Annotated in this window: 55 protein-coding genes (2 of these 55 only partly in view); 13 read left to right on the forward strand and 42 right to left on the reverse strand. The window is 54.6% G+C overall.

From position 1 onward, the window contains the following. The 5 genes from GXP52_01260 to GXP52_01280 all read left to right on the forward strand — a co-directional run. A protein-coding gene (locus GXP52_01260) for a dihydroorotate dehydrogenase electron transfer subunit (protein ID NOY85913.1) crosses the window boundary here: on the forward strand, positions 1-13 show its final stretch. The gene continues 836 nt to the left of window position 1, outside the view; the window shows 13 of its 849 coding nt (coding positions 837-849); its start codon lies off the left edge, out of view; the stop codon is at positions 11-13. An 80-nt stretch (positions 14-93) separates the two neighbouring features. Beyond that, on the forward strand, positions 94-1,020 hold the full coding sequence (locus tag GXP52_01265; GenBank protein ID NOY85914.1) for a dihydroorotate dehydrogenase: 927 nt from the start codon (positions 94-96) through the stop codon (positions 1,018-1,020). Positions 1,021-1,113: 93 nt separating this feature from the next. Next, positions 1,114-1,803, forward strand: a complete 690-nt coding sequence (gene pyrF / locus GXP52_01270) for an orotidine-5'-phosphate decarboxylase (protein NOY85915.1) — start codon at positions 1,114-1,116, stop codon at positions 1,801-1,803. Positions 1,804-1,947: 144 nt separating this feature from the next. Continuing rightward, positions 1,948-2,334, forward strand: coding sequence for a response regulator (locus GXP52_01275; GenBank protein ID NOY85916.1), 387 nt, complete (start codon positions 1,948-1,950; stop codon positions 2,332-2,334). Further along, positions 2,324-2,902, forward strand: a complete 579-nt coding sequence (locus GXP52_01280) for an orotate phosphoribosyltransferase (protein NOY85917.1) — start codon at positions 2,324-2,326, stop codon at positions 2,900-2,902. The genes GXP52_01275 and GXP52_01280 overlap by 11 nt, the downstream gene beginning before the upstream one ends. Positions 2,903-3,049: 147 nt before the next feature. Here GXP52_01280 and GXP52_01285 read toward each other — a convergent pair whose 3' ends face one another. Beyond that, the gene (locus tag GXP52_01285; protein ID NOY85918.1) at positions 3,050-3,703 is read right to left on the reverse strand and encodes an HD domain-containing protein; all 654 of its coding nucleotides are present in this window, start codon (positions 3,701-3,703) and stop codon (positions 3,050-3,052) included. Positions 3,704-4,060: 357 nt separating this feature from the next. Here GXP52_01285 and GXP52_01290 point away from each other — a divergent pair, with 357 nt between their 5' ends. Beyond that, the gene (locus GXP52_01290) at positions 4,061-4,309 is read left to right on the forward strand and encodes a hypothetical protein (GenBank protein NOY85919.1); all 249 of its coding nucleotides are present in this window, start codon (positions 4,061-4,063) and stop codon (positions 4,307-4,309) included. Positions 4,310-4,540: 231 nt separating this feature from the next. Here the strand turns inward: GXP52_01290 and GXP52_01295 are convergent, their stop codons facing one another. From GXP52_01295 to GXP52_01310, 4 genes are all read right to left on the reverse strand, one after another. Further along, positions 4,541-5,587, reverse strand: coding sequence for an N-acetyl-gamma-glutamyl-phosphate reductase (locus GXP52_01295; protein NOY85920.1), 1,047 nt, complete (start codon positions 5,585-5,587; stop codon positions 4,541-4,543). Between the two features lie 316 nt (positions 5,588-5,903). Continuing rightward, positions 5,904-6,296, reverse strand: a complete 393-nt coding sequence (rpsI, locus tag GXP52_01300; GenBank protein NOY85921.1) for a 30S ribosomal protein S9 — start codon at positions 6,294-6,296, stop codon at positions 5,904-5,906. A gap of 22 nt (positions 6,297-6,318) precedes the next feature. Continuing rightward, positions 6,319-6,747, reverse strand: coding sequence for a 50S ribosomal protein L13 (gene rplM, locus GXP52_01305; protein NOY85922.1), 429 nt, complete (start codon positions 6,745-6,747; stop codon positions 6,319-6,321). A 126-nt stretch (positions 6,748-6,873) separates the two neighbouring features. Beyond that, positions 6,874-7,266 carry a hypothetical protein gene (locus GXP52_01310; GenBank protein NOY85923.1) on the reverse strand — a complete coding sequence of 131 codons (393 nt, stop codon included), beginning with the start codon at positions 7,264-7,266 and terminating at the stop codon, positions 6,874-6,876. Positions 7,267-7,688: 422 nt separating this feature from the next. Between GXP52_01310 and GXP52_01315 the strand changes: the two genes are divergently transcribed. The 4 genes from GXP52_01315 to GXP52_01330 all read left to right on the forward strand — a co-directional run bounded on the left by GXP52_01315 (position 7,689) and on the right by GXP52_01330 (position 11,236). After that, a complete protein-coding gene (locus GXP52_01315) occupies positions 7,689-8,510 on the forward strand; it encodes a transporter substrate-binding domain-containing protein (protein ID NOY85924.1) in 822 nt (273 codons plus the stop codon). Positions 8,511-8,712: 202 nt separating this feature from the next. Further along, positions 8,713-9,666 (forward strand): amino acid ABC transporter permease, encoded by a 954-nt coding sequence (locus tag GXP52_01320; protein ID NOY85925.1) that lies wholly within the window; start codon positions 8,713-8,715, stop codon positions 9,664-9,666. Further along, a complete protein-coding gene (locus GXP52_01325) occupies positions 9,659-10,390 on the forward strand; it encodes an amino acid ABC transporter ATP-binding protein (protein ID NOY85926.1) in 732 nt (243 codons plus the stop codon). The genes GXP52_01320 and GXP52_01325 overlap by 8 nt, the downstream gene beginning before the upstream one ends. Positions 10,391-10,669: 279 nt before the next feature. Further along, a complete protein-coding gene (locus tag GXP52_01330; protein NOY85927.1) occupies positions 10,670-11,236 on the forward strand; it encodes a flavin reductase family protein in 567 nt (188 codons plus the stop codon). 124 nt (positions 11,237-11,360) lie between these two features. On the opposite strand, the gene GXP52_01335 is transcribed toward GXP52_01330, so the two are convergent. Together GXP52_01335 and otsB are read right to left on the reverse strand one after the other, a co-directional pair. Continuing rightward, positions 11,361-12,422: a mechanosensitive ion channel family protein gene (locus tag GXP52_01335; GenBank protein ID NOY85928.1), complete on the reverse strand. Its 1,062-nt coding sequence runs from the start codon at positions 12,420-12,422 to the stop codon at positions 11,361-11,363. Positions 12,423-12,427: 5 nt separating this feature from the next. Continuing rightward, positions 12,428-13,219 (reverse strand): trehalose-phosphatase, encoded by a 792-nt coding sequence (otsB, locus tag GXP52_01340; protein NOY85929.1) that lies wholly within the window; start codon positions 13,217-13,219, stop codon positions 12,428-12,430. A 676-nt stretch (positions 13,220-13,895) separates the two neighbouring features. Between otsB and GXP52_01345 the strand changes: the two genes are divergently transcribed. Then, on the forward strand, positions 13,896-15,914 hold the full coding sequence (locus GXP52_01345; protein NOY85930.1) for a GAF domain-containing protein: 2,019 nt from the start codon (positions 13,896-13,898) through the stop codon (positions 15,912-15,914). Between the two features lie 2 nt (positions 15,915-15,916). On the opposite strand, the gene GXP52_01350 is transcribed toward GXP52_01345, so the two are convergent. From GXP52_01350 to GXP52_01360, 3 genes are read right to left on the reverse strand one after another with little or no spacing between them, the layout of a single operon-like run. After that, positions 15,917-17,242: a ribosome biogenesis GTPase Der gene (locus GXP52_01350; GenBank protein ID NOY85931.1), complete on the reverse strand. Its 1,326-nt coding sequence runs from the start codon at positions 17,240-17,242 to the stop codon at positions 15,917-15,919. 4 nt (positions 17,243-17,246) lie between these two features. After that, positions 17,247-18,443, reverse strand: a complete 1,197-nt coding sequence (locus GXP52_01355; protein ID NOY85932.1) for a hypothetical protein — start codon at positions 18,441-18,443, stop codon at positions 17,247-17,249. Further along, positions 18,436-19,260, reverse strand: coding sequence for a hypothetical protein (locus GXP52_01360; GenBank protein ID NOY85933.1), 825 nt, complete (start codon positions 19,258-19,260; stop codon positions 18,436-18,438). Before GXP52_01360 ends, GXP52_01355 begins: the two co-directional genes overlap by 8 nt. Positions 19,261-19,322: 62 nt before the next feature. On the opposite strand from GXP52_01360, the gene GXP52_01365 reads away from it, so the two are divergent. Beyond that, positions 19,323-20,618 (forward strand): TlpA family protein disulfide reductase, encoded by a 1,296-nt coding sequence (locus GXP52_01365; protein NOY85934.1) that lies wholly within the window; start codon positions 19,323-19,325, stop codon positions 20,616-20,618. Between the two features lie 20 nt (positions 20,619-20,638). Here GXP52_01365 and ruvB read toward each other — a convergent pair whose 3' ends face one another. From ruvB to GXP52_01505, 28 genes are all read right to left on the reverse strand, one after another. Further along, complete coding sequence (ruvB, locus tag GXP52_01370; protein ID NOY85935.1) at positions 20,639-21,706, reverse strand: Holliday junction branch migration DNA helicase RuvB; 1,068 nt, start codon at positions 21,704-21,706, stop codon at positions 20,639-20,641. Positions 21,707-21,838: 132 nt separating this feature from the next. Further along, complete coding sequence (gene ruvA, locus GXP52_01375; GenBank protein NOY85936.1) at positions 21,839-22,453, reverse strand: Holliday junction branch migration protein RuvA; 615 nt, start codon at positions 22,451-22,453, stop codon at positions 21,839-21,841. After that, positions 22,453-22,935, reverse strand: coding sequence for a crossover junction endodeoxyribonuclease RuvC (ruvC, locus tag GXP52_01380; GenBank protein NOY85937.1), 483 nt, complete (start codon positions 22,933-22,935; stop codon positions 22,453-22,455). The genes ruvA and ruvC overlap by 1 nt, the downstream gene beginning before the upstream one ends. 7 nt (positions 22,936-22,942) lie before the next feature. Then, the gene (locus GXP52_01385) at positions 22,943-23,686 is read right to left on the reverse strand and encodes a YebC/PmpR family DNA-binding transcriptional regulator (GenBank protein NOY85938.1); all 744 of its coding nucleotides are present in this window, start codon (positions 23,684-23,686) and stop codon (positions 22,943-22,945) included. A 225-nt stretch (positions 23,687-23,911) separates the two neighbouring features. Then, positions 23,912-24,190 (reverse strand): integration host factor subunit beta, encoded by a 279-nt coding sequence (locus tag GXP52_01390; protein ID NOY85939.1) that lies wholly within the window; start codon positions 24,188-24,190, stop codon positions 23,912-23,914. A gap of 138 nt (positions 24,191-24,328) precedes the next feature. Next, complete coding sequence (sppA, locus tag GXP52_01395) at positions 24,329-25,231, reverse strand: signal peptide peptidase SppA (protein NOY85940.1); 903 nt, start codon at positions 25,229-25,231, stop codon at positions 24,329-24,331. Between the two features lie 134 nt (positions 25,232-25,365). Then, positions 25,366-27,276, reverse strand: coding sequence for a 30S ribosomal protein S1 (locus tag GXP52_01400; GenBank protein NOY85941.1), 1,911 nt, complete (start codon positions 27,274-27,276; stop codon positions 25,366-25,368). 159 nt (positions 27,277-27,435) lie between these two features. After that, a complete protein-coding gene (ispH, locus tag GXP52_01405; GenBank protein ID NOY85942.1) occupies positions 27,436-28,326 on the reverse strand; it encodes a 4-hydroxy-3-methylbut-2-enyl diphosphate reductase in 891 nt (296 codons plus the stop codon). 144 nt (positions 28,327-28,470) lie between these two features. Continuing rightward, positions 28,471-29,142, reverse strand: coding sequence for a (d)CMP kinase (locus GXP52_01410; protein NOY85943.1), 672 nt, complete (start codon positions 29,140-29,142; stop codon positions 28,471-28,473). Between the two features lie 3 nt (positions 29,143-29,145). Beyond that, positions 29,146-30,492 (reverse strand): 3-phosphoshikimate 1-carboxyvinyltransferase, encoded by a 1,347-nt coding sequence (gene aroA, locus GXP52_01415; GenBank protein NOY85944.1) that lies wholly within the window; start codon positions 30,490-30,492, stop codon positions 29,146-29,148. Next, positions 30,489-31,349: a prephenate dehydrogenase/arogenate dehydrogenase family protein gene (locus GXP52_01420; GenBank protein ID NOY85945.1), complete on the reverse strand. Its 861-nt coding sequence runs from the start codon at positions 31,347-31,349 to the stop codon at positions 30,489-30,491. Before GXP52_01420 ends, aroA begins: the two co-directional genes overlap by 4 nt. Further along, positions 31,349-32,362 carry a 3-deoxy-7-phosphoheptulonate synthase gene (gene aroF / locus GXP52_01425; GenBank protein NOY85946.1) on the reverse strand — a complete coding sequence of 338 codons (1,014 nt, stop codon included), beginning with the start codon at positions 32,360-32,362 and terminating at the stop codon, positions 31,349-31,351. Before aroF ends, GXP52_01420 begins: the two co-directional genes overlap by 1 nt. A gap of 3 nt (positions 32,363-32,365) precedes the next feature. Beyond that, positions 32,366-33,487, reverse strand: coding sequence for a histidinol-phosphate transaminase (locus GXP52_01430; GenBank protein ID NOY85947.1), 1,122 nt, complete (start codon positions 33,485-33,487; stop codon positions 32,366-32,368). Between the two features lie 88 nt (positions 33,488-33,575). Continuing rightward, entirely contained in the window at positions 33,576-34,409 is an 834-nt protein-coding gene (pheA, locus tag GXP52_01435; GenBank protein ID NOY85948.1) for a prephenate dehydratase, read from the reverse strand. 3 nt (positions 34,410-34,412) lie between these two features. Next, positions 34,413-35,375 carry an acetyl-CoA carboxylase carboxyltransferase subunit alpha gene (locus GXP52_01440; protein NOY85949.1) on the reverse strand — a complete coding sequence of 321 codons (963 nt, stop codon included), beginning with the start codon at positions 35,373-35,375 and terminating at the stop codon, positions 34,413-34,415. Between the two features lie 22 nt (positions 35,376-35,397). After that, positions 35,398-38,868 carry a DNA polymerase III subunit alpha gene (dnaE, locus tag GXP52_01445; protein NOY85950.1) on the reverse strand — a complete coding sequence of 1,157 codons (3,471 nt, stop codon included), beginning with the start codon at positions 38,866-38,868 and terminating at the stop codon, positions 35,398-35,400. 13 nt (positions 38,869-38,881) lie between these two features. After that, entirely contained in the window at positions 38,882-40,441 is a 1,560-nt protein-coding gene (gene guaA, locus GXP52_01450) for a glutamine-hydrolyzing GMP synthase (protein NOY85951.1), read from the reverse strand. A gap of 158 nt (positions 40,442-40,599) precedes the next feature. Beyond that, positions 40,600-42,075 carry an IMP dehydrogenase gene (guaB, locus tag GXP52_01455; protein NOY85952.1) on the reverse strand — a complete coding sequence of 492 codons (1,476 nt, stop codon included), beginning with the start codon at positions 42,073-42,075 and terminating at the stop codon, positions 40,600-40,602. A 323-nt stretch (positions 42,076-42,398) separates the two neighbouring features. Further along, the gene (locus GXP52_01460; GenBank protein ID NOY85953.1) at positions 42,399-43,106 is read right to left on the reverse strand and encodes an ABC transporter ATP-binding protein; all 708 of its coding nucleotides are present in this window, start codon (positions 43,104-43,106) and stop codon (positions 42,399-42,401) included. Further along, a complete protein-coding gene (locus GXP52_01465; GenBank protein NOY85954.1) occupies positions 43,099-43,848 on the reverse strand; it encodes an ABC transporter ATP-binding protein in 750 nt (249 codons plus the stop codon). Before GXP52_01465 ends, GXP52_01460 begins: the two co-directional genes overlap by 8 nt. Positions 43,849-43,856: 8 nt before the next feature. After that, positions 43,857-44,852, reverse strand: a complete 996-nt coding sequence (locus GXP52_01470; protein NOY85955.1) for a branched-chain amino acid ABC transporter permease — start codon at positions 44,850-44,852, stop codon at positions 43,857-43,859. Beyond that, entirely contained in the window at positions 44,845-45,666 is an 822-nt protein-coding gene (locus GXP52_01475; GenBank protein NOY85956.1) for a branched-chain amino acid ABC transporter permease, read from the reverse strand. The genes GXP52_01470 and GXP52_01475 overlap by 8 nt, the downstream gene beginning before the upstream one ends. Before the next feature lie 257 nt (positions 45,667-45,923). Further along, a complete protein-coding gene (locus GXP52_01480; GenBank protein NOY85957.1) occupies positions 45,924-47,174 on the reverse strand; it encodes an amino acid ABC transporter substrate-binding protein in 1,251 nt (416 codons plus the stop codon). Positions 47,175-47,484: 310 nt separating this feature from the next. Then, positions 47,485-48,597 (reverse strand): cyclopropane fatty acyl phospholipid synthase, encoded by a 1,113-nt coding sequence (gene cfa / locus GXP52_01485; protein ID NOY85958.1) that lies wholly within the window; start codon positions 48,595-48,597, stop codon positions 47,485-47,487. A 294-nt stretch (positions 48,598-48,891) separates the two neighbouring features. Next, a complete protein-coding gene (locus GXP52_01490) occupies positions 48,892-49,644 on the reverse strand; it encodes a 3-hydroxyacyl-ACP dehydratase (protein NOY85959.1) in 753 nt (250 codons plus the stop codon). Between the two features lie 22 nt (positions 49,645-49,666). After that, positions 49,667-50,944 (reverse strand): 2-hydroxyacyl-CoA dehydratase, encoded by a 1,278-nt coding sequence (locus GXP52_01495; GenBank protein ID NOY85960.1) that lies wholly within the window; start codon positions 50,942-50,944, stop codon positions 49,667-49,669. A gap of 365 nt (positions 50,945-51,309) precedes the next feature. Next, positions 51,310-52,455: an SO_0444 family Cu/Zn efflux transporter gene (locus tag GXP52_01500; GenBank protein NOY85961.1), complete on the reverse strand. Its 1,146-nt coding sequence runs from the start codon at positions 52,453-52,455 to the stop codon at positions 51,310-51,312. A 39-nt stretch (positions 52,456-52,494) separates the two neighbouring features. Then, on the reverse strand, positions 52,495-52,854 hold the full coding sequence (locus GXP52_01505) for a winged helix-turn-helix transcriptional regulator (protein ID NOY85962.1): 360 nt from the start codon (positions 52,852-52,854) through the stop codon (positions 52,495-52,497). Between the two features lie 201 nt (positions 52,855-53,055). Here GXP52_01505 and GXP52_01510 point away from each other — a divergent pair, with 201 nt between their 5' ends. Then, the gene (locus GXP52_01510) at positions 53,056-54,069 is read left to right on the forward strand and encodes a transglutaminase domain-containing protein (GenBank protein NOY85963.1); all 1,014 of its coding nucleotides are present in this window, start codon (positions 53,056-53,058) and stop codon (positions 54,067-54,069) included. 30 nt (positions 54,070-54,099) lie between these two features. Here the strand turns inward: GXP52_01510 and GXP52_01515 are convergent, their stop codons facing one another. From GXP52_01515 to GXP52_01530, 4 genes are all read right to left on the reverse strand, one after another. Further along, positions 54,100-54,633, reverse strand: a complete 534-nt coding sequence (locus GXP52_01515) for a cytochrome c (GenBank protein ID NOY85964.1) — start codon at positions 54,631-54,633, stop codon at positions 54,100-54,102. Beyond that, positions 54,630-54,902: an SHOCT domain-containing protein gene (locus tag GXP52_01520; GenBank protein NOY85965.1), complete on the reverse strand. Its 273-nt coding sequence runs from the start codon at positions 54,900-54,902 to the stop codon at positions 54,630-54,632. The genes GXP52_01515 and GXP52_01520 overlap by 4 nt, the downstream gene beginning before the upstream one ends. A gap of 199 nt (positions 54,903-55,101) precedes the next feature. Further along, positions 55,102-57,039, reverse strand: coding sequence for a copper-translocating P-type ATPase (locus tag GXP52_01525; GenBank protein ID NOY85966.1), 1,938 nt, complete (start codon positions 57,037-57,039; stop codon positions 55,102-55,104). Between the two features lie 87 nt (positions 57,040-57,126). Then, positions 57,127-57,671 carry the 3' portion of an FAD-dependent oxidoreductase gene (locus GXP52_01530; GenBank protein NOY85967.1) on the reverse strand. It continues 523 nt past the right edge of the window, so only the last 545 of its 1,068 coding nucleotides appear in the window; its start codon lies beyond the right edge, outside the window — the gene reads right to left on this strand; it ends in the stop codon at positions 57,127-57,129.

Here is a 57,671-nt window from a genome sequence, read left to right on the forward strand (position 1 = left end):
GGAGAGGATATAGAGGTATCGAAGTATGGGTAAACGCAGTCCAGACTCTGGACACTGGACTCCGCGACTCTGGACTTTATTAAAGGGGTTACGATGATTGACACTACTGTAGACCTGGGGCGGGGGCTGGTCATAAAGAACCCCGTGATGACCGCGTCAGGAACATTCGGCTACGGGGAGGAGGCCTCGGCCTACTTTGACCTTTCAGAGCTGGGGGCTGTAGTGGCCAAGGGGATCTCCCTGCTGTCCATGGAGGGAAACCCGCCTCCCAGGGTTGTTGAGACCCCCGCGGGCATGTTGAACTCCATTGGGCTTCAGAATGTGGGTGTGGAACGGTTCGTGGCCGACAAGTTGCCCTTTCTTGTGGAATCGGGGGCTGTGATTATCGCCAACATCCTCGGCGGTTCCATCGGTGAATACGTCAAGGTGGCCGAAAGGCTTACCGGGGCCGATGGGATTTCCGCGCTGGAGGTCAATATTTCCTGTCCCAATGTCAAGGAGGGTGGAGTGCAGTTCGGGATGCGGCCCGAGCTTGCCGCAGAACTGGTCGCCGCCCTCCGGAGCGCAACCGGCCTCCATCTCATGGTGAAACTCTCTCCCAATTCCGGAGATATTCCGGAAATGGCCGGGGCGGTCCGTGATGCGGGGGCGGATTCCATTTCCCTGATCAACACGGTCACCGGGATGGAGATCGACATCCGCACCCGCAGCCCCGTTCTTGGGAGGGTGATAGGCGGGTTGTCCGGTCCGGCCATCCGTCCCATCGCCCTGAGAATGGTCTACGAGGCGGCCCTTGCGGTGGACATCCCCGTTGTGGGGATCGGCGGGATCGGCGACCCGGAGAATGCCATAAAGTTTCTCATCGCCGGGGCCAGCGCTGTCCAGGTCGGTACCGCGACCTTCACCGATCCCTCGGCGCCCATGAGGATTGTCAGGGGGGTCCGTTCGTTCATGGAGGGGCAGGGGATGCATTCCCTCGGCCAGGTGGTGGGAAGCCTGGTTGTTGATGATCCATTGTGATTTGCCAAACGTGTTGATTTTCACACTCTTTATTGTTACTCAGATAGGCGATGTACGCAGTGAGGCGCGGTTTTACATGAACGAGGAATCATTATGGCCGGTGGTCTGATAGTAGCGCTGGATATGGATGATCAGGACGAGGCCTGTGTCCTGGCAGAGGAAGTTGGTGAGAAGGTAGCCGCGCTCAAGGTGGGGGCACAGCTGTTTTCCGTGGCCGGTCCGGATATAGTCCGCCGAATTCAGGGAGCAGGGGCAAGGGTTTTCCTGGATCTGAAGTTCCACGATATTCCCAATACGGTGAGGAAGGCGGTGGAAGCGGTGGTCCCTTTAGGTATCTCTTTCTTTACCGTCCACGCCTCGGGGGGAAGGGATATGATATCGGCTGCCAAGGATGCCGCCGGGGACTCGAAGGTCCTGGCCGTCACAATCCTGACGAGCCTTGGGAAAGGGGATATGTCCGAGATAGGGTTCGGGGGGGATATTGAGGAGCAGGTTGTCAGGTTGGCAAAATTGGCCAGGGCCGCCGGCGCCGACGGCATTGTCTGTTCCCCCCTTGAGGTCTCACGATTAAGGGACGAACTTGACGGCGGGTGTATCCTGGTGACTCCGGGCGTCAGGCCGGCCGGATCAGCAGGAGACGACCAGACCAGAATCGCCACACCCGCGCGGGCGGTTAGGGCGGGGGCCGATTACCTTGTGGTGGGGCGGCCCGTGGTCAAGGCTTTTGACAGGGTTCAGGCGGTTGAAATGATCCTTGATGAAATGGGGGCAAATAGGGCATAATCAATAGACTCGCAAAAAGTCCGTCAAGCGGGATGTGCGCGGGGGGGAGCCATGCCCCGCCTCGTAAAATGCCTGGAAGAGACTTTTTACGAGGTTAGCATAGTGGGAGCGATTATTTTGGAGGGGTAGTTTCAGAGGGAGGCTATGATGGTGCAGAAAATTCTCATCGTTGAAGACAACATCGTGATTTTAACCATGCAAAAACAGATCTTCGAGATGGAAGGCTATGAGATAATCACCGCGCAGGAGGGAATGGATGCCCTCAAGAAGGTTCATGAGGCGCATCCGGATATCGTCCTCCTCGACGTGAATATCCCGGGTATGAACGGTTTTGAGCTTTGTAGGCAGATCAAGGAGGATCCTTCCCTTTCGGATATCATCGTTGTCATGATCTCGGCGGTTTACTACTCCGATGAGGATGCCAAAAAGGGGATGGCCATGGGCGCCGACGCCTATTTCACAAAGCCCTATGAAAACGAGGTCCTCCAGAACAAGATCAAGGAGCTTCTCGAATCCCGTAATGTCGGATAAAATTCTTCTTTCCATCTTCCGGGAGAAGGGGGCCCTTCTGGAAGGCCACTTCGGCCTGACTTCCGGCAAGCACAGCCCGGTTTATCTTCAATGTGCCCTGGTCCTGCAATATCCTGATGTTGGAAGGGATCTCGGTAGCAGGCTGGCCGAGAGGGTGGGAGAGGGGATCGACCTCGTAGTGTCACCAGCGGTTGGAGGCATTGTTATCGGGCAGGAGGTAGCTTGGGCCCTCGGTGCGAGGGCAGTGTTCACCGAGAGAGTTGATGGAAAAATGGCCCTGCGCCGCGGATTCACGGTTAATCCCGGTGAGAGAATTCTGGCTGTGGAGGACGTGGTTACCACCGGGGGATCCATCAGGGAGGCCGCAGACCTTGCTGTCGAACTGGGTGGCAACCTGGTTGCCACCGCTTCACTGGTGCATCGCTACATTGATAAACCTGTCGATCCCACCCCATATCCGCACTTTTCGCTTCTGCCGATTCATGCCCCCGCCTTCGAACCCGGCCAATGTCCCCTGTGCCGTGAAGAGATCCCCATGGAAAAACCCGGGAGCAGAGCGCTTAAGTAAAAATAAAGTCAGGGTCGCTGTTTTATCCCGTTTGAGGTTCGACGTTGAACTTTGATAGGGTCGTAAAAAGTCCATTCGTGGCTTTTTACTTAACGGAAAGCGAAAAGTGTCATTTTCACTTTCCTCACAAATCTTCGATAATAGTGGTCAGGTGCAGAACCTTGTTAGCCATTGCTTATTGTTTATAAAAACCTTGAAGACATCCGGATCAAAACAATGCATATTTTTTCTCATAATATTTATTGCATCATCAACCTGCAACGTAGACCTGTAAGGACGGCTTGATGTTAATGCATCAAAATAATCAGCCACTCGTATAATTCTTGCAATCAGGGGGATCTCATCTCCCTTTAGACCGTTTGGATACCCAGTGCCATCATAGTTTTCATGGTGGCTGAGAATGGCATCGTTCAACATCGGATTATAGTCAAAATCGGCAATAAGTTTTCTGCCTAGAAATGTATGAAATTTGATCATCTCAAATTCTGCCTCAGTTAATAATGTCGGCTTATTCAAAATAAACTCGTCCACTGCGATTTTCCCGACATCATGAATGATTGCTGCCATTCTCACAGTATCCAAATTAACAAATTGGTCGGAAAACCCTGACTCTGCAATGTTGAGCGTTATTTCTGCCACATGATCAGAATGGTTTTTTGTATAAGGGTTTCTTAATCCAATTGCAGCACTCATTAGGTTGGTTGCACACTTGATATCGATGATATTTTCTTCTCCCTCAGCTATAGCAGCTCTATGGCCGGCGATAGTCTGCATGTGATTGGAGATAGAAGAATCTTTCATGATGTGTGTGCCCTCAGTTTGCGAAGTCATAACTGTTGATAGTGTCGTAAAAAGCCCATGAATGGTTTTTTACTTAACGGAAAGCGAAAAGTGTCATTTTCACTTTCCTCACAAATCTTCGATTTGAGCGCCCTGATGGGCGCGTTGATGACTTTTTGCGAAGTCATCAATATTGTACGCACAACCACGCAGCAAAAGACAGTTACGGCACTCAAATGTGGGGAATCGTATCCGATTATTAAATTAATTTGCAAGTCATTTTTGACATTTAATGGTGTTAAAATCTCGATGGGCGCGTAAAGGCCTAGGATCCATCCACCTCCGCTGAAGCTATGGTGAAACAATGGAGTTTGAAGTTTGAGCTTTGAAGTTTTGGTTCATCCGGTTAATGCGTACCTTTATTATCTTGCTGTCATTGCGAGGAGCATCGAGGGAGACGAGAGTGACGCGGCAATCCCGGGCGAAGCTGAAAAGGTCGTTGCGGCGCCCTCCGGTCGCCCACGGGATCGCTTCACTCGGATACGGTTCGCGATGACCAGTGAAGTCATTGCGAGGAGCATCGAGGGAAACGAGAGTGACGCGGCAATCCCAAAGGTCAAAAGCTAATTTATCACAGTCACGCCGATGGCGTGACTTGGAGGTCACTTCACAGGGTTTAAAAAAAGGGTTGCACAGGTTTTAAACTTCGCGAAACCTCGTTAACTTGTTTTGAATAAACCCTGTGCCACCCTGCCTGCCAGCCATAGCTTCAGCGACGGCTGGTGAAACTCTGTGCACCCTGTGTTAAATTAGCTTTTCACAAAATCTGGTCATCCTTCAGGTACTCATTTCCAGGATTCAGGGAACAATGGGCAGATCCAGAAGCCCGAGAGTCTCCGGAAGCCCCAGCATGATATTCATGTTCTGTACCGCCTGTCCGGAGGCGCCTTTCACGAGATTGTCCAGGCAGGAAATCACGATGATCCTTCCGTTTCCCCGGTCAATCCTTGGAGCGATGACGCACATGTTGGTTCCGCGAACCTCCTTCAAGGTCGGAAGCGGTTCCTGGTTTCCCCGGACCTGCACGAACGGCTCATCCCTATACCGTTCTTTGTACAGATCACAAACGGCCTCGGCCTCAAGGGAACCAGCCGGATCGGCATAGATCGTCGAAAGTATCCCTCTACTGACCGGGAGCAAATGAGGGGTAAAGGTCACCCGGATTTCCTTTCCCCCGATCCTGGTCAGCTCCTGGTCAATCTCAGGGGTGTGCCGGTGCACACCCGCAATTCCATAGGCCGAGAAGTTGCCCTCCACCTCGGGGAAATGGAGATGCTCCTTCGGTTCCCTTCCGGCCCCGCTTACACCGGATTTGCTGTCGGCGATAACGGAAGACGTCTTTAGGAGACCCTTTTCCACAAGAGGGACGAGACCCAGGATGATGCTGGTCGGATAACACCCCGCGTTGGCCACCAGGAAAGCGTCACGTATTCCATCCCGGTAAAGCTCGGGAAAACCGTTTACAGCGGTCCGCAGCAGATGGACCTGGCTGTGGGGGCCATACCACTCCTCGTAGACCTTCCGTTCCCGCAATCTGAAGTCAGCGCTCAGGTCAACGGTTCGCACGCCTGTTTCAATCAAGGCGGCGGACGCATCCATGGCACCCCCATGGGGAAGGCATACGAAAACCAGGTCCGACTCCATCCGGGCCTCGGAAGCGTCAAACGCCCTGAACCTCAGACCCGTCCGGCCGGACAAGGCCGGAGAGACCTCGGAAAGATGCTTTCCGGCCCACTTCCTCGATGTGACGTATGTCAGGTCAACCTCGGGATGGCGCAACAGAATTCGGATGAGCTCCATCCCGGTATAGCCCGTTGCCCCGATTATTCCCACTCTGGCAGTCATCATCCCTCCGATCTACAAATGCCCCAGGGTAGCCAAGACATTGAATCATATCACAAATCAGGTTCATCGTAAAAATGAGTACCCGGATGTGAAATCATGTTGAAATAACAAACACTTCCAGACCTGATTTACCACAGCCTGCCCTGAGCTTGACCTTTTCAGCTCCGCCCGGGATTGCCGCGTCACTCTCGTCTCCCTCGATGTTCCTCGCAATGACAGCAAAATCATAAAGGTATGCGTTACCCCGAATGAACCAAAAGAAAAAAGGGGAAGAGCCGCAAGGGCCCTTCCCCTGAAAATTCCCATCGAGGGAAGATCAACGTTTGGAGAACTGGAACCTTGCGCGGGCACCCCTCTGGCCATACTTCTTACGCTCAACCTCGCGAGCGTCTCTGGTCAGATACCCGGCTTTCTTAAGCGGCTTCCTGTATTCGCCGGAAACGTTAAGGAGGGCTCTGCTGATGCCGTGCTTGATGGCTCCCGCCTGTCCGCTGACGCCGCCGCCCTTGACAGTGACCCTGACATCGAACTGTCCAACGGTCCCCGTCACCTCGAAGGGCTGCATAATTATCATTTTCAGGGTTTCCCTGCCCAGATATCCGTCAGCTTCTTTCCGGTTGATATGGATCTTTCCATCTCCATCCTTCAGCCATACGCGCGCAATGGAGGTCTTTCTCTTTCCTGTCCCATAATATGTCGTCTGTTCCATTTTTAATATTTACCCTCTGGAATCAAATGGAGATCTTCTCGGGCTGCTGTGCCTCATGGGGATGCTCCGCTCCGGCGTATATCTTCAGCTTGCCGATCATCTGCCTGCCAAGCCTGTTTTTGGGAAGCATCCCCCGGACGGCATTTTTGACCAACATTTCCGGCCTTTTTTCAAGCAGATCCCGGGCGGAAATACCCTTGATGCCGCCGGGATAGCCCGAATGACGATAGTAGAACTTCTGGTCAAGTTTATTGCCGGTTAACCGGATCTTTTCGGCATTCACAACAATTACAAAATCGCCCGTGTCCACGTGGGGAGTAAAAATCGGTTTGTTCTTTCCCCTGATGATACCGGCAACCTGGGAGGCGAGTCTTCCGAGGACGACGTCCTCAGCATCCACAACGACCCACCGCCTTTGTACATCTTCCTTCTTTGCACTGAACGTTTTCATCGCTGCTTGATTCCTCGCTGAATAGACGGAACAACCCAAAACGAAAGGGAACCATTAGTACAAATTGCGAATCATGTCAATAGCCATTGATGGGTTTCTGTTCGGGGGTTCGAAAAGCCCATGACCCTATTTCGTCAGCTCTCCACCTATCGTCTCAAGGAGATATAGAAGAACAAAAAGGACCACGATTACCATGAGAACAAGCGGAGACCATTTTCCTTCCATGATCCAGAGCGGCTCCAGGGCGGGATGAGCGTCCCAGAATGCGTCGGGCAGCCGGGGAGCAATAAAGTTAAGCAGGCCAAAGAGAAAAACGGGGACGGCAAACAGAAGCCCCACACAGATCTTGATAACCCTGTTTCTCACAGGCACCCGGATCACGTCATATTCGATGAGCAGACCCAGGACAATAAAAGGGACACAGAAAAGAAAAACCTTCAGCGAAAAGATGAGAATAACCTTCCACTGGGCCATTTTTACGCCTGTTGCGGAACCTAAAGCCGGGATCAGATAATCCAACTATTCCTCCTTGGCGACGCTATTTTATGGCAGCCTTCGGCCACTGTCAACAAGCCTTTCCCACACTGTAAGTAACACGTAAACTGTCCGGGTTTGCAGCACAAGGGTTGTCCGGTTCATACTGGCCACCGGGGAGATGGCACATGAGGCGGACAAACACGCTCGTTGACCCGATTAAACAGCGATGATATATTTTCCCCGAGAGAAAGGGGTGTGTTGCATTGCGTGAAAAAGCCGAGGCCGTTCAGGTTAAATGTCCCAGGTGCGGCCAGACCGGGATCATCTATCTACCGAAAGAGGAAATATCCAAGTGCCCGGAGTGCGGTACTCAGATGCTCATTTACGAACTTCTCGATGAGGGAAAGTCATACTGAGGCCATAGGCTACTTAACCGGTTCCATCTTTTCATTTAGGAGGGAGCAATGAAACGTTTTGCCGCTTTACTGACGCTTGCCGCGGTTCTTGTTCTGCCGTCGCTGCCTGTGCATGCCGCAAACATCGACCTGGCCAAGAGTTCCACCCTGGAATCAATAATACAATCCGGTACTCTGCGCGTCGGGCTGGAGACGGGATATCTTCCCTTCGAAATGAGGGACAAGAGAGGGGATATCGTCGGTTTCGACGTAAGCATGGCGAAGGAGATGGCCAAGTCCATGGGAGTAAAACTGAAACTCGTCAACACCGCCTGGGACGGCATCATTCCAGCCCTTTTAACGAACAAATTCGACATCATCATGAGCGGCATGACCATAACCCAACAGAGAAACCTGAAGATCAACTTTGTCGATCCCTATATCATAGTCGGGCAGACTATCCTCATTTCCAAAAAACTGGAGGGCAAGGTCAAGAGCTACAAGGATCTGAACAGTCCCAAGTACACGGTAGTCTCCAAGCTGGGAACCACTGGAGAGCAGGCAACCAAGAGGCTCATTCCGAAAGCCAACTATAAGAGTTTCGAAACGGAACCGGAGGCTGCCATGGAGGTCATCAACGGCCGCGCGGACGCCTTCGTGTATGATCTGCCATACTGCGCGGTGTTCTTCGCCCAGAAGGGCCAGGGAAAGCTGGTATTCCTTGACAAACCTTTCACCTTCGAACCCCTTGGATGGGCGGTCAAGAAGGGCGATCCGGATTTTCTCAACTGGCTGAACAATTTCCTGCGCCAGGTCAAGGGAGACGGCCGCTACGACAAGATCTACAAGAAGTGGATCACCGGCACGACCTGGTTGAAGACCGTTCAATAGGACAGTGCGCGCGAAAACGCGGGTTATATCATTATTCAGGCTTCACCTGCCGTTTTCGCTTTTTCCATGCATATGGATATATTTGCTGATTGATGATTTTCCGGTTTTCGGGGGGGCAATGCCCCCCTGAAACCATTTTCAACCTTAATATAGCCAGAGAGGAAAGCCCCTGTTGAACACCCTTAAGCGCCTGTCCCGTGATATAAGGGTTCGCCATAGCCTCTCCTGGAGTCTTCTCGTCCTCATCCTCCTCGGTATTATCCTCGTAATCGGAAGAGCCACAAAGAAGATCGATTACATCTGGCAATGGCAGCGAATGCCACGATACATCCTTTTCAAGGAACAGATAGATATTACGGCGGAGGATCCGGGCACGATTTCCTCCATCAGGAATGATGGAAAGGACAAAGTGGTCATCCTGCGCACTTTCGACGGAAAGGACGAAACATACCGAATCCCCGCCGGGATAGTACAGGTTTACGAGGGCGATGATCTGGATTCAGGGGATATCATCGGGTCATACAAAAAATGGGCGGTCGGGATTCTTCTCATCGGCCTATGGCTCACCCTTAAGATGTCCTTCATTTCGGTTATTCTGGCGGTGTTCATCGGGCTCATCACAGGTCTTGCACGGATATCCTCCAGCCCCGCGCCCAAGTGGCTGGCCATAGGATACATCGAGTTGATCCGTGGAACCCCTCTTCTGGTCCAGCTTTACATCTTTTACTTCTTTATCGGGCAGCTATTCTCACTGTCCAACGAGGTCGCCGGGATCCTGGCCCTCTCCTTCTTCGCCGGTGCATATGTGGCGGAAATCGTGCGTGCCGGGATCCAGTCGATTCACAGGGGACAGATGGAGGCCGCCCGATCCCTCGGTATGACCTACCCACAGGCCATGCAGTTTATAATTCTTCCCCAGGCTTTCAAGCGCATAATGCCGCCCCTCGCCGGCCAGTTCATATCGCTTATCAAGGACTCGTCCCTGGTATCAATCATCGCCATTACGGATCTCACCAAGGCGGGCCGCGAGATCGCAACCTCAACGTTCAGCCCCTTCGAGGCATTCTTTACCGTCGCGGCCCTTTATCTTGTCCTTACCTTCTCCCTTTCCATGTTCGTCCAGTACCTCGAGAGGAGGTATGCAACTCATGATTGAAGTACGAAACGTCTCCAAGACCTTCTACACCACACACCAGGTCAACGCCCTTACCGATGTCTCCATGCAGGTCGACAGAGGCGAGGTAGTGGTCATCATGGGTCCCTCCGGCTCGGGAAAGAGTACGCTCCTGCGCTGCCTTAACCATCTGGAGACCATTGACGAAGGGGAGATTATAATCGACGGAATCACCCTCACCGATTTCATGACCGACATAAACAAGGTCCGTGCGGAAGTGGGCATGGTTTTCCAGAGCTTCAACCTTTTTCCCCACATGACGGTAATGAACAACATAACCATCGCCCAGGTAAAGGTCCGGGGCCGATCAACCAGGGAGGCTGAGGAGACCGCCATGAAGCTGCTGGACAAAGTGGGGATCCCCGAGAAAGCCCCTGTTTACCCCGGCCAACTTTCGGGCGGACAGCAGCAGCGGGTGGCCATCGCGCGGGCGCTTGCCATGCAGCCGAAGATCATGCTCTTCGATGAGCCCACCTCGGCCCTGGATCCTGAGATGATAGGTGAGGTTCTGGACGTCATGAAAACTCTGGCACGCGAGGGGAGGACCATGATTTGCGTTACCCACGAAATGGGTTTCGCGAAGGAGGTGGCCGACAGGACCATCTTCATGGACGAGGGAAAAATCGTGGAGGTGGGAACTCCTCAGGACATATTCAACAATCCGCAGAACGAACGTACGAAGCTGTTCCTTTCCCAGATACTGTAAGGAAACCAGTCCAGAGTCCAGTGTCCAGAGTCCAGAGGGGAAAGATAGACACGGGGACATAAACGCTATGATTTCACGCTCCTCAACGCTAATATAACCGTGTGACATTGGGTGGTCTCCTTAGTTTGGTTTCCGCTAAAACTCAAACTATCAAGACTTAACCCAATGTCACCTCTTTTTATGCGTTTCGCTTGAATCCGCGACTCTGGACTCCAGCACTCTGGACTCTGCACTCTGGACTATTTTGAAGACTCTGGACTATTTTGAAATGAGGCAAAGATGAAAAAACGAACCGTCAAACCTTCAACATTCCTGTGTCCCGTACCCGTTGTCCTGGTGACCTGTCAGGACAAAGGGGGACGACCGAACATCATCACCATCGCCTGGACGGGCATCATCTGTTCCGACCCGCCCATGGTCAGCATCAGCATCAGGCCAAGCCGGTACTCCCACGGTATCATCAAGGAGACGGGCCAATTTGTGGTCAATATCCCCCCTGTGGACATTATCAGGAAAGTCGACCTTTGCGGCATCATCTCCGGAAAGGACGCGGACAAATTTAAAGAAGCCGGCCTGACCGCGGTCCCGGCCGACAAAGTGTCCCCTCCCCTCATCGAGGAGTGTTCCATCTCCCTGGAGTGCAGCCTCACCGAAATAGTCCCACTGGGAATTCACGACATGTTTCTGGGCGAGATCATGGCCACCCACGTAGCCGAGGATGCTTTCGATGACGGTGGAAATATCCGTATGGGAAGAATCAATCCCCTGGCCTTTTCACCGCTGGACCATTCCTACAGGGCGCTGGGCGACGCGTTGGGGAGCTACGGGTACAGCCGGAAGGATTGATGACTTCGCGTACCTTATTGTGTTAGCATCAATTCGTCTCACGCCCGTTCGTCACGCCGCCGGCGTGACGAGCGGGCGTGAGAAAACAGGTTTCAACGCCAGGTACTCGTTTTTACGATGATCCTCATGACTTTTCTACGAAGAGCGTCTGCGTCGGGTAGGCGAAATCCACACCCTCTTCCTTGAACTTCCGGAAGATAGCCAGATTGATGGCCTGCTGGATCTCCATATAAATAGTGTAGTCCCTGTCAAGGACGTAGTAAACTATTTCATAGTTCAGGGAAAAATCTCCGTAATTCTTGAAGTGCGTCCTGTCAAAACGTACATTCTCCTGTGATTGGATGATATCCCTGATCCAGCCGGGGATAGCCTCGAGCTTCCCGGCGGTGGTCTGATAGGTCACCCCCAGGGAAAAGACCACCCGTCTTTCGTTCATCCGGCGATAGTTCTGTATCCTGCTGCTCAGAAGATCATTATTGGAAAAGATGAGCTGCTCTCCGGATAGGCTCCTGAGCCTGGTGGTCTTGAGACCCACGTGTTCAACCGTCCCCCGCAGCTCACCCACCACAATGAAATCACCGATAACGAAAGGCCTGTCGAAGACTATTGAAAGGGAGGCGAAAAGGTCGCTCAGGATGCTCTGGACCGCGAGGGCTACCGCGATGCCGCTAACCCCCAGGCCGGCCACAAGGGCTGTAACCTTCACCCCGAGATGCTGGAGGGCAAGAAGAAGGATAGCCGCCCACAGGACGGTCCTGACGATGATGGTAATGACCGAGTAGGCTTCCAGGTTCAGCTGTTCATCCGCATCGCGCGAAGCGCGACGGGAGATGAAGTAGGAGATGACCCCGTTGCCCCACAGGCCCACCTGAAACGCAAGGGAGACAATTGCCGCGTTGGTGATTATCAGTGCCAGCCGACCCGGAAGGATGAGGAAGAGGGATCCGGCGTACAGGGCAAAGACAAAGAAAAAAAGGCGCTTCGTCCTCACCTTCAGGAGGTCAACGAAAAAATCGTCCAACGTCGTCTCGGTCTTTTCCGCAAGTTTTCCGAGGTACCGGACGACCGCCTTAATGCAAATTCCCAAACCGGCGTAGGCAATCAGCAGGACAAAAGCGGCGGTTATCCATCTCCAGACGCTGTTTCCAAGGACGATGGTTTCTAAAAAACTCAGGTAATTCGGCATATTAGTTATCGACCTCCACAGATTTGAGACCATTTTTTGAGGAATTCAAGGAGCTGGACCGGGGGTCTGACCCAAGCCTGCGCGTCAGTGGGCCTCCACTCTGCCCTGGCCAGCACGCCCAACCCCCGGCCTTTAATCGCCTGAAATGCGTCCTCGTCGGAGAGACCATCCCCAAGGTAGGCCGATACGGCGTCAGCCCCGGCCTCGTCAAGCACCGTTCTGACGGCATTTCCCTTGTCGTGGCCCGGGGGCCTCAGTTCGATCCCACCGTAGAAATCGTTAAGGACCAGGCCCCTTCGCCGGGCAATACGAAACCACGCCTTTCTGGCATTTGCACTCATTTCATCGGATATGCCGACGGCCCCGGCAAAGTGGAGGGCCACACAGCCGGGTTTCCGTTCGCTTATCTCCCCTATCCCGGCATCTCTGGCCCACTCATCGGCCTCGATGAACCCCCTCATTTCCTCCTCCAGGATATCGCCGGTGGTCAGGTGCCCATTCGAAAGAAGCCGTTCCATACCATGACAGCCCCATATTTCAGGGAAGGGGTCAAGACCCAGAAGCCGGACCAGATCCATAATCCCGCGCCCGCTTATAATAACAAGGCGACAACGCCCACTGTCAATGATGGCGCCCAATTCCTCTCTGACGCCTTCATAGGGAAATGCCTTTCTTCTGTCGACGTCCAGGGGTGCCAGGGTCCCGTCATAATCCAGCATCAGGACCCGCTTGTCATGCTCTGCCGCCTCCAGGGCCTCCCATAGACTGTCTATTTGCTCGTGCCCCTCCCTGTTCAAACGGCTTCCTCCGGAAAATTACCACCCACCTCATTTTTTGGTTCATCCTGGAAATGAGTACCTGAAGGATGACCAGATTTTGTGAAAAGCTAACTTAACACAGGGTGCACAGAGTTTCACAGGGTAACACAGGGTTTATTCAAAACAAGTTAACGAGGTTTCGCGAAGTTTAAAACCAGGACCTTGTGGTTTTCAGACCTCCTCTGCCTGCCAAGCCGACTTGTCAGCCATAGCTTTAGCGACGGCTGAAGCTTTACGCAAAGGCTGGTTAAACCCTCCTTTAAAACCCTGCCTGTCCTGAGCTTGCCGAAGGGCGGTACAGCCTGCAAATCACGCCATCGGCGTGACCGTGGTAAATCAGCTCTTGACCTTTTCAGCTCCGCCCGGGATTGCCGCGCCTACGGTTTCACTCGGGCTCGCAATGACAGCAAAATAATAATAAAGGTACGCATTAACCGGATGAACCCATGTTTTAAACATACCATCCAATTTACTTTTGGGTGATTCTGGAAGTATTGGTCATTATTCAATAGCCGTCAAGATGTACCTGTGTACCTTTTTCGGCCCTTGCCCAAAAAAGGATGATTATGTATCTTTTCTCCGTACCATCACGATAACGCATATCAGCGATCAGCATTACTCATGGCGCTGTTTGCGAAAGGACAAATTGGAGGAAATGATGGCTAAGATAAAAACCAGGCAAGGTTTCGAAGATGAAATGCGGCACCGGATGGGAAACCAGATCATCACCAACGCCCTTAAGGGGGGCCTTATCGGCATCTGTGCTCCTGTAGGATGGCTGGCCATTGACATCCTCTTTTTCAGACCCCACGGATCCCCCCTGTCGGTGTATCTGGCGGATCAGATCGTGGGAGACATTCGCACCCTTTCCACCCTCCTTTACATGCTCCTCGGCACATCCCTGGCAATGGGGATATTCGGCGCCCTCATCGGGAAGAAAAATATGAAGCTGCTGAATGAAGAGAGAAAAATGTCCGACACCAACAAACTTTTCATCCAGAAGGAGGAACAGTTCGAGCAGCGGCTTTTCAACCTCCAGAACAGAATGCGGGGCATTACCAAGGTCAGCGCCTCTATCCAGCGCTCTGCGGATCTCAAAGCGGTTTTCCGCCTGTGTGCCGATGGAATTCACGATGTGCTGAACTTTGACAGGGTTAACATCTTCCTTGTGAACAAGAAGACCGGCATGCTCGAATGTCAGGAGACAAGGGGCAACCTGAACGAAGCTATCGCGGACATTCAGGTCCCCTTGAACGAGGCGGGTGGTATCCTTAATCTCACAATCAAGAATGACCGTCCATATGTCGTGAGGGGGTCGGAGGAGATGAAGCCCGAGTACATCCTTCAACACCCCTACGACCTCATAAAGGCGATCAGATCCGTATCTTTCATGCTCATTCCTTTTCACGACGGCGACGAACCGGTAGGTCTGTTCGCCGTTGACAACAAGTTCAAAAAAACGGCCATCCACGACGAGGAGGTTGACATCATCAGGGTTCTGGCGGATCAGACCTCGGTAGCCATCTCCAACATCAGGCTTATTCAGGGGATCAGACGTATGGATTACCTTATGAGCCAAGCGTTTAAAACCATAAAGGACAGGAGGGAGCGATACGCGCAGGAGACCCAGAAATTAGCCCTCGCCACCACCAGTTTCAGGAAATCCGCCGACACCATGACCATGGATGCGGAGGAGATGCTGACGGCCTCGGACCAGGAGATGAAAGTGGCCGAGGATTTCGACCGGGCTGGAGTTGAAGTGGCCGACCAGATGGATGACCTGACATCCTCCATGGAGGAAATAACGCAGGTGGTCCGGAACATGGGGGAAACCCTGCAGGACATCCGGACGAGGGCCGAAGAATCGGCCCTTGCGGACGAACGGGTAAAAGAAGAGGTGTCGTCCGGAGAGAAGGTCTTCAAGGAAGCCAGTAAGGAGATCGAGAACCTTGACCGATCGACGGACGTTTTCTTCAAGACCATGGAGGATTTGGCGGCCGGATCAGTGGACGTCAGGGATATGGTCAAGGTCATAGACGACGTGATGGATCAGACCAAGCTCCTGGCCCTGAATGCCTCCATTATCGCAGCCCAGGCGGGAACCCATGGAAGAAGCTTCGCCGTCGTAGCCGAGGAGATCGGGAAACTTTCCAGGGATGTCGAGGGCTTCACCGGAAAAATCAAAACCGCCATGGACGGATTTGAAAATGACCTTCAGGAGCTCATCAGGGGTACGGGAAAGATAAAGACTGAGGTAGGTACCGCCGTTGATAATTCCAGAAAGATGGAGGGCATTTTTAACAGGATAAGCCAGAGCTTCGAAAAATCCCACGATATCAGTCTTTCCATAAGAGACGAGACCCAGCGTCAGGCGGAATTCACGGTGAGTGTGGTCGAGACCTCAGGACAGGTCCAGGCCCTGGCTGCAAACCTCAGGGAAGGGGCCGATCAGTACAGGGCCAAAGCGGATATCATTACCAGGTCGGCCAATAGTATGCGGGAGATATCAAACAGATTGACCCGCACGGCCAAAAGCAACCAGTCCGAGAGTAAAACTCTGCTTCAGACGGTCAACGACTCCGAGCAGATCTTCGAGACACTCTTCGTAAGTCTCCAGGAGTGGAGGGAGTTGGGAAAGGACCTGCTTAAGGAGCTGGAGACTTTCGGGGTTTAGCCCTACCCTCTACCTCCCTCCCCCCGTCCACGCCGGAACCTCAATCGTATGGGGTTTCCGGCGAAGCCGGCCTCTTCCCTGATCCGCCCCTCAAGGTATTTCACATAGTTCTCCCTGATCTCGCCGGGACGATTTGTGAAGATAAGGAAGGTAGGTGGATGGGTCAAAGTCTGGGTAGCGTAGTAAAAGCGGACCCGCCTGCCCCTTACCAGAGGGGGCTGGTGACGCTCAACAGCCCTTACCAAAAGGTCGTTCAGCTCCCTTGTGGGGATCTTTTTCCCGGCTTCCCCGTAGACGGTTTCCACCGCATCAAAGATCCTCCCGACCCGCATCCCGGTGAGGCTCGACAGGGACACTATGGGTGCATGGTTGAAGAAGAAGAGCTGCTCCCGAATATCCTTGCACATACGGTCGAACGTCATATGGTCCTTTTCCATCAGGTCCCATTTGTTTAGAACAACAACCAGCCCTCTGCCGCGATCCTCGGCCAGCCCGGCCAGGCGGATGTCCTGTTCCACCAGGCCCTCAACGCTGTCAAGGAGAAGGAGGCATACATCACACCTTTCCAGTGCGGATATTGCTCTCATGACCGAATGGCGTTCCATGTCCATCCTGATCCTGCTTCGCCTGCGCACTCCAGCCGTATCGACAAACAGATAATGTCTTTCCCCATGCTTCAACAGCGTATCGATACTGTCCATGGTTGTGCCGGGGATCTCGGAAACAAGCAGCCTCTCCTCTCCCAGGATACGGTTGATCAGGGTGGATTTCCCCGTATTTGGACGTCCGATCACGGCAACCCGTATATCCCATTGCTCCCGGGTGGTCTCTCCCGCATCCGGCAGGTCCAAAACAACCTTCTCCAACAGTTCAGCCACCCCGGCCCCGTGAAGCGCTGAAACGGGCATCACACTGCCTAACCCCAGTTCAAAAAACTCCGCGGCTTCCATCTCACGCTTGTCCCCCTCGGACTTGTTGGCGACAACGATGACCGGTTTTTCGGTCCTCCTGAGAACGTCGGCAACCTCCATGTCGGCGGGTGTAAGGCCGTCGCGGGTATCCAGAACAAAAAGAATGACGTCCGCTTCTCCTATTGCCAGCATGGCCTGATCCCGGATAAGGGGAAAAAATCCCTCCTCAACGGTGGGGTCCAGTCCCCCCGTATCCACCAGGGTAAATTCCCTTCCCGTCCACGAGGCGACACCGTAGTTTCTGTCCCTGGTAACCCCGGAGGTGTCATCCACGATGGCCTTTCTCCTGCCCAGAATCCGGTTGAACAGGGTTGATTTGCCTACATTGGGACGTCCCACGATGGCTACGACCGGCATCTTCTCAACCCCCCTTTTTCAGGTCCTTGATGAAGTCCGCCTGCAGGTCATGGATCCCCTTTCCGGTATAGGACATCATGGCTTCCTCGAGGGAGAGCCCCCGCTGCAGATCCGATACGATAACCGGGATCATATTTTCCCCGTATTTTCCTTCCAGGTATTCAATAAATAGATAACTGGCCGCATAGGCCATGTTCCTCTTATCGGCGGGAAGGCTGACGTAACTGTCACCGAAAGAAAGCAGATCGAGAGAAAAGGCACCCTTCATGGCGTCCCGCAAAACCCTCTTCATCTCCACCGTTTTCCTTGCGGACGGCCTCTCCCCCAACTTCTGAGCCACTCCCTCCTGGAACCAGGCGGGAAGAACGCCGCCTGCCTGACGAAGGAGGGCGTGAACCATCTCATGACGAACAGTTCGGGTCAACACATCCCTGTCGTTTAATGAATCTCCCAGGTAGAGACGTATCCTCCCATCGTAGATACCTTTGAAAGCCGGGTCCACCGGTTTGGCTTTTTCACCCAGGTCCTCGGTCATGAGCAGAACATCGATGGGATGGGAGGGGAAAATCCCAAGGGCCGCGGTCAGGGAATCCATCTCCTCCTGTAGAATGGCCAGCAGTTCCCCCTCGAACTCAAGCTGTCTGGCCCCGCTGTAAAGCAGCCGGAAATACTGCCCCTTCTCGGCCACCATACCTTTATCCTCCTCCATGAGGCTCTCCAGGCGGGCGATATACTCACGGAGATTGGGAAGATCGGGATGGAACGCGGCCAATCTCACGGCGAGATTCCACGCGTCCTTGTATCTGCCATCTTCATAGTAACGGCGGGAGAGGCTGTTTAAAGCTTCCGGATTTTCCGGCCATACGCTCAGGGCTTCCTTTAACAGGGCTTCATTTTCCTCGATCCCTCGACCATTTTCCGCCGTCCGGGATAACCGGGCCAACCCCAGGGAGAGATTTTGGGCGATAACCGAATCTCCAGGTTTTGCGGCCCTCGCAGCACGGAGAATTTTCACGGCTCTCTCAAATTTCCCCTCCTTCATAAAGGTGATCCCCTGTTGGTTCAGGGCATGCGAGTCCGTCACTTTTCTATTTTCCAAAACGGGTTTTGGTCCCGTGAACGATGGCAGCCCTCTGTTGATGGCCAGAATCACGATGATGCACCCCACCCCTGCGATCAGCACTGCAACGGCCTTATTCATGGGGCATATCCATCCTTTTGCCGGCCCCAGGGTGTTCCAACGATTCGGCGGGACCGTCATATACCGGCAGGATCTGCTCCGGGCGGTTTACGATAATCTCCGGACCATTGTACTCCTGGACCTTCCCCAGAACGTACACTGTACGTCCCAGGAGATCCTCAGGGTTAAGCCCCATGGATGCAAACCGGGCCCGCCCCCTGGAAAAGAGAACTATTGTAAAGTCCGTCCTCCAGTTATCCCCGAAGTTGAGGTGAATAACCTTGCGTCCGCGATGGACGTTTCGAATCGTCCCGAAGACAACGCTCTGTCTCCCCACGACCGCGCCGGCATCTTGATCCTTCACCACCTGGAAAGCGCTGGAGCTGTAAATCCCCTTCCGCCCCTTAATGGCGCTTCCGGCCGCCCTGATTGAATGATCAGCGACTAAAGCGCCGCAGGGCGGTATCAACAGCGGAACCGCCAATCCCTCCCTTAAAAGACTGGTATTGATATTCACTCCACCCTGTTGTAAAACAGCCAGGGTTCGTCCGTACGGGTCTTTTTCGTTACACTCCTTCAGGGTGACCATCTTCCCCAGAGCCATTTTCCGTAAAGATCGCGTCGCCTTTGCGGCCCAGGGCTCACCTACTTCCGGAGCGTCTATTCCAAGAAGCCTGACCCTCGTCCCGCCCGCAAGCACCAGGGTATCACCGTCTATGATCCTCCCAACGAGGAACGTGCCGTCGGCGCCGGATGGTATCGGGACAGCGATCAGGCCCCACGCGGCCAATATTAACGCGGCAAGCTTGAATCGGAGATTCTTTGCGGGTATCATCATAAGCCTGATTGATACCACAAGAACATTGGATCTGACCAGAAAACAGAGAAGGAAATGACGCCATGTGGAAAATGCTGTTAACCATCCTCGCGGTTAACGTTCTGGCCACGGCCCCCATTAATGTTTACGCCCTGGAACAGGCGGCCCCCGTCGGAACCGTCGATTTCCTTCCCGAGGGGTCGGCGGCGCCGCTTTTTAAAGCAACCGACCATTCAGGCCGGACGATCGACCTTGCAGATTTTCTCGGCAGGGTGCCGGTTGTCCTCAACTTCTGGTCCATTTACTGTGACTCCTGTGTGGAAGAGATGCTCTCTCTGCAGAAACTCGAGGACAAATACGGCGGAAAGAACCTTGCAATCCTGGCAATAAACGAGGATATCAATATATCCCAGGATAGAATCCGAAGATTTCTTGAACGCCTGGAACGCTTCCAAGGCAAGGTAACCTACCCCATCCTTTTCGACCAGGATTCAGCCATCTTCAACTCATACCGGGGTAATCTTCTCCCCACGCTTGTCCTAATAAACCGTGATGGAAAGATCGTCTCGACATTCAGGGGATACACCGCGGAAAGCGAGCCCGACACCCTGGCAACGATCGAAGGCCTCGTTTCCCCTGAAATCCGGGCCACACCGGAAAAACCACCCGCCGGGACGGCAAAGGTTCAGTTTTCATCCGTTGCCGGTATGGCATCCCTTTGCGGTTTTTATGATGGGGGAAAATGGAAGAAGAGCTTTACGGGAAATGACAGTTTCGGCCAGGAACTGGAACTGACAAGAGAACTGGCCAGGCGGGACGCTACAAGACAGACCATCCTTTATGCTCTTAACGCCCAGGGGATCAAGCTTTTCTCCAACAGGCCTTTGCGCGGCTGCATCGATGAGGCAGGGATCCATCTTAACCGCGACCCATTCGACACCGGAGATCCTGCATCCAACATCCTGAATCTCCTGAATTACTCGGATTTCTTCACCACCACCAGTGAGCAGGAGAAGCTTGTAGGCAACACGTATTACGTCGCGAGGACCGTCAGAATAGACGTCGAGGCCCTGTCTAAGGAACTGGCCTCATCAGGATACCTTTTCAGCCCCACGAGAATCGAGTTCACATATGTCAACATGACCCCATTGGACCGGAAAGAGTTTCTCCAGTCCCTCCTCAGTCAATCCAGGTTTATCGGCAACTTTGAAAACCCGGTAATCACACCCCATTCCACCTCGCAGGTGTTCGAGGTCTACACCTCATCACAGGAATTCGCCGATGAGATCCTGAGTATGGATTTTTCGGACCTGCAGGTGTTCGTGGAACAGGTGACTCCATCGTCCCTGGAACTGGAGATCTGGAAAAAGGCGGAATAAAATACCGGTTGGTGAAATAATCAGGTTCCAGGTTTCGGCTCTTTTATCCCATTGGACTCGGGAAAAAGGTCCTCCTGTTCCCCGGCTTTGGGGGTCGGTCTTCGTCCCAAATGCCGGTAGGCCGTCTCAGTGGCCAGCCGCCCCCGTGGCGTACGCTGGAGAAATCCCCCCTGAAGCAGGAAGGGTTCGCAAATATCCTCGATCGTATCCCTCTCCTCACCCACGGCGGCGGCAATCGTATCGATCCCCACCGGGCCGCCTCCGAACTTGTCAATAATCGCTATCAGAACCTGGCGATCGAGTTTATCGAACCCTTGTTCGTCTATCTCAAGCCGTTTCAGGGTCAGACAGGCCACATCCCGGGTAATAACGCCGTTTCCCTGGACCTGGGCGAAGTCGCGTGCTCTTCTGAGCAGCCGGTTTGCTATCCTGGGAGTAGCCCTTGAACGTCGAGCTATCTCATCGGCCGCCTCAGGAGCAAGTTCGATCCTCATGATCGTCGCGGACCTGAGGACGATTTCCGTCAACTCCGCCACTGAATAGAACTCCAGACGGAAAACAACACCAAACCGATCTCTGAAAGGCGAGGAAAGCAGGCCCATGCGGGTTGTGGCCCCAATCAGGGTAAACCTGGGGAGATCCAGCTTTACGGTCCTTGCTCCCGGCCCCTTTCCGATAATCAGGTCGAGGGAAAAATCCTCCATGGCTGGATATAGCACCTCCTCAACCGTTCTGTTCATCCTGTGGATCTCGTCCACAAAGAAGACGCCCCTGTCTTCCAGGTTTGTCAGGATTGCCGCAAGGTCACCGGAACGCTCCATCGCGGGTCCGGAAGTCGCCCGGATCTCCACACCAAGCTCGTTGGCCAGAATGTGTGCAAGGGTTGTCTTTCCAAGACCCGGCGGACCATAAAGAAGAACGTGATCAAGGGCCTCTTGCCTCTCCCTCGCGGCCTCGATAAAAACACGGACGTTTTCCTTGACCGCAGATTGGCCGATATATTCCGCAAGGGTCCTGGGACGGATATCGGCCTCGAACACCTTGTCGTCGCCGGACTGTTCCGGATCTATGAACCTTTCGTCATCCACTGTACCTCTGGTAGGGTCGTAAAAAGTCCATACGTGGCTTTTTACTCAACGGGAAGCGAAAAGTGTCATTTTCTCTTCCCTCACAAATCTTCGATTTGGGCCCCCCTAAAGGGGGCGCCTTGATTCACAGTCTCAGGCCGAGGGTTTTCTTCCGGAAAGAACACTGAGACACTCACGTATCAGGTCGTTGAAGGAAGGCATTTCCCCCTGGTCTTTCAGAACGGACTTAAGCGCCGCTCTACCATCCTTGGCTTTGTACCCAAGGTTTGCGAGGGCGGATATAACGTCCGAGGTGATTGCATCATCGCGGCCCGGAACAGCCGCCCCCGGTGTTACCTCCACCGACTGCACCTTGTCCTTAAGTTCCAGGATAATCCTCTCGGCGGTTTTGCGGCCAACCCCCGGAACAGTGCATATCCAGCCGGCGTCCTCGCTGGATATGGCTTTGGCAAGCTCAGGCGCTTTCAGGCCTCCAAGGATGGCTAACGCGAGCCTGGGGCCAACCCCCTTGGCCTGAACCAGGAGTTTAAACAGCTCCATTTCATCCATTTCGGCGAACCCGTACAGATGTATTGCGTCATCCCGGACCACGGTGATCGTATTGAGAGAGACATCATCCCCCTGGGGGGGGAGGGTCATCAGCGTATTGAGCGATACGAAAAGCCGATAACCCACCGTGCCGGAATCGATAACGATAGTCCCGGAAGGGTCTTTCCGCGCCAGTCGGCCTTTTACGAGAGCGATCATCAGGCGTTGGCCGCCGCATCCTGCCGAAAAAGGTGTGTCAGGGCGGCAGCGAGGGCGTCCGCGGCATCCGGTGGAGGTACTTTGGAAAGGGTCAGTGTCCTGGTCACCATATACTGGACCTGCTGTTTGTCCGCCCGGCCATATCCGGCCACGGTCTCCTTGATCTGGGTTGCTGAATACTGGGCAGCCGGAAGACCGGACATCCGGCAGACCAGGATCACTGCTCCTCTCACATGACCCAATTGAAGCGCCACGCGCATGTTCCTGGCGGTGAATATATCCTCTATGGACAGGCAGTCCGGGCTGTGTCGGGAGAGGATGGCTTCAAGAGATTCAGCGATATGAAAAAGGGAGGCTTCCAGGGGTTCGCCGACCTTGGTCCTGATAAGGCCGTATTCAACAACCTTTTGACGGGTTCGATCTCCTTCAACAACCGCGTATCCTGTGGACCTCAGACTGGGATCAACCCCAAGCACACGCATCTCTCAGCTAGAGAGTTTCCATGACATCATCAGGGATGTCAAAGTTTGCATAGACTTTCTGGACGTCGTCGTTTTCCTCGAGAGCCTCTACCAGCCTCAATGCCTGCTCCGCCTGTTTGCCTTCCAGGGGTATGGTGTTCTGGGGAAGCATGGTTACCTCTCCAACCTGATAGACAATTCCCGCGGCATCGAATGCATCCTTGATCTCCTGGAACTTTTCAGGGGGGGCCGTCACCTCGATATCACCATCATTCTCACCGATGTCCTCAGCCCCGGCCTCGAGAGCAACCTCAACGAGAGAGTCGCCATCCACCTCTTTGCCGTCGAAAACGAAATAGCACGCCATCTGAAAAATCCATGACACACAGCCTGTTTCACCGAGATTCCCATTGTGTTTGGAGAAAAGATGCCTCACGTCCGAGACGGTCCTTTTACGGTTGTCGGTGAGGGTTTCAACGAGTATGGCAACACCGGCAGGACCGTAACCTTCGTAGGTGACCTCCTCGTAATTGACCCCATCCAGGTCACCGGTGCCCTTCTTGACGGCTCTTTCGATAGTGTCCATGGGCATGTTGCTGGACCTGGCTTTGGCGATGGCCTGCCTCAAGCGGGGATTGGCCTCAGGGTCGCCTCCTCCCATTTTGGCGGCAACGGTAATCTCGCGGTTGATCTTGGTGAAAATCTTACCCCTCTGGGCGTCCTGAGCACCCTTTCGCCTCTTGATATTCGCCCATTTTGAGTGACCTGACATCTTTCCTCCCTCTGAAAATGAACTCGGCCCATTTTACACGGGGAGCCATAAATGTAAATACGGGGTTGGGACGCCTTGCCCTGCCTCGGAGGTACGAAAGCGCCCAATTCCGAGGCAGCGAGTGTGGAGTAATGAAGGACAGAAAAACGGGCAGGTTCCGCATGTCGTCTCACAGGGCCTGCCCGATGGTGATGATCAGGTGATTGAAGGCTCCCCGGTTTATCCTCAGGAATTAACCCTGTCCCTAAGTTCCTTGCCCGCCTTGAAATAGGGGACGCGTTTGGAATCCACGTAGACCTTTTCCCCGGTCTTGGGATTGCGCCCCTCCCGGGAACGCCGCTCCTTTACCTTGAAACTGCCGAAACCCCGCAATTCAACTTTGTCACCCCGGGCCAGCGAGTCGGAAATGCTTTTCAGAAAGATATTCACAATCAATTCGGCTTCCCTTTTGGTCAGAACGTCAATATGCTCCACAAGAGCCTCAACAAGCCCAGCTTTGGTCATACTCCCTCCTTAAACAAATAGGCAGCCCGATCCAGGGGGATGTGGACAACCCCGAAAAAGGCTCCCGACCCTTCCTGCAAGTCCATCGATACCAAAAAACTAAACAAATTTGCGTTAGAAGTCAAGAGCTTAGGAAAATTAAAACGCCCTCCAAAGCTGAAGAAACCGACTGTTTTTCCCAAAAACACCACCTCTTTGGGCCCAGGCCAACGTCACGGTCTCCAACTGGTCCGTAAACGAACGTCCAAAAAGGAGGGCAATAAGACCCCTTCCCCGCTTTTTCGGTTCCAGAATTTTAGATGGCACCCCAGGCAGCCCCGCGAGTTCGGCGGCTTTTTCCAAGGCCACATTTATGTTTCCCAGTTCGTCAACAAGCCCGAGGTTCAGGGCCTGGCGTCCGGTGAAAATACGGCCGTCGAGGTAGGGGTTTATTTTTTCGAACTCAACCGGACGTCCAGCCACCACTGCCTCCACAAACTGTTCGCGGACATCCTTAACCATTTCGGTCAGGAGGGTTCTTTCCTCTTTCGTCAGCTCCCTGAAAGGGGACCCCATGTCCTTGTGAGCCCCGCTTTTTATAGTCTCGTTCCTGATCCCGAGCTTTCCAAAAAGCTCCTCCATGTTGGTAAACTCCATAATAACACCGATGCTTCCGGTAATGGTCCCGGGGTTCGCCACAATCCAGTCGGAAGCACAACTCAGATAATAACCTCCCGATGCCGCTACTGTTCCCATTGACACAACCAGGGGTTTTTTACTTTTGAGTTTGAGAAGCTCATCGTAGAGTTCCTGGGTTGGAGCGACGGCTCCACCCGGGCTGTCAATCCTCAACACGACCCCTTTGACCCGGTCATTGGTGCGAAACGAATTTACCTGCTCCATGTACCAGTCCACATCCGTGATAACCCCCTCGACCCTAAGCAGGCCGAGGGTGTTTCCAGCGAAGACGTCCGGTAAATCGCGGTGGAAAATCCCCAGGACGAAGGCCATAACAATGACGGCGATAGTCACAAGGATAATTATCTTCAATCCTCTGCTCATATCCTTTCCCCCTGAACCTTCTGCAGGTTTAACCAAGCCTGGTCCGCATCATCGTGGCGAAAAACGAAAAAAGCCGTGAAACCCTTCCCACTGCTATGGAGTCCACGGCCTTAATAGGGCTGATTATGGGGAAGTCAGGACTTCTCGGTCTCCCCTTTCTCGGCCTCCCCTTCCTCGGTCTTTCCTTCTTCAGCCTCCCCCTCTTCACTTTCGTCGTCCTCCCCACCACCTTCCACATCTTTTCCAACCTCCTGGTGAGGAGAGGGATCAGTCTGGTCCATCTGAGCCGCCAGAGAGGCTCCCAGGATGTCTCCAAGGGTGCCGCCGCCTTCACTGTTGTTGTTCAGGTAAGAGGAGTACTTCCCGGCGGAAGATCCTTCCTGTGCCGCCGTAATGCTCAGGCTGACCTTCCGCTCATCGGGGTCCAAACCCAGGATCTTGACCTTGACCTCGGACCCCGGAGGATATACCTCCTCGGCGCCCTGGCCATTTTCAAGACCCATCTCGGAAATATGGATCAAACCCTCAATGCCTTCCATTATCTGTACGAACGTTCCGAAATCAGCGTGGCTCACAACTTTGCCGGTGAGAATGGACCCGACAGGGTGCTTCGAACCGATCTCCTCCCAGGGATTTGTGGTAAGCTGTTTAAGCCCCAGGGAGAGCCTCTCCCTGGTTTTGTCAACACTAAGCACCACGACCGTTACGGGATCACCTTTCTTAACAACCTCGGAAGGGTGGTTGATCTTCCTTGTCCAGGACATGTCACTGACGTGGATGAGTCCGTCAATTCCTTCTTCCAGCCCCACAAAAGCCCCGAAATCGGTGAGCGTCCTCACTTTGCCGTCAATCATGCTTCCTGGAGGATATTTTTCGGCGACGACATCCCACGGGTTGGGTTCCACCTGTTTCATCCCAAGGGAAATCCTGCGGTTTTCCTTATCGAAATTCAGGACCTCGGTCTCGACCTGATCACCGACATCCACCAGCTTCGAAGGGTGCTTTATCTTACGGTTCCATGTCATCTCCGAGATGTGGACCAGACCTTCGACCCCATCCTCAAGCTTAACGAAGGCACCGTAATCGGTGATGCTTACAACCTTGCCGGCGACCCTGGAGCCCACTGGATACCGGCCGGCGACCAATTCCCACGGATCCTCGGTCAACTGCTTCATTCCGAGGGAAACCCTTTCCTTTTCGCGGTCGAACTTCAGAACTTTGACGTTGACGGTATCCCCCACGGTTAGAACCTCGGAGGGATGCTGGAGACGGCCCCAGGACAGGTCGGTAATATGGAGGAGGCCGTCAATACCGCCAAGGTCTATGAAAGCACCATAATCGGTGATGTTTTTTACGATCCCTTCCATTACACTGCCTTCCTCGAGGACCTTCAGGGTTTCCTCTTTCTTGCTTTCCCTTTCCTCCTCCAGAAGGACTCTTCGCGAGAGAACGACGTTGCCCCGCCGCGGGTTGAATTTAATAATCTTAAAGAAGAATTCTTCGCCAACCAGGCGATCCAGATTCCTGATGGGGCGAATGTCCACCTGGGACCCCGGTAGAAAGGCTTTAACGCCGATATCCACGGTCAGGCCGCCCTTGATCCTCGATATTATCTTGCCGCTGACAGGTTTGTTGTCGTCATAGGCCTTTCCAATATCGTTCCAGACCTTCATTTTGTCGGCCTTCTCTTTGGAAAGGTAGATCAGCCCCTCAGCATCCTCTTTCTTCTCGAGAAACACCTCCACCGAATCGCCGACTTCAACAGTTATCTCACCGTTTTCATCCTCAAACTGTTTCTTTGGGATTATTCCCTCGGATTTATACCCGACATCCACGAGAACACCATCATCCGTGATCCCGATAACGGAACCGGTTACGACCTCCCGTTCCTTGAGGTCCTTTATGCTCTCCTCGTAGAGCTTTGCAAAATCTTCCTCTTCTTCGTAATCATCGTCCTCAATATCTGCGCTTACATTGACAGGCTCCCTCGACGCATCATCGTCGTATTCCGCACCTGTGAGGGAATTTTTCTCTTCGATTATCATACCTTGGTAATCCTCCTTTAGTATTTTCTTTTTCGAACGGTTGCGGATTATCCTATATTTGATATACCATGTCAATCGCAATAAACGCCGGGAATACAGCTTTTACGGGGCTTTCCGGCAACATCGGGGCACCCATGATGGTGATGATTTCCGGCGGTCCTATCCCAAAGCCTTCTCCAGAATACCGACGACTTCATCAATAACCCAGCCGGGGGTTGAGGCGCCTGCCGTCACTCCAACCGTCGCTCCGGGGGGGATATGCAGACCCTCCAGCTCTTCGGCGCTTTCGATCTGGCAGGTCCTGGCGCATTCTTCCAGCGCCGCTTCGGTCAGCCTTGCCGTGTTGGCACTGTTTCTACCGCCCACAACGATCATGACATCCACTTTCTTTGCCATATTCCGCGCCTGTTTCCTTCTCGCGTCGGTCGCCTGACAGGTGGTTCTGAAGACCTTGATCTCCTTGCAGACCCCCACGCAGTAGGAGGCGACACGCTGCAGATTCTCCAGGGCATGTGTCGTTTGAGCGACGATGCCGACCCTGGCCTTTATGCCCGGACTTTCTTTCAGTTCCTGGACGCTTTTGGCCACCAGACTGTCAGCGGGGGCAAAACTCAGGATGGCTTTTACCTCCGGATGGTCGACCTGTCCTACGATGATGACCTGGTAATTTTCGTCGGCAAGGGTTTCCACCCGTTCCTTGAGCCTGTTGACGAAAGGACATGTGGCATCAACCACATTGAGGCCTTTCGCCCCCGCCATATCGATGACACCCTTCTGCGCACCGTGGGATCGTATAATAACGGTACCTGTCTCGATATCGTCCAGACTTACCGCCATCCGCAGCCCCATGGTCTCGAGACGCCGCACCTCCTGGGGGTTATGAATGATGGGCCCCAGGGTATAAACCGGTCCGGGACCTTTCCGGAGCGCCGAAACAGCCATTTCCACAGCCCTCTCCACCCCAAAGCAGAACCCGGCTGTTTTTGCCAGCAGAACCTTAGCCACCTTGATTCTTCCGTCCTTTAGATAGGTCGCAAAAAGTCCATCCATGGCTTTTTACTCAACGGAAAGCGAAAAATGTCATTTTCACTTTCCTCACAAATCTTCGATTTGAGCGCCCCAAAAGGGGCGCGTTGATGACTTCTTACGAAATCATCATCCTTGATAGGTCGTAAAAAGCCATGGATGGACTTTTTACGAAGTCTCCAATTCTTTAACCCTTCTGAAAATCAGATCAACGACATCCTCCGGGGACATGTCGGTCGTGTCTACAATGATGGCATCATCCGCACGCCGAAGGGGGGAATCGGAGCGGGTGGAATCGTTGTGGTCGCGCTCCTGCATATCATCTTCCACCTTATCCAACGGATCCTTTTCCCCCTGTCCACTGAGTTCAAGCCAACGTCTTTTCGCCCTCTCTCCGACGGCTGCGTCGAGGTAAAATTTGGCCCGGGTTTCAGGGAAGACGACCGTGCCCATATCCCTTCCCTCAGCCACCAGGCCGCCCCGGCTCCCTATTTCACGCTGCAGGCGCACCATGTGGCGCCTGACGGAACTGACCCCGGACACGGCGGAGGACGCGCGGCTCATCTCGGGGGTTCGAATAAGATCCGAAACATCCTCCCCGTCCAGGGTCACCCTCATTCCGCATTCGGTGTTGACGAAATTGATGTGAATTCTGCCGCAGAGAGCGTCGAGAGCAATCTCATCTTCCAGATCCAGGCCGTCCCTGACCGCGGCCAGCGCCACCGCCCGGTACATCGCCCCCGTATCAAGGTGGACATACCCCAAGCGCTTCGCCAATTCCCCGGCCACGGTGCTCTTGCCCGCCCCGGATGGTCCGTCAATGGCGACAACCTGCTTCATCGTTCAGTCCACTCTGCTCAGCGCCGATAAGCTGTCAGATTCTGCTGAAGGCTCCGGGGCAAGCGCCCCGGGAGAAAGGGTATTGAGCACATCAGGAAAGGTGCCAAAGGAGGTAGCGACGCATTTGATATCGGAAACCCTGCTCGTTGAACCCGCGAGAAGGGAAAGGATTGCAGAGGCCATGGCGATGCGATGATCACCACCGCTCTTAAAATCAGCGCCCTTGATGCTTCCCCCTCCCTCAACGATAAAACCGTCATCAAGTTCACGGACCTGGACCCCGGCCCGCTGAAGCATCCTCACCGTACCGGTGATTCTGTCCGATTCCTTGACCCTCAATTCCCTGGCGCCCCGGATCTCGGTAATCCCATCAGCGGCGGCGGCCGCTACCGCGGCTAAGGGGAGTTCGTCAATAATACTCGGAACCCACTCCAGCGGGACCTTGAATCCCCTCAGCCGCCCTGTCCCGCGAACCCTTATATCCGCAACCGGTTCGACGTCCCAGGGACGATCATCAATCTCTATGTCGGCTCCCATGGCGCTTAACAGGCGGAGAATCCCCGTCCGGGTCGGGTTGACTCCGACGTTCCTGATCACGATGTCCGAACCATTCAGTACGGCGCCGGCGACGAGAAAAAATGCAGCAGACGAAATGTCCCCAGGCACAGCTATTTCGCATGCCGAGAGGCTCTGCCCCCCCATCATAATGGTGGAGCCTCCCCTGGTTGCGAGATGCACCCCCATACTCTTGAGCATTCTCCCGGTATGATCCCGGCTTAAGACAGGTTCCCGGAAGGTTGTGGTGCCCCTGGCCTGAAGACCCGCAAGAAGGACGCATGACTTTACCTGGGCACTCGAAACCGGCGATACAAAATCCACCGCTTTCAGACCTCCGCCGCGAATCACCAGGGGCAGGAGCCGGCCCCCGTCCCTACCGTCAATGGCGGCCCCCATCCTCTTTAATGGGTCTGTGACCCGCCCCATGGGGCGCCCCCGGAGGGAGGAATCGCCGGTCAATATGGACAGAAACGAACATCCGGCCAGGAGACCGGCCAGGAGTCGAACACCGGTGCCGGAATTTCCCAGGTCAAGCACGTCGCCCGGCTCTGAAAGGCCGTCCGGTCCGCGACCGCGGATGAGCACCACATCCCCTTTGGACTCGATATCCACTCCCAGGGATCGAATCGCTTCAAGGGTATTGTCTGTATCCTCAGCCCTCAAGGGCCTTGAAACAACGGTTTCGCCGACCGAAACAGCACCCAGAATATAGGCCCTGTGGGTGATGGATTTATCCCCTGGAACCTGGACCTCACCCAATAGAGGCCCCGACGGAGAGATGATCCACGTCACTTCATCTCCCTCCTGACAGAGGCGATCCGCCGAAAAGTTTCCTCCAGCCTGTCGTGATCGCCGGACTCGACAGCTGTGTAGATTTTGTCGATGCTCGCCCGAAACCCACCCAATGCCTCCAGCAGCAGGCTTTTGTTTGCTACCGCGATATCCGCCCACATCCTGGGACTGCTGGCGGCCACCCGCGTGTAGTCTCTCAAACCGCCGCCGGACAGGGAAACCCAGGAGCGGTCCTTCTCCAGAACTGCATCAACGATGCCGTAGGCCACCATATGGGGAAGGTGACTGACCCAGGCAAAAACAGAATCGTGATATTCCGGATCCATGATTTCCACTCTGGCTCCCACTCCCCTCCACATTGCCGCCACAGGGGCAATATTGGGATCGTTTTCCGCTACGGGTGTAATTATCGCGCGCGCCCCGCGAAACAGACCCCGCCGGGCGGAATCAGGTCCCGATCTCTCATCCCCCGCTATGGGGTGCCCCGGCACGAAGTCATAGTCCGCACCGTGTTTTATCGACTCCAGATAGGCCTCCACCAGGGGGTACTTCACACTCCCCACGTCGGTCACCAGCGTACCGGCGTCAAAGCCGTCCGCCAGTATCTCAACAAGGTTCAGGACCGGGATGGCCAGGATAACCAGATCGCATGTCCGAAAGTTTTCCCGGGTCGGCGGAAGATGCCCGTCCAGAATCCCCATATCGAGGGCCATTTGGAGCGATTCCGGGTCATCATCGCTGCCGACTATTGTCCCCGCCAGGCCGTTGGCATGCAGATCGAGCGCCAGCGACCCTCCGATGAGGCCGGTTCCCAGCAGGTAAACCCGGTCGAACCGGATATCATCGGAACAGTCCATTAAATTTGTCTACCCACTACCTTCGCGATTTCCCCTATCCTCACCATGAGATCAGCAAAATCCGACAGCCTGAGGGATTGAGTACCATCGCAGAGTGCCTCTTCCGGCTTCTGGTGGATCTCGATAATAAGCCCATCCGCACCGGCAGCCACCGCGGCCAATGACATCGGGGGCACAAGATCCGCCCGGCCCACAGCATGGCTGGGATCCACGATAATGGGCAGATGGCTCATGGATTTGATGAGGGGCACGGCGGAAAGATCAAGGGTGTTTCTGGTTTCGGTCTCGAAGGTCCGCACCCCTCTCTCGCAGAGGATAACGTCCATGTTTCCCTGGTCGAGAATATATTCGGCCGACATGAGAAATTCCTTGACGGTGGCCGAGAGCCCCCTTTTCAGAAGTACAGGTTTGTCAAACCTGCCTACCTCCTTTAGAAGAGAGAAGTTGGACATGTTTCTGGCCCCGATCTGGATAAGATCGGCGTAGCGGTAAACCAGGTCGGCGTCCCGGGGGTCCATGAGCTCTGTGACGACAAGCAGCCCGGTCTCCCTGCTCGCCTCGGCGAGATACTTGAGCCCTTCCTCCCCCAGACCCTGAAATGAATAGGGTGACGATCGGGGTTTGAAAGCGCCGCCCCGGAGGAAGGTGCCGCCGGCCTCCTTGACGGCCCTGGCCACTGTCAACAGGCCGTCATGGTCCTCGACACTGCATGGCCCCGCCATGATCTGAATCTTCTCACCTCCGACCGCGGTCCCACGGACCCGGATGATGGAATTTTCATTCTGAAAATCACGGCTGGCCAGCTTGAACGGTTTGAGAATCGGGAGGATCTTCTCAACGGCCGGATAGGCGGCCAGGGACGCCTCCCTGAGAATCCTTTCATCGCCGATGGCGCCGATAATGGTCCTCTCCTCACCCCTGGAGAGATGGACCTTCAGCCCTTTCTCCTTCAGCTTCCGCTCGACATAATCTATGTCGGCCTGAGTTGATCCGGGTTTAAGTACGATAATCATTTTCTAACCCTCATTTCTTTCCATAATTTCCGTTAATTTTTCCAGAAAATATTTGTTTTCATCGGGGTTGCCGATGGTCACTCGAAGGTGGCCGGGAAGACCGTATCCCGCCATGGGACGGACGATAACGCCATTTTTCAGCAGTGCCTGATAGACTGTCTCCCCCTTTGGGTCCATAAGATCGACAAGCAGAAAGTTACCGGCCGAAGGCGCCGCCGAAAGTCCAAGGGAACGGACACCGTCCGAAACCCGCTCCATCTCAATCCTGTTCAACCTGACGGCCTCCCTGATAAATTCCTGGTCCCCAAGGGCAGCCGCAGCTGCCGCCTGTCCCAAGCTGTTGACATTGAAGGGTTGGCGAACCCTGTTAAGAAGGTCTGCAAGCTCCTCGGGCATCACCGCATATCCAACCCTGAGCCCGGCCAGACCATAGGCCTTGGAGAAGGTCCTCGTCACAACCAATGACCGGCCCTGTTTGACAAGTTCGATCCCGTCGGGATAGTCCGGCCGATCCATGGCATATTCGAAATAGGCCTCGTCAAGGACCGGCACCACATCCTCCGGCAATGCGTCGAGAAACCTCTCCACATCGGGTCGGGCTACATAGGAACCGGTGGGGTTGTTGGGGTTGGCGACAAAGACAATTCGGGTATCCGGGGTAACCGCCTCGGCCATGGCCCCAAGATCGTGCGCCATGGCGGTGTCAAGAGGCACCTCAACACCCCTGCCCCCGTGGGCAAGGGTACAAAGTCGGTAGACGATAAACGCAGGCCAGGCGTACACCGTTTCAGCACCTTCACAAAGGAGGAGCTGGGCAAGCAGTTCGAGAATTTCGTTGGACCCGTTTCCCAGAACAATCATCTCACCGGGCACACCATGTTTTTCAGCCAACAGCCCCTTCAGATGGTAGGCGCTTCCGTCTGGATAACGATTGATGCCGTTCAATGCCTCCTGAACCGCCTTTCTCGCCAAGGGAGACATCCCCATGGGGTTCTCGTTGGAGGCCAGCTTGATTATCCTCTCCAGGCCCATCTCCCTTAAAAGCTCTTCAATGGGTTTTCCCGTTTGGTAGGGAACCAGATTTTCCACCGATCCGTATGCCGTGCGGTATTTGAGCTGTTTCATATTTTTAAGTCCCATGTTTAAATAACAAGGTTCAACGTTCAATGTTCAAGGTTCAACGTTCAATGTTCAACGTTCAAGGTTGAACGGGTCATTTACCTTCAACTGTTCCTTTAGGATAAGACCCCAACACCTTCATAAACATGCACATTTTCTCCAATTTACGGAGGGCATCCCGCACCGCCGAATCATCCTTGTGTCCCTCAAGATCGATGAAGAAGACATAGTCCCACGCCTTCTTTTTTGAGGGTCTCGACTCGATTTTCGTCAGGTTGATCCCCGCTTCGCCGAACGGTCTGAGGATCTCATAGAGGGCCCCGACCTTGTCCTTGATGGAGAAAACCAGTGAGGTTTTATCATTCCCTGATGATGCCGTGGGATGGGTTGAAAACACCAGGAACCGTGTGAGGTTCTCCTCCCAGTCGCCGATATTCTCCACAAGCGTGGGGATTCCATAGAATTGCGAGGCCATCGCACCGGCCACAGCCGCGGTTCCCTCCTGAGAAAGGCAGAAAGCCGCCGCCTCAGCTGTGCTCCTGGCGTCTACAAACGCTGCGCCCCTGAGGTTTTTCCGCAGCCAGTGCCTGCATTGGGCAAATGGCTGCGGATGGGAGTAGACCTTTACAATCCCCCGGATATCTTTTTCCCGCGACAGAAGCATCAGCCGAATGGGTAATATGACCTCGCCTGTGATGACGAGGGTGGAGTCCACAAGGAGATCCATGGTGGATGTAACCACACCCTCATTGGAGTTCTCAACAGGCACCACTCCCCGATGGGCTTCGCCCTCCTGGACCGCGGTGAAAACATCGTCAATAGTCTCTGCCGGGATATATTCCACACCCTCCCCGAACGCACGCCACGCCGCCTGATGTGTAAACGTGGCCTGGGGACCCAGGTAGGAAATATCCATACGCGATGCCACCTGTTATGACTCCTTGTAAACCCCGATTTTACGGAATCTCGCCCAACGGTTCTCAACCAGCTCGGCGGGTCCCAATTCCGAAAGTTCATCAAGATGTCTTTTAATGAATCCCCCAAGTATCTCGGCCGCCGCGGCGTAATCCCTATGGGCGCCACCCACCGGTTCAGACACAATTTCATCAATTATCCCGTTGGAGAGACTGTCCTGGGCGGTGAGTTTCATGGCCTCGGCGGCATCCTTGGCAAAAGCCTGGTTCTTCCAGAGAATGGCGGCGCACCCCTCCGGTGATATAACCGAATAGGTGCTGTTCTCCATCATGAGAACCCTGTTGGCCACAGCCAACGCAAGCGCGCCTCCACTGCCCCCTTCACCCGTTACCACGGTTACAATCGGGACGGTAAGGTCGGACATCTCAATGAGGTTCCGGGCTATAGCCTCAGCCTGGCCTCTTTCTTCCGCCTGAATGCCCGGGAAGGCTCCCGGGGTGTCCACAAGGGTCAGGACGGGAACCTGAAAACGTTCGGCCAGCTTCATCAGGCGCAGGGCCTTCCTGTAACCCTCGGGGTGGGGCATGCCGAAGTTTCTCATAACCTTCTGTTTGGTGTTCCTACCCTTCTGATGTCCGATCACCATCAGGGACTTACCAAAAAAACGACCGATTCCACCCACGATGGATGAATCGTCGCCAAAGACACGGTCTCCATGCAGTTCGATAAAGTCTTCAACTAAAAGCTCAATGAAATCAAGGGTATACGGCCTCATGGGATGCCTGGCGAGGAGGGTTCGCTGCCACCTGTTCAGTTTTTTATAAAGCTCGTCCCTCAGCTTGTCCAGTTTCTTTTCAAGCCTTTCGACATCGTCGGTCAGGTCAAGCCCGGACTCCCCCGTTTCCATACGGCGAAGTTCCTCGATGCGTCTTTCCATTTCCACGATCGGTTTTTCAAAATCCAGATAGAATTCAACCATGGTTTTTCCTTTCAATACCGTCTTACTCGAACGTCACCGTTCCGCTTCCGAGAAGATCCTCCACCTCTCGAACCATCCGGTCCGAGGACCCTACACGGAGGGAATCATCGGCACATATAACCGCCTCGGCCTTGGTTGGGATGGCCAGTTTCAGTTTGACTTTACATTGCCCGGAATGCCTTGCAAGAACAGCCTTGAGTGAGGATAAATCCTCCCTGGTCAGCCCTAAAGTCGTCAGGTTGATCTGCACGACGTTCGTCACTTTTTCCCTGTAGTCCTCAAGAAAACTCATCTTCTGAACCCTTATCTTGGGTTTCTCGCCGTCAGAGTCGGTGACCCCTTCAACCAGAATCGGTTTGTCGGATGCTATGATAGAGGAGTACTCCTTGAAAACATCCGAAAATATCACCAGCTCGGCGCTGCCGTGAAGATCCTCCAGGGTCAGGAACGCCATTCTGTCACCCTTTTTGGTATTAATCTCCTTGATGCTCTGTTTAACCCCCGCGACCCTGACCTCCTGGCCGTCGCCCATTTCACCGAGCTTGCCAAGATCAAACGTAACATACCGTTCAAGCTCCCGCATATATTTTTCCAGTGGATGACCGGAGATGTAGAACCCCAGGCTCTCCTTCTCGAAGGTGAGCCTCAGATGTTCGGTCCACGGTTCTACATCCGGCAGGGACAGTCCATCGTCGATTCCCATCGCCCCACCGAACATATTGATCTGCCCGTTGATCCTGTCCCGCTGCTCCTTCTGGCCCCTCTCAATGGCCTGATCGAGCCCCGCGATGTTACGGGCCCGATGGCCTGAAAACCCATCGAAAGCACCGGACTTGATCAGGCTTTCAATCACTCTCCTGTTAACCTTGTGAAGATCGACCCTGCCGCAGAAATCTTCAAGGGAAAAAAACTCTCCAGCCCGGTCCCTCTGCCCCAGGATTTCCTCCAAGGCCGCCACCCCCACGTTTTTGACTGCTCCCAGCCCGAATCGAATCCCGCCGTCGACGACGGTGAAGGGGATCTCGGATTCATTGATATCAGGGGGAAGAAGGCTGATCCCCATCTCCTTGCAGACACCGATATGCTGCGTTACCTTGTCCGTGTTGTCCATCTCGCTTGTGAGAAGGGCGGCCATAAACTCCATTGGATAATGGGCCTTGAGATGAGCCGTACGGAAGGAGATGAGGGCATAGGCCGCACTGTGCGATTTGTTGAAGCCATATCCGGCAAAATATTCCATGGTGTCGAAAATCCTGTTTGCTTTGGCGGACGAAATATCCCTCTTTTTGCACCCTTCCTGGAAACGGGTCCTCTGCTTCTCCATCTCCTCGTGTTTTTTCTTGCCCATGGCGCGTCTCAGGATATCGGCTTCGCCAAGGGAATATCCCGCCAGGGTGCTGGCGATCTGCATCACCTGCTCCTGGTAAACGAGAACACCGTAGGTCTCCTCAAGGATCTCCTTCAGTTCGGGCACTTCATAGGTTATTGACTGCCGCCCTCTTTTTCGGTTGATGAAGTCGGTGACCATCCCGCTTCCAAGAGGCCCGGGCCTGTACAGAGCAACCAGGGCCACAAGATCTTCGAAGGTCCCCGGTTTCATCTTGTTGAGGAGATCCCTCATGCCTGAGCTCTCAAGCTGAAAAACCCCATCCGTGTTGGCCGAAGATAGAAGCTCGTAGGTCTTGGGGTCCTCCAGGCTCAGGTCTTCGAAGGCGAGAGAAGGCCTGCCCTCGCGTTCAAGCCTGCGGTTAACCAGCTTCAACGCGTGGTCAAGGAGAGTAAGGGTCCGGAGGCCGAGGAAATCGAACTTGACCAATCCAATCTCCTCGAGGTTCTTCATGGTAAACTGGGTAATCGCCTCGCCCTTTGTTCCCCTGTAAAGAGGAACGTGCTCATCCAACCTGTCCTGGCTGATGACAACGCCTGCCGCGTGGGTGGAGGCATGGCGATGAAGACCCTCTATTTTCTGCGCCAGATCAAGCAGATCGGCGATTTTCTTTTCCTTCTTCATGATTTCACGGAGCTGGGGTTCCTGTTCGATTGCCTGGCTGATCGTAATCTTGAGGATATCCGGGATCATTTTGGCAATCCGGTCGACCTCGGCGTAGCTGATGTCCAGCGCCCTCCCGACGTCCCGGATGGCCCCCCTCGCCGCCATGGTGCCAAAGGTGATGATCTGTGCTACCTTGTCTTCCCCATATTTTTCGGTAACGTAACGTATGACCTCGTCCCGCCGGTCCATACAGAAATCGACGTCGATATCCGGCATGCTGACCCGCTCAGGGTTGAGAAACCTCTCGAAGAGAAGACCATAACGCAGCGGGTCAATGTCGGTGATACCAAGGGAATATGCAACCAGGGACCCGGCTGCCGACCCGCGGCCGGGTCCCACAGGCACATCCTTCTCCTTTGCGAACCTGATGAAATCCCAGACAATAAGGAAATACCCGGAAAAACCCATGGCGGTAATTGTTTCGATTTCCTTGCCCAGCCTCGTCTGGTAGCGCTCGAGAATCGACTCCCTTTTCTCAGACGGCGCCGCGGCGAGAATGCCCTCCATGCGCCGCTCGAAACCCGACCTGACCGTGTCGGCGAGAAAGGATTGCGGGGTTCGGTCCTCGGGCACCGGGAACCGGGGCATCTGGGTCCTGTGGAGAGGAATCTCGAGGTTGCACCGTTCCGCCACCTCAAGGGTATTGGCAAGGGCCTCGGGAAGGTCCCGAAAAAGAACACCCATCTCATCAGCGGATTTCAGGTACAGTTCGTGGGCGTCCATGCGCATTCTGTCCTCGGCGTTGACGGTCTTCGCCGTCTGGATGCACAGGAGGACGTCGTGCATGCGCCGGTCCTCTTTCTGGAGATAATGAATATCGTTGGTGGCGACCATGGGTATTCCAAGATCCGCTGAAATCCTTGCCAGCCCCTCATTGGCGCGGGCCTGCTCCTCGAGCCCGTTCCGCATTATCTCCAGATAATAGGCGTCACCGAATACGTCCCGGTACCACGCGGCGGTTTCCACCGCTTCCCTCTCCTTACCCTGGACGATGCGCCTGGCAACCTCCCCCTTAAGGCACGCCGAAAGCGCGATAAGGCCTTCGCTGTGTTCGCTTAGTATCTCCCTGTCTATGCGGGGCTTATAGTAAAACCCCTCCCTGAAACCTGAGGAGGACAGTTTAAGGAGGTTGTGGTATCCAGTCAGGTTCCGGGCCAGGAGGACGATGTGATAGTAGTTGTCACCATCGGCAGCCGGTTTCTTGTCCATTCTGCTTCCCGGCGCCACATAGAATTCACTACCGATAATGGGCTTTATTCCGGCGGATAATGCGCTCTGGTAAAAATCGATAACGCCGAACATGCCCCCGTGGTCCGTAATAGCCAGCGCAGGGAAGCGCATCCGGGCCGCAAGCTTCGTAAGATCAGAAATGCGGCAGGCACCGTCTAAGAGACTGAAGGAGGTGTGAACGTGGAGGTGTACGAATTCAACCCGTTTCATGATTGCCCGCCGGTTATTCCCACTCAATGGTGGCCGGAGGTTTGGAACTTATGTCGTAGACAACCCGATTTACTCCACGGACCTCGTTAATGATTCTGTTGGAGATTCGGCCCATGAGGTCATAGGGAAGGTGTACCCAGTCCGCTGTCATGCCGTCAAGGCTGGAAACGGCCCTTACCGCAAGGACATTCTCGTATGTTCTCTCATCACCCATGACGCCCACTGTCTTGACTGGAAGGAGGACGGCGAATGCCTGCCAGATGGAATCGTGCAGACCCGAAGCGAGGATTTCCTCCCTGACTACAGCGTCAGCCTCCCCGAGGATGAACAGCCGCTCTCCGGTTACCTCACCGACAATCCTGATCGCCAGGCCGGGACCGGGAAACGGGTGCCTTTTGAGAATCGCATCAGGAACCCCAAGTTCCCTGCCGACCTCCCGAACCTCATCCTTGAAAAGTTCCCGGAGGGGTTCGATCAACGTAAGATTCATTACCTCCGGGAGCCCTCCGACGTTGTGATGGCTTTTAATGGTGGCCGAAGGCCCCTTGAATGAAACGCTCTCGATGACGTCAGGATAGAGGGTCCCCTGGGCCAGGTACTTCACGTTTCCGATCTTCGCAGCTTCTACCTCAAAAAGTCGGATAAACTCGTTCCCGATGATTTTTCTCTTTTTCTCGGGTTCATGGACACCCGAAAGTTTCTTCAAAAAATGTTTTCCGGCATCGAGAACAACAAGGGGGATGTGAAGGTGATCGGAGAAAACGGAACGGACCCCCTCGACCTCACCCTTTCGCAGAAGACCGTTATCCACAAAAACGCAGGTCAGCCGGTTGCCGATGGCCCTGTGAACCAGCACGGCCACAACGGAGGAATCTACCCCGCCGGAAAGAGCGCAGAGAACCCTTCCGTGGTCTCCCACCTCCCTTTTTATCTGGTCGACGGTGTTTTCAATGTAGGAGTGAGCGGTCCACAGGGGCCGCAGACCGCAGATCCGGAACAGAAAGTTCTCAAGTATATCTTTCCCCCTGGGGGTGTGCACAACTTCGGGGTGAAACTGGACCGAAAAAATCCTGGAAGCGCGGTCCTTCATGGCAGCCACGGGTGAATTTGTTGTGTGCGCGATGGGGACAAAACCGGGTGGCGCCGACTCGATACGGTCACCGTGACTCATCCAGACCTTTATGCGGTCCTCGGCGCCCGTCTCAAAACCCGCAAACAGATCCTCGCTGTCATCGATCTGGAGAAGAGCGGGGCCATATTCACGGTGATGGGCTTTCCCGACCTTTCCCCCGAGAAGGTGTGTAATGAGCTGCATACCGTAGCAGACACCCAGGAACGGAACATTCAGATCGAACAGCTCCACGGGAACAAGGGGGGCACCCTCGTCCAGGATACTGGAAGGTCCCCCGGACAGAATAATGCCCCCGGGCTCGAAGTCCCGGATCTTCTCCATGCCTGCAGTACAGGGCAGGATCTCACAGTACACCTTCAGTTCCCGGACCCTGCGCGCGATAAGCTGGGTGTACTGGCTTCCGAAATCGAGGATCAGTATCTTTTCTTCATGCAGATCCATTTAATCCATCCAGTGGAGTCCAGGGTCCAGAGTTCAGTGTCCAGAGTCCAGTGTCCAGGGTCCAGTGTCCAGGGTCCAGAGTTCAGAGTCCAGAGTTCAGAGGGCGCGGTCAGGACATGGGCAAAGGATGCCCCCGTCTCGATCTTCCCCTTGACGTCCTATTCCAACCAATAGTTGGGGGCCTCCTTGGTAATGATAACATCATGAACGTGGCTCTCCTTGAGCCCGGCAACGGTGACCCTGACAAAGTTGGTTTTGGTCCTCAACTCATCAAGATCCCGGCACCCGGTGTATCCCATCCCCGACCTCAAACCTCCCACCAGTTGATAAACGGTTGCAGAAAGGGGCCCCCTATACGGAACACGCCCCTCAATCCCCTCCGGCACCAGTTTACCCTCGATCTCGACGGCTGCCTGAAAATACCTGTCCTTGCTGCCGCTTTTCATCGCTTCGATGGACCCCATTCCCCTGTAGACTTTATAGGAACGCCCCTGAAACAGGACGAGTTCCCCGGGGCTCTCATCGGTTCCGGCGAAGAGGCTTCCGATCATGACGGAGTTGGCCCCGGCGGCAATGGCCTTGACGATGTCCCCGCTGAACTTGACCCCCCCGTCAGCGATGATTGGGACTTCGCTGCCGGCGGCTGCCCCGGCACACTCGTTGATGGCGGTGACCTGTGGAACCCCCACCCCTGAAATTACCCTGGTGGTGCAGATGGAGCCGGGCCCCACTCCAACTTTGACCGCATCGACACCTGCCTTGATCAACGCCTGGGTTGCCTCAGCGGAGGCAACGTTCCCGGCAATCAGCTGAATGTCGGGAAACTCCTTTCGGACGATGGTTACCGCCTCGACAACCCCCCTTGAGTGACCGTGAGCGGTATCGATAACCAGGACATCTATCCCGGACTCGACGAGAGCGGGGGCACGCTCGGCCAGGTCCTTCCCTACCCCAATGGCCGCCCCGACACGAAGGCGCCCCAATTCATCCTTGCACGCGTTGGGATATTTTCTGGACTTCTCGATATCCTTGATGGTGATGAGACCCATCAGATGATATTCATCATCAACTACCAGAAGCTTTTCAATGCGGTGCTTGTGAAGAACGCTCTTTGCTTCCTCCAGCGTTATCCCCTCCCGCACCGTCACCAGGTTTTCCTTGGTCATCACCTCCGAGACCTTCTTCTCGAAGCGGGTTTCAAACCTCAGGTCCCTGTTGGTTAATATTCCCAGGAGCCTGCCGTTTTTGCCGCCGTCCTCGGTGATGGGCAGACCGGAAATCCTGTACCTGGTCATAAGATCCTGGGCCTCGAAGATCTTCTGGTCCGGATGCATGGTTATGGGGTCAACGATCATCCCGCTTTCCGACTTCTTGACCTTGTCAACCTCTCCCGCCTGGGAATCAACATCCATATTCTTGTGAATTATGCCGATTCCCCCTTCCTGGGCCATGGCGATGGCCGTTCTGGACTCTGTAACGGTATCCATTGCCGCGCTCAGGAGTGGAATGCCGAGGGAGATGTTTCTCGTCAGTCTGCTTTCGAGGCTGACCTCTGATGGCAGTACCGACGATTCCGCCGGGAGGAGAAGGACATCATCAAAAGTCAGACCCACCTCAACTCTGTCTTTAAGCATGGAACTTCTCCTTTTTCATGATCATTGCCGAAATCGGTATTATTGGGAGCTTTCGCTCCTCGGGTCCCGTGTTCCGGCCGTTTTATCACGTTGGACGTTGGACCTTGGACCTGTTTACTCTACAGCCTATAGCCTATAGCCGATCGCCTGCCTTTACCTGCAGCCTACAGCCTGCTTTGCCATGCAGTTACGAAAACACCGCCCAGGCGGTGTGATGAAAATGAGATACCTATTGAAGGAGTTACCCGATGAATTAGGCGAGATTAGAGGCAATGGGCAGATGTGTCAACATGTGATTTCCCGAATGTTTCCCGAAAGGAAAATCATAACCCCAGATAGGCCTCCCGAACCTCATCCGATTCTTTTATCTCTTCGGGAGATCCCTCGGCCTTTATGATGCCCTCGTGCATGATGTATACGTAGTCCGCCGCGTCAAGAGAAGCTGCGGCGTTCTGCTCCACCAGGAGAATAGTCAGGCCCACTTCATCCTTGAGCTTTCCGATGGCGTCAAACATTTCCTGTACCAGTTTCGGAGCCAGACCCTGGCTTGGCTCGTCGAGCATTATCATCCTGGGATGGGTCATGAGGGCGCGCCCAACGGTAACCATCTGCTGCTGCCCACCGGAAAGGGATCCTGCTTCCTGTTCCCTCCTCTCCTCGAGGATGGGAAAGATGGAGTACACGAGATCCAGGCTTTCATTCCTGAGGTCCTGTGCCTCTTTGCGGTAGGCGCCCATAATCAGGTTTTCGTAAACGGTCATCTCGGTGAACAGGTGCTTGCCCTCAGGGACAAGCGTCAGCCCGAGATCGACCTTCCTGTGGGGAGGGAGGCCTGTAACGTCACGCCCATCGAACATGACTTTTCCACCCTTGATTTTCACATCCCCTAAAATGCTCCAGAGAAGGGTGGATTTTCCAGCCCCGTTGGGACCGAGCAGGGATGTAATAGTCCCTTTTTTTACCTCAATATCCGGCCCCCACAGGACCTGCATGGATCCGTATCCGGATTGCAGGTTTTCGACTTTAAGCATCAGTACCCTCCGGTGGGTGGCCAAGATAGACTTCTATAACCCTGGGATCGCTAAGGGCCGCCTTGGTCGGTTCGTCCACGAGCTTTGCGCCCTGATGCATGACCAGGACCCTTTCGGCCAGACCCGCCACCGCACGCATGATATGCTCCACCATGGCGATGACGGCGATGTCCTCCGTTTCCCTGATCATCTTGATAAAGGAGACCATCTCATCAATATCCTTTGGGTTCATCCCCGCCATAGCCTCATCCATGAGCAGAAGGCTCGGCTTCATGGCGAGGGCCCGGGCGATCTCCACCAGCTTCTTCTCAGTGGGGGTGAGGCCTCCGGCCGGCTTGTCGCGGTAGGCCTTTAGACCGATGAGTTCGACGTAGCGATCAGCCATCATCATAGCTTCATCAACGCTGGTTTTACTGCCTTCCGCCCCGAACATGGCCCCGATGGCGATATTTTCCTGCACCGTGGCAGAGGAAAAAGGTCTCGGAATCTGGAACGTCCTGCCGATTCCCAGGTGGGCCCTCTTGAATGCGGGGAATCTGGTGATATCCAGACCCTCAAAGATGATCTGCCCTGCATCGGCTAAAAACATGCCGTTGATGAGGTTGAACAGTGTGGTCTTCCCCGCACCGTTCGGGCCCACGATGGCCATCATCTCACCCCGCCCGATCTCCAGGCTGACATCGTCCACAGCGACGAGACCGCCGAAGCGTTTGGTGACGTTTTTTAGTTCAAGCAGCGGCATTATTCACCTCAGATGATAAATTTTTCCAAGGGCGTTCCCACAAGCTTCCGCTTGATAACCCCTACGGTTCCCTCCGGGAAGAGAACAATTATGATAATGATGGCCGGCGCGAAAATGAGGAGCTGGAAACCGGGAAGCGTAATGGCCAGGTAGTATTTGGACAGCCCGTAAATCAGGCCTCCTACCATGGGGCCCAGGAGGGTGCCTGCCCCTCCGAGCATTACGATTATGATGGCCTCGACCGTGTAGTGGATCTCGAAAACATCCTCGGGATAAACATAGCTCAGCTTCAGGGCCCACGCGGTGGCGCCGAGCAATCCCGCGAGAACAGCGCTGGTCATGAACGCGAGGATCTTGTACTTGGTTACGTGGACACCCATCGCCTTGGCGGCGTCCTCATCCTCCCTGAGCGCGGTGAGCGCGTATCCTACTTTATTCCTGAGATAGATTATGGTCATGACCGCCGCCAGAACCGCCACGCCGAATACCATAATATCAACCCAGAAGGTTGATATGGCGCTTGCGGTCTGTCTGCCGAATGCTACCTTCATATTTCTGGTGAAGATAATGCCGTCCGCCCCATTCCAGATCCGGGCTCCCTCGATAAGGTATCGAAACCCCTCGTTCACACCTATGGTGGCAATGGCGAAGTATGCGCCCCTGAGCCGGAGAGCAACGGCGCCGACCGCGAGGGATAGAATAGTGGAAAAGAGAATCGCCATCAACAATCCAAGGATGATCAGGCCAAAACCGAGCCCCTTGTCGTAAAAGTTTTCAATGGTCACCGCCATTCCATAGGTTCCTACCCCAAGAAAAGCGACATAGCCGAAGTCTACATACCCGGTCATCCCCATGAAAAGGTTGAAAGCCTGCCCCAGGGCGCAGTAGAAGGCAAGCTGGGAGATCAACTGCCAATGCCCGGGCGAGAGCAGACCGACAAGCAGGAGAATGGCATAGCCCAGAAGAACGGGGAGAATGGGAAAATATTTCCGGAATTTAGACATTTTTCCGCCCAAACAGGCCTGTGGGCTTGATCAGAAGAATGACCAGGAGAATCACGAATGAGAAAAACCGTGTCATGGCGAACGGCTCTAACCCGGGAATATTCGCAAAGAGCGTATAGGAGCCGTTTTCCACTAAACCGAAGATGAGCCCGGCGAAAAAAGCCCCGTACGGGGAAGACAGACCGCCGAGAACCGCGATGACAAAGGCCTTCAGGGTATACCCGCCCCCCATGTACGGGTTAATGCCCACGGGGATGAACATGGTCAGGAGCACACCGCTCATAACGGTGATACCGATGCCGAGGGAAAAGCTCAGGGCATACTGCCAGGCCACATTGACCCCGCATACCATCGCCCCGCGATCATCCTCCACCACGCTTCTCATGGCGGTTCCCGCACGGGTCCTGTTGAACCAGAGATAAAGAACAATGGCCACGATAATACTACCGAAAAAAGCGATGATCTTGGAATATGGCAAAACCGTAACGCCGAGATCAAGCTTTCCCAGGTTCCAATAAAAGCCCCTGGCCTCGGAAGTAAAGAGCTGCTTGGCAACCTCCTCCAGGAGTACCCCGAAGGAAAAAGTCACCAGCAGCGTGGACAGTTCAGGGGCCTTCAGAAGCCTGCTGATTGTCGTGTAGTAGATGAAAAACCCGAGAAGCATACCCAGGAGAAGGGCTACGAAAACAGCGAAGATGGGGGATACGCCCAACGAGTTGAAAAGAATCAGCGCGGTATAGGCACCGACCATGATAAAGGCGCCATGTCCGACATTGACCACCTTTAGAACCCCGAAGATAAGGCTCAACCCCATGGTGGCCACTCCATATACGGCGCCCAGAACCACTCCCTGTATGAGGTTGCCCGCAAGCTGTTCAAAAATCACTCGAATATCCCCTTTTTTCTACCCACTAAATGGATATCGGGCGGTTTATGCGCAGAAAAAAGGCTTCTCTCTGGAAGCATGTTCCAGAGAGAAGCCGCATCTTACTTTATTCAAAGGGCGTATGCCACCATTAGATATCACCTGATACCGGCCCACCCGAGGTCGGATCGGCGGGGCAAAATTCGCTACTTGAAGTCGGGCTTCGGGTAAATGACGTTTCCTGTTTTTGCGGCCTCGGGCCAGACAATAACCCTCTTCGCGTTCTGCCACTGGACATCCACCATGGAATGGCCGACCTGCTTGCCGGTATCATCTATTTTCCAGGTACCGTAGAAGGACATGAACTCCAGGTTTCCGAGGGCCGCGCGAACCGCGTTGGAATCAACGGAGCCGGCATTCTCAACACCCAGAACCAGGGCCAGGACAGCCGCGCCGGCCTCAGCTCCGTGGTAGTCCGGGATAATATCCTTGCCTACCGCCTTCTTGAACAGGCTGACGAATTCATCCTGGCTGGGGCCGATCCACCTGTAGCCTTCCTTCTTGGCGTCCTCCTTTGAGAAGGTCACTCCATACTCCCAGTGCGAGGGACCCATAACGCCTTCAGCATTTTCCTTTAAGGCATCGTAAAACGCGGGGAGGGTCGCTGCGGCAATGAGGGAAAGGGCTTTAACGTTGATATCGAGATCGGCCATCTGCCTGTTGAACAGCTGGCCATCCTGGAAATGTCCGCCGCCGAGAACGATCTCAGGCTTGGCAGCCTTAAGGTCCGACAGAAGCGGCGTCAGGTCGGTAACACCCTTTGGATAGGTACGCTTGAAGACGATATCGAAACCGAGCTTCCTGGCATGGGCCTCGGTACCTTTCATGACCGATCTGGCGAACTCCGAATCCTCATATGCGAGGGCAATCCGCCTGGGGCCGGGATCGATCTTCCTGATCATGTCCAGGGTGCCTGCATGATACTTTGAGGCGGGGCCGATGGTCTGAACGATGTATTCGAATCCCTGCCGGAAGATCTTGTCGCTGGCGCCTCCATGGTCCATATAGACAATTCCGTACTTCTCCGCGATGGGAGCCCCCGCCAATGTCAGGCCGGAGGTGTAGGGAGCGAACAGGAAGTTTACCTTGTCGGTGGTAATCAACCTTTCCAGAAGGCTGGTAACCGATTCTTTTTTCGACTCACAATCGTATTTGCGGTACTCCAGGGGCACCCTTTTACCGTTTACGGTGACTCCCCCGTACACAGTGTTGACCCAGTCGACGATGGCCTGGATGCCGCCCGTCGCCTGCTCACCGGCCTTGGCGTACTTTCCGGAAAGGGTCGCGGCATGCCCTATGACGATTTTGTCAATCGCTTTGGCATGTGCAACCGGAGCGAACGCAAGTCCGAAGGTTACAATCAACGCCACTAATGCTAACAAGGTCCCTCTCTTCATAATCGTCTCCTCCTGTTATGGTTGCGGAAAATGTAACCTTTTCCAACACTTGGAATCAGGTTTAATTTTAGCACAGAAACTGAGGATCAAGGGCGGATTTTCCAACTCCGGGAAAAGAATAACAGCTCAGGAATATCAGATATACACTTAACGGTCAATTCAAAAACCCGTTCTATTTTCATCGGTCGCAGATCATGTATCCGATGCAACAGGGGTCTTTCGTGGGAAACACGATTTCGCACCATCAAACATGATAGGGTCGCAAAAAGTCCATTGATGACTTTTTGCGAAGTCATCAAACATGCTGGGTTTAGAAACGGCACACCGGTTGTGATGTGCCGTATTTGGTCATGACGATCTGCCACACCTGCATGCTGCGGGCCCGGAAGGCCCCGGCGAAAGAAAGAAGGAAATACTCCCACATCCGCTTGAACTTTTCATCGTACTTGTCTTCAAACTTCGGCCATGCGCTCTGGAGGTCGGCGTTCCATATCATGAGGGTCCTGTCGTAATGGGGGCCCAGGTTGTGCATGTCCTCGATGACGAACAACCCTTCAACCGAACGGCCGATCTGGGCCAGGCTCGGCACCATTCCGTTCGGGAAGATGTACTTGTCGGTCCAGGGGTCGCAGTCCACGTCGGATTCGTTGCCCCCGATGGTATGCAGAAGGAAGATGCCTCCGTCCTTCAGGTTGTGATGGACCGTTTTCATGAAGGTACGGTAGTTCTTGAAGCCGACGTGCTCGAACATGCCCACGGAGACTATCTTGTCGAATGTACCCCGAATATCGCGATAATCACATTCCAGGAACTGCACCGGAAGGTTCCTGCAGAACTCGCGGGCATAGTTCAATTGCTCCCGGGAGATGTTCACCGCGGTTACGCTGCAGCCGAAGCGCTCGGCGATGTACTTGGCAAACCCGCCCCAACCACAGCCGATATCAAGAACGCGGTCCTCAGGACCGAGGTCCATCTTGCAGCTGATGAGGTCCATCTTCGCCAGTTGGGCCTGATGAAGGTCCTCCGTACCGCTGAAAAAGGCACAGCTGTACTGGTTGTAGGGATCAAGAAAAGACAGGAACAGGTCGTTACCGGTGTTGTAGTGCCGGTCCGCGATGATCCCGGCGCGCCCCCTGCTCTGGAGGTTAAGCAACCGGGCCGTGACGGCGGGCCAGAGTATCCTGAGGTTTCCTCTGACCCTGGTGTTGAGCCGGGCTCTCAGTATCCGGAAAAAAAACTCATCCAATCGTGCGCAATTCCACCAACCCTCCATGTAGGCCTCCCCGAGGCCAAGGTTTTTCTCACGGAGCATCCGCGCGTACAGCCTGTCGTCCCTGACCTGGATATCCCACGGGTTCGGGCCGTCAATGGCCACACCCGCCATGGCGAGCAGTTCCTCTACGATCTGACGTTGTTTCGACATGATCGATTTTCAACCTTCACTGCAGACAAACAGGCCGTCACCTCTTGATAACGATAACCGGCCTAAGAAAACGGCGGATGACGTTCCCCGACACCGAGCCGAGAAACCCCTGAAGAAGCGTCCCGGGACTGATCCTCTTCAGCCATTGCACTACCTAATTGATATTATAACTCGGACGATAGGATATAAAAAGGTGAACATGGTCGCTACCAACTTCTACCCGATAGGATCTCTCTCTATGGACCTTCAAATCAAACTTCGTGCGCGCCTAGTAGGCGGTGTTTGTACAATCCATCACCGATTGTCCGCAGCCAGCAGCGCCGCACCCAGAGCGCCAATCATTTGCGGATCATCGGGTATGTGGATTTCACGACCCAATTTTTCTGAAAGGAGTTTACGTATACACTGATTTTTGGCCACACCGCCGGTAAAAACAATATCCCCTTCCGATGACACACGATTGATCATGCTGGCGGCCCGGCGGATGACGCTGGTGTGCAAACCCCGGGCGATTTCCCTGCGGCTTAGCCCTTTTGCGATCAGGGAAGTGACCTCGGATTCGGCAAATACCGTACACATGCTGGAAATATTGAGATCTTTCTTCGCCATAAGTGCTTCCCGGCCAAAGGCCTCGATTTCAAAACCCAGCGTCTTGGCCATAATCTCCAAAAATTTTCCGGTGCCGGCTGCGCAGCGGTCGTTCATTTCGAATTTTTTCACTTTACCGTTTTCGTACAGCACAATGGCCTTGCTGTCCTGTCCACCGATATCCAGCACGGTCCGCGCACCGGGGAAAATGGCCAGTACACCCCTGACATGGGCTTTGATTTCCGTGACCGTCGGCGCATCGAAGGAGATCTCAAACAGGTTTCGGCCGTAGCCGGTGGCCATGATACGATCAAAGCTCACCCCATTTACCAGATTATCGGCCTCGCTTTTGGGATCAAAGCCGGTGTCTGTCTGAAGGCTGAGGACGATTTCACCCGCATCATCCACAACCACCAGTTCAATGGTGCGCGAGCCGATGTCGATTCCCGCAAAACACATATTTACCTATAACTCCCGAAAGCTACTGAATTTGCTCGATAAAGGCTTCAATCCGGGTTTTTAACTGGCCGACATCCTCCATGCTGTAATCGGTCTCGATGCGCAGGGTGGGAATATTCTTTTCCTCAAGGGCTTTTTCAACCGAAATGGATTCCATGAGATAGGGTTGGCAGAACTGCAAACTATAGTGGATCACCCCGTTAGCCTTGTAGGTAGCGACCATTTCCTGGATATGTTTCAGGCGTTCCGGATTGGGCGTGAAAATGGCGCAATCCACCTGGTAATAACGATCCACAATGGCTTCCATCATCTCCTCGACTGTTCGGCAGGATTCGTCCGTGAGATTACGGGTGCCCCGTTCACCCACACAGGATTCCTCGCCAACGATAACCGCGCCGGAAGTTTCCACGATAAAGGGCAGCTTCCAATTGGGCACCGCCTGGGGGCAGCCGGATACGAGGATACGGGGAGTCTTTTCCGGGAAAACTCCCTTTTTCTCCGCAATACGATTCTCCAACGCATCACAGATCTTATTCACGGATTCCGTAAAGCGGGCCGGGTTGTCATAAAAAAAGACCTGGTTGGCCAACAGGGCGTCCAAACCGGATATGGGTGCCGGGTCAGCTTTGCGCAGGGATGAGAGACGATGAATGGCGGATCGTTTGGCATTCACCATCTGAATCGCCTGCTTCAACGATTCGGCGGTAATGGAGACGCCGGTGAGTTCCTCGACCGCGGTTTTGAAACGATCGTATTCAGATTTCAGGAGTGTTCGACCCTGTTCGGACTTAACCTGTGGCAGATCCATAATATAGAGATTTTTCACCAGATGGTTTAAAGATTCATAAGCTTTTTTCTTGCCGTCACAGGTGTTCTCGCCGACAATCATGTCTGTGCTTTCCAGATAAGGGCAGACCTTGCCGAGTTTAAACCCAAACAATGACTTGATCAGGGCACAGGTATTGCGCGGCAAGAGCTTTTCCACTTCATCCATAGCGAAATCAGCTCCTGAGCACAGTCCCACCAGTGTGGCGTTGGCAGCCAGAACGATTTCTTCCGGTACAAAAACACAGTATGAACCAATGATTTTCCGGCCTGCTTCTTTTTCATCCAGAAGCTCCCTGATCCGCAGGCCATGGACCTCACTCATCACAAAGTCGAAATAACCCATTCCATCAGGGCGATCTTTCTGTGACAAATAAATGTCTTGATAGGCTTTCCCCAAAACGCCCAGCAAGGCGTCATGGGCCTCAAGATCAAGTCCCAAATCCGCCCACATAGAACGATAGTCTTCACTCATTATTTTCCCCCTTAATGCAAACACGGCCGGCTAATTTATGGCCCTCAAATTTGGGTTCATCCTGGAAATGAGTACCTGGATGTGGACCGGATTGTGGAAAGAGCCAACTGACCGCAAAGTTAACGAATCCGCCCGGGATTGCCGCGTCGCTCTCGTCTCCCTCGATGCCCCTCGCAATGACAGCAAAATAATAAAGGTACGCATTAGCCGGACGAACCGATTTCACCAATATCCTATATCATGGGAAAAATCAATACATCGAATAGAAAAATACGATACATGTGGTGATTTCGCTGCACCAAAATGGGATCAGGACGTATCGGGGTTTTACCTGGAAATTGAGGAAAGAAAATCCGGATCGACTATTATCTGCTGCAACCGTCTGAACAACAGTTGTCGGTCCCCGTCGGCGCTTTCCTGATGACACCCAGCCTATGAATCCATCTTTTTACCATCGTCGTCAGGGGGCGGATTGACAGTATCAGGAGGACAACAGCTCCAGCAAATTGCAACCACCCTGGAATCACCTCCCCTGCCTGTCCTATCACCGCCTGCGGAGATATTCCTGCCAGACCGTAGATCTGATCCAGGAGCAGGCCCGCCAGAACGCTTACGGAAGCGATGACCGCCAGGTAGAGGACCGTAGCTCTTTTCCCGAGGAACCCGACAAGGACGGAAAGAGAGGCCAGGTTTGTTGCCGGACCGACCAGGAGAAAAACCAGTGCCGCGCCCGGGCTTACCCCCTTAAGCACCAGCGCCGCAGCGATGGGCGTCGAAGCGGTGGCGCAGATGTAAAGGGGGATACCTATCACGAGCATGATCAGCATGGACGACAGACCGCCGCCCAGATGTGATGAAAAAAGGTCCTCCGGAACAGCTGCGGTAATGATGCCTGCCAGCAGAAGTCCGATGAAGAACCAACCGGCAAGGTCACCCCAGAGTTCACTAAAGGAATAACGCATTCCTGTCCGAACCTTTTCGAAAAAAGAATGATGATGACGGTGCTGCTCGGGGGGGCAGTTTTCGCCGTCGCAGCAGCCGTCCACCGGACATGCGGCATTGGCCTTTTCATCGGCAAGGGGATCTGGAGAGGCCATGAAGTTTTCGCTGATCCCCGCGATGAAAGCCGTAACGAATGCCACCAGGGGTCTGGCCACAGTCATGATGGGGTCAAGCAGAGCATAGCTGATGGCTATGGAATCCACACCCGACTCAGGCGTTGAGATAAGAAAGGCCACCGTGGCGCCCCTGTTGGCTCCCTGTTTTCTCAGGGACGCCGCGGCCGGCAAAACACCGCAGGAGCAAAGAGGGATGGGGATGCCGAAAAACGCAGCCTTGATAACGGGAAGAAACCGTCCCTTGCCCAGTTGTTTTGCCACGGTCTCGGGCGATAGAAACATCTTCAGCAATCCCGCGATGAGGATGCCGAACAGGACGTAAATGGCCGACGCCAGGAGGATATCCCAAGTCTCCGTGAGGACTGTCAAAAAACCGTGCAGTATGGCGAACATGAGATATCGTCTCCTTATCGAATACGGCAAGCCCGGTGTTTATTCGCGAACGTGCTCCAGCGCCAGTTGGAGCATGTCCTCTATATGTTCATCATTGAGACGGTAATATAGAATTGTGCCTTCTCTGCGGTTGGCCACCAGATTCAGTTGCCGCAAGAGCCGCAACTGGTGGCTGATGGCTGATTCCGTGATCCCGAGGGTAGCCGCAATGTCGCACACACATATTTCTCCGGATTTGAGTGCACGCAGAATGTTAAGCCGTGTTGGATCCCCGAATGCTTTGAAGAATCGCGACAAATGCTCTACCTCGGCTGGATCCAGAGCTGACTTCCTCGCCCTCTCGATCCGGTCCTCATGGATAATCCGGCTGTCACAGCGATCTTCCCGATTGTTTATCATGGCGATCCTCACGGCATTTTGATATCTGTTTATATAATCATATAGTCAATAATAGGGGTTTGTCAATGCCCGCGAGGTCAACCTTTTCGCTATCTACAATTTCTATCTCTAATATTGATTCTGTCTATTTTCCATGCTATCTTCCATCCCAAGATTCTATCCGCCGATATTCCTGGTCGTCTATTTGTAAGGAGGAACCCAATGGGAAGGCTTTTTCCGCTTATCCTGGCCTTTTTCCTGGGCCTTATCCCGTCTGCCGCCCTGGCCGGGCCACAGTCCGGCACCATCACCATGGAGTTTGACCTCACCTCCCACCAACCCGGGAAGGATGCCCAGCTCTGGATCCCCTATCCCGTGTCTGACGGGAACCAGCTGATTAAGAAAATCAGGATAACGGGCGACTTCGCCGAATCGGCCGTATACACCGACCGTGAATACGGAACGCCCATGCTGTACGCTCGTTGGGACGGGAACGCGAAAAGCCGGAAGCTGACATTCTCCTTCACGGTGGAGCGCGAGGAAAGGCTTACAAGGGATCTGCCGGCCGGCGAGGCGCCGTGGGACCCGGCCAACTTCGCCCTGTACCTAAAACCTACCCGGCTCGGCCCCACCGACGGCGAGATCAGGAAACTGGCTGACAGCATAACAGCGGGAAGGATGGGTGTGAGGGATCAGGCCAGGGCAATATACGACTGGGTCAGCGAGAATATGTTCCGTGACCCGAATACCCGCGGGTGCGGGTCGGGCGACGTCGACTCCCTTCTGAACTCCCTGGGGGGCAAGTGCGCCGACATCTCTTCCGTATTCGTTGCCCTGACACGCGCGGCCGGGGTTCCCTCCCGCGAGGTGTTCGGAATACGCCTTGGAAAGGGCGGCACAACAGACATCACCAAATGGCAGCACTGCTGGGCGGAGTACTACCTGCCGGGATACGGGTGGGTCGTCGTGGACCCTGCCGACGTCCTGAAGATGGTACTGAAGGAGAAGCTGGATGCCGGGGACGCGAAGACTGCCGAGTACCGGGAATACTTCTGGGGCGGGGTCGACCCTTACAGGGTGAAGCTCGGGGAGGGCCGGGACCTGACACTCAACCCGCCGCAGAGCGGCGGGCCGGTGAATTATCTCATGTATCCCTACGCACAGATAGGGGGAAAAACCCTGGACTGGCTTGACCCGGATTCATTCAGATACAGGATTTCCTATACCGCCGGATAAAATATCGCGGGCTTCACATTCAGCATTTTGTCAACCCAGTACTTTAAGATACTCCAGCAGATCGTTCATGTCTTCATCCGATATGTTCCACCTGGGCATGGTCCGGTCCATGGACTCTCCCGAGGGCTCGATGCCATCGCGAATAGCCTTTTTGATCCCCTCATCGGTGTATGCGGCCTCTTCTCCGTCGTCTGCCTCACCGTGATGCTTGCCTGAAATAAGCGAGGAATACCGGATGTCGCCCGGGATGTGCGTCCCCATCATCACCGGCAGGCCGCCCTTGCCGTCCGGACCATGGCAGTTGACGCAGGACCCCCCCATCATGCGGAGCCAGTGGGGCCCTCCCCGGAACCGGATTCTCTGTCCCTCGCCGTCGATTCCGAGATAGTAGATGCGCTCCCCGGCAGACGAGTATGACCCCTTGTCATAGACCCCCCCGGCCCCCCATCCTGAGAAGGAAGCCATATGCCTGCTCCCGGCGCCGTACAGACAGACCCCGGCGATTCCCAGGATCATCAGGCCGAGGCCCCACCACAGGGTCCGGCGGGATCTTTTATCGCTCATCCTTCCCCCTCCAGGGTGCGCTTCCTCTGCTCGAACTCCTCGGTGTCGATCTCGCCCTTCGCGTACCGCTCCCTGAGGATCTCCATGGGATTCCGATCACGGGCCATGGATCCGCCACCCTGCCCGGCGGCGATGCCTCCGCGTCCCGCGGTGAAATAACGGAAGATAAGTACGGCCCCCACGATAATGACGGCCCAGAAAAAGATCATCATGATCATACCTCCCGCCCCCCACATTCCGTAGCCATGATTGCCCCATCCTCCCATCATAACCCTGTCCTCCCTTGGTGCCTGTCGGGTGAACCCGATATGCAATCAAATATCCGGCGAAAAACGGATTCACATTATTGAACGCATTTCGCCCGTTTCGCAGTCCGTACAAGTATAACCGCGATTTTCCAAAATACCATTCGAAGCCGGCTTTTCCACAAGCAAAAAAGATGGTAGGTACTGCGTGGTACGGATGGGTTTACCGCATCTTGAGCGTCCGCGCATTGATCGCCACGACAACAGTGCTCAGCGACATGAGAAGGGCCCCCATGGCCGGGCTGAGGACAATGCCCTTGCCGGCAAGCACTCCTGCCGCCAGCGGGATGGCGAAGATGTTGTAGCCCGTCGCCCAGGCCAGGTTCTGGACCATCTTGCGGTATGTGGCCCTCGCCAATTCGAAGATAGCCGCCACGTCGCGGGGATCACTGCGGACCAGGACGACGTCGGCCGTCTCCACAGCAACGTCGGTGCCCGCACCGATGGCAATTCCCAGATCGGCCGTTGCCAGGGCCGGCGCGTCGTTGACGCCGTCCCCGATCATGGCGACTTTCTGTCCATCTTCCATGAGCTTCCTGATCGTGGCCGCCTTCTGGTCGGGAAGGACTTCCGCAAAATACTCATCAAGACCCAAGGTCTTGGAAACGGCGGCAGCCACCTTACTGTGGTCTCCCGTGAGCATCACGCACTTGATCCCCATGGCGTGAAGTCGCTCCACAGCTTCCACGGACGCGGGTCTTATAACGTCGCCCAGGGCAATGGCGCCCAGGATGGTGTCCCCCTCCAGCACGAAGACCACCGTCCGGCCTTCTGAATAGTGCTCAGCGAGGGGTTCTTCGTCAAAATGAAGGCCCCTTTCCCGCAGGTAGCCCGGGCTTGCCACCATGATCTTCCGCCCTTCCACCGTGGCCGTTGCTCCCTTCCCCTTGACTGCGTAAAAATCAACGGCCGGGGGGACTATGATCTCACGGGTGGAGGCCTCGGCGACAACTCCCTGAGCAATGGGGTGCTCTGACAGGCTTTCCACCGATGCCGCGAGACGCAGGATCTCTTCCCCGGTTATGTTCTCGGATGGAATGATCCCCCGGACCCCGAAAAGACCTTCGGTGAGAGTCCCGGTTTTATCGAAAACAACGGCGTCGATGAGCCGGGACCTCTCGAAGGCGGCCCGGTCGCGCAGCAGCAGACCGCTGGACGCCGCGAGGGAAGTGGACACGGCCACAACAAGAGGGACGGCGAGACCGAGAGCGTGAGGACACGTTATGACCATGACGGTAACCATGCGCTCCATCGCGTATGCGAAGTCCTGGCCCAGGAGCAGCCACACGATCAGGGTCAGCGATCCAACACTCAGGGCAATGACGGTGAGCCAGAAGGCGGCACGGTTGGCCAGATCCTGGCTGCGCGACCTCGTCTCCTGGGCATTCCGGACCATCGTCACCACCTGGGCGAGAAAGGTTTCCTCGCCCACTTTTTCCACAGCCACGGTGATGGAACCCTCGTTGTTGATGGCACCGCCCACCACTCCGTCGCCCGCCTTCTTTCCTACCGGCACCGATTCACCGGTAAGCATGGATTCGTTCACCGTGGTACTTCCCTCCACCACAGTGCCATCCGTGGGGACTTTCTCACCAGGCTTGACCACGAATCGGTCCCCCTTGACCAGGGTGTCGACCGGGACGTCACTGACGGATCCGTCATCCGCGACGAGGTGGGCTTCGGAGGGCAGGAGCCGCACCAGCTCCTCCAGGGCGCGGGACGCGCCCATGACGGACCGCATCTCGATCCAGTGACCGAGCAGCATGATGTCGATTAGGGTAACCAGTTCCCAGAAAAACACCTTTCCGGGAAGGCCGAAAACCACCGCGGCGCTGTAGCCGTACGCCGCCGATATGGCCACGGCGATAAGGGTCATCATTCCCGGCCGGCGGGCGGCGACTTCAGTGAACAGACCCTTAAGGAACGGCCACCCGCCGAAAAAATAAACCACTGAGGCAAGCACGAACAGGACCAGGGAATCGCCGGGGAAAACGATCCGTCCCTCGATCCCGAGGAACGACTGGACCATGGGAGACAGGGCGAGGACAGGGACCGTCAGGGCGAGGCAGATCTTGAAGCGCCCCTTGAAATCGGCCACCATGTGCTCGTGGTGCGAACTGTGCCCCTTGTGTTCGCCCTGCGCTGAATGTGCCTGCATGTTATGTTTCTCCATATCCTGATATCCCCCTCAATCCGCTGTCTTCCTGAGATTCAGAAGGTGCCGCCTTGCAGCCAAAGCTGCCTTCGCACCTTCTCCCGAAGCTATGATAATCCTCTTTCCGAAAGCGTCGGTAACGTCCCCGGCCGCAAAGAGCCCGGGACAGGACGTTGAGCAATCGGGGCCGATGGTGATCTCCCCGTTTTCGTTGAGTTCGACAATATCCGAAACCAGATGGGAGTTAGGCTGCAAGCCGATGGCAATGAATACGCCCCCGGCCGGCAGGTATAACGTCTCCTCCCCGGCTATCTTTCTGATCGTCAAACCGGACAATGCACTCTCGCCCTTAAAATCAACTACTTTGTATCCTTCGTACATGTTGAGGTTCTCGAATCTGCATATACGAGCCACAAGCGACGGATCAGCACTTAGTTTGCAGTCGGAGATGAGATTTATATTTTTGACGACGGTTCGCACTTTCTCAACGATCTGCACGGCCGAATTACCCCCCCCGATGATAGCGACATCTTCCCCTGTCACAAAGGAAAAATCCTGGATATTGCCGTAAAAGAGTC

This window comes from Deltaproteobacteria bacterium (assembly GCA_013151915.1).
In the GTDB taxonomy this organism is placed as follows: domain Bacteria; phylum BMS3Abin14; class BMS3Abin14; order BMS3Abin14; family BMS3Abin14; genus BMS3ABIN14.

Excerpts from the sequence above, each read along its gene's own strand:
- GXP52_01345 (NOY85930.1), top strand. The coding sequence starts at position 13,896 with ATGATGGCTAAGATAAAAACCAGGCAAGGTTTCGAAGATGAAATGCGG.
- GXP52_01410 (NOY85943.1), bottom strand. The coding sequence starts at position 29,142 with ATGAAGCAGGTTGTCGCCATTGACGGACCATCCGGGGCGGGCAAGAGC.
- GXP52_01495 (NOY85960.1), bottom strand. The coding sequence starts at position 50,944 with ATGAGTGAAGACTATCGTTCTATGTGGGCGGATTTGGGACTTGATCTT.
- ruvC (NOY85937.1), bottom strand. The coding sequence starts at position 22,935 with ATGCGTGTGCTTGGGGTTGATCCCAGTCTGAGGTCCACAGGATACGCG.
- GXP52_01505 (NOY85962.1), bottom strand. The coding sequence starts at position 52,854 with ATGATAAACAATCGGGAAGATCGCTGTGACAGCCGGATTATCCATGAG.
- GXP52_01335 (NOY85928.1), bottom strand. The coding sequence starts at position 12,422 with ATGCCGAATTACCTGAGTTTTTTAGAAACCATCGTCCTTGGAAACAGC.
- ruvA (NOY85936.1), bottom strand. The coding sequence starts at position 22,453 with ATGATCGCTCTCGTAAAAGGCCGACTGGCGCGGAAAGACCCTTCCGGG.
- aroF (NOY85946.1), bottom strand. The coding sequence starts at position 32,362 with ATGATTATCGTACTTAAACCCGGATCAACTCAGGCCGACATAGATTAT.
- GXP52_01500 (NOY85961.1), bottom strand. The coding sequence starts at position 52,455 with ATGTTCGCCATACTGCACGGTTTTTTGACAGTCCTCACGGAGACTTGG.
- GXP52_01315 (NOY85924.1), top strand. The coding sequence starts at position 7,689 with ATGAAACGTTTTGCCGCTTTACTGACGCTTGCCGCGGTTCTTGTTCTG.
- GXP52_01365 (NOY85934.1), top strand. The coding sequence starts at position 19,323 with ATGTGGAAAATGCTGTTAACCATCCTCGCGGTTAACGTTCTGGCCACG.
- GXP52_01330 (NOY85927.1), top strand. The coding sequence starts at position 10,670 with ATGAAAAAACGAACCGTCAAACCTTCAACATTCCTGTGTCCCGTACCC.
- GXP52_01295 (NOY85920.1), bottom strand. The coding sequence starts at position 5,587 with ATGACTGCCAGAGTGGGAATAATCGGGGCAACGGGCTATACCGGGATG.
- GXP52_01460 (NOY85953.1), bottom strand. The coding sequence starts at position 43,106 with ATGCTTAAAGTCGAAAACCTGCAATCCGGATACGGATCCATGCAGGTC.
- GXP52_01480 (NOY85957.1), bottom strand. The coding sequence starts at position 47,174 with ATGAAGAGAGGGACCTTGTTAGCATTAGTGGCGTTGATTGTAACCTTC.
- rpsI (NOY85921.1), bottom strand. The coding sequence starts at position 6,296 with ATGGAACAGACGACATATTATGGGACAGGAAAGAGAAAGACCTCCATT.
- GXP52_01400 (NOY85941.1), bottom strand. The coding sequence starts at position 27,276 with ATGATAATCGAAGAGAAAAATTCCCTCACAGGTGCGGAATACGACGAT.
- GXP52_01490 (NOY85959.1), bottom strand. The coding sequence starts at position 49,644 with ATGTGTTTTGCGGGAATCGACATCGGCTCGCGCACCATTGAACTGGTG.
- GXP52_01440 (NOY85949.1), bottom strand. The coding sequence starts at position 35,375 with ATGGTTGAATTCTATCTGGATTTTGAAAAACCGATCGTGGAAATGGAA.
- GXP52_01350 (NOY85931.1), bottom strand. The coding sequence starts at position 17,242 with ATGCCGGTCGTAGCCATCGTGGGACGTCCCAATGTAGGCAAATCAACC.
- GXP52_01475 (NOY85956.1), bottom strand. The coding sequence starts at position 45,666 with ATGGGGTTGAGCCTTATCTTCGGGGTTCTAAAGGTGGTCAATGTCGGA.
- GXP52_01355 (NOY85932.1), bottom strand. The coding sequence starts at position 18,443 with ATGAATAAGGCCGTTGCAGTGCTGATCGCAGGGGTGGGGTGCATCATC.
- dnaE (NOY85950.1), bottom strand. The coding sequence starts at position 38,868 with ATGAAACGGGTTGAATTCGTACACCTCCACGTTCACACCTCCTTCAGT.
- GXP52_01520 (NOY85965.1), bottom strand. The coding sequence starts at position 54,902 with ATGATGGGAGGATGGGGCAATCATGGCTACGGAATGTGGGGGGCGGGA.
- GXP52_01360 (NOY85933.1), bottom strand. The coding sequence starts at position 19,260 with ATGATGATACCCGCAAAGAATCTCCGATTCAAGCTTGCCGCGTTAATA.
- GXP52_01385 (NOY85938.1), bottom strand. The coding sequence starts at position 23,686 with ATGTCAGGTCACTCAAAATGGGCGAATATCAAGAGGCGAAAGGGTGCT.
- guaB (NOY85952.1), bottom strand. The coding sequence starts at position 42,075 with ATGCTTAAAGACAGAGTTGAGGTGGGTCTGACTTTTGATGATGTCCTT.
- GXP52_01510 (NOY85963.1), top strand. The coding sequence starts at position 53,056 with ATGGGAAGGCTTTTTCCGCTTATCCTGGCCTTTTTCCTGGGCCTTATC.
- GXP52_01265 (NOY85914.1), top strand. The coding sequence starts at position 94 with ATGATTGACACTACTGTAGACCTGGGGCGGGGGCTGGTCATAAAGAAC.
- sppA (NOY85940.1), bottom strand. The coding sequence starts at position 25,231 with ATGAGCAGAGGATTGAAGATAATTATCCTTGTGACTATCGCCGTCATT.
- cfa (NOY85958.1), bottom strand. The coding sequence starts at position 48,597 with ATGTCGAAACAACGTCAGATCGTAGAGGAACTGCTCGCCATGGCGGGT.
- ispH (NOY85942.1), bottom strand. The coding sequence starts at position 28,326 with ATGGATGGACTTTTTGCGACCTATCTAAAGGACGGAAGAATCAAGGTG.
- GXP52_01430 (NOY85947.1), bottom strand. The coding sequence starts at position 33,487 with ATGAAACAGCTCAAATACCGCACGGCATACGGATCGGTGGAAAATCTG.
- rplM (NOY85922.1), bottom strand. The coding sequence starts at position 6,747 with ATGAAAACGTTCAGTGCAAAGAAGGAAGATGTACAAAGGCGGTGGGTC.
- GXP52_01420 (NOY85945.1), bottom strand. The coding sequence starts at position 31,349 with ATGGACTGTTCCGATGATATCCGGTTCGACCGGGTTTACCTGCTGGGA.
- guaA (NOY85951.1), bottom strand. The coding sequence starts at position 40,441 with ATGGATCTGCATGAAGAAAAGATACTGATCCTCGATTTCGGAAGCCAG.
- GXP52_01325 (NOY85926.1), top strand. The coding sequence starts at position 9,659 with ATGATTGAAGTACGAAACGTCTCCAAGACCTTCTACACCACACACCAG.
- GXP52_01470 (NOY85955.1), bottom strand. The coding sequence starts at position 44,852 with ATGTCTAAATTCCGGAAATATTTTCCCATTCTCCCCGTTCTTCTGGGC.
- GXP52_01285 (NOY85918.1), bottom strand. The coding sequence starts at position 3,703 with ATGAAAGATTCTTCTATCTCCAATCACATGCAGACTATCGCCGGCCAT.
- GXP52_01390 (NOY85939.1), bottom strand. The coding sequence starts at position 24,190 with ATGACCAAAGCTGGGCTTGTTGAGGCTCTTGTGGAGCATATTGACGTT.
- GXP52_01515 (NOY85964.1), bottom strand. The coding sequence starts at position 54,633 with ATGAGCGATAAAAGATCCCGCCGGACCCTGTGGTGGGGCCTCGGCCTG.
- pyrF (NOY85915.1), top strand. The coding sequence starts at position 1,114 with ATGGCCGGTGGTCTGATAGTAGCGCTGGATATGGATGATCAGGACGAG.
- GXP52_01275 (NOY85916.1), top strand. The coding sequence starts at position 1,948 with ATGATGGTGCAGAAAATTCTCATCGTTGAAGACAACATCGTGATTTTA.
- GXP52_01525 (NOY85966.1), bottom strand. The coding sequence starts at position 57,039 with ATGGTGGCCGATTTCAAGGGGCGCTTCAAGATCTGCCTCGCCCTGACG.
- GXP52_01465 (NOY85954.1), bottom strand. The coding sequence starts at position 43,848 with ATGCCGCTGCTTGAACTAAAAAACGTCACCAAACGCTTCGGCGGTCTC.
- GXP52_01280 (NOY85917.1), top strand. The coding sequence starts at position 2,324 with ATGTCGGATAAAATTCTTCTTTCCATCTTCCGGGAGAAGGGGGCCCTT.